We start from the raw sequence: 53,869 nt of genomic DNA on the forward strand, positions 1-53,869 counted from the left end.
CGGAGGAGGAGATGTGCCTGGTGACGGAGGGCGTCTTCACCTTTGTGGCCATCGACGAGAACCGCAAGCCGCGGCCGGTTCCCCCGCTGTGATCCGCGACCACGTCATCCGCTGGTCCGAATGCGACCCCTATGGCCACGTCAACCACGCGGCCTACCTGACGCTGTTCGAGGATCTGCGCGTCGCGCATTGGCAGGCACTGACCGGCGCGGCGCTGTCGCCGGACCGGCCCGGGCCGGTCGTGACGCAGCTGGAGGTGCGCTACCTGCGCGGCGTGCGCTTCAATGACGCGGTGACGCTGACCTGCCGCACCACCTCCTTCCGCCGCAGCTCCTATGTGCAGGATTATGCGCTGCTGGTGGATGGCGAGCCCTGCTGTACCGCGCGTGCCGTCTGCGTGGTGACGCGCCAGGATAGCGGGGAGAAAGTGGCGCTGACGCCGGAATGGCGCGCCGCCCTGCAGGCGCAGGGCGCCGAACCGTCCGGCTGAGGCGGCGCTACTGCCGCCAGGGCCGCCGCTGCCAAAGCCCCTGCAGCACCGCATGGTCGGCGCGCATCATCTCGCGATAGTCCTGTCCCACCAGCGGCCGCAGCGGCAGGCCCGTGCGCTCGGCATCGGCGATCAGCGCCGGGTCGGCCAGCGCCTCGCGGAAGGCGGTCTCCAGCTTCACGCGGATCTCCTCCGGCAGGCCGGGCGGCGCGCCGATGCCGCGGGCGGAGCCGCCGAGCACGTCGTAGCCCTGTTCCCGGAAGGTCGGCACCTGGCCGGTCGGCGCCCAGCGCGCCGGGCCCCCCTGCGCCAGGCAGCGGATGCGGCCCTCCCGCAGCAGGGTCACGCCCTCGCTCATGTTGAAGCTGCCGACTGGCAGGCTGCCGCCGAGCACGTCCCGCTGCACCGGCGCGGTGCCGTTATAGGGGATGTGCAGCAGCCGCACGCCGGCCGCTTCCTCGAAGCTCAACTGCAGCATGTGGTCGTCCGAGCCGATGCCGGCGGTGCCGACGCCGATCGATTCCGGGTCCTTCTTCGCCGCTTCCTTCAGGTCGTCCAGCGTGCGCCAGGGGCTGTCGGCGCGCACCCAGAAGCCGCCCGGATCATCCACCACATTGGCGATATAGGTGAAGTCCGCCGGCCGGTAGCGGGGCGTGCGCTCCACCGCGATGGCGTGCATGGCGGTATTGGTCAGGGCGCCCAGCGTGTAGCCATCCGGCGCCGCGTTGAACAAGGCCTCGAAGCCCAGCTGTCCGGCGGCGCCGGGGCGGTTGACGATGGCAAACCGCGCGCCGGGCAGGCGCGGCGTCACGAAATGCACGATGGGGCGGACCATATTGTCCACGCCGCCGCCGGGCGGAAAGGGGACGATCACCTCGATGGCGCGATCGCCCGGCCAGGCGGCCTGCGCCAGGCGCGGCGCGGCGAGGGTGGCCGCGGAGGCGGCGGCAGCCCCCAGAAGGGTGCGGCGGGTGGTCATGGACGGGTCCTCCCGGGGACGAGTTTGCGCGAGCATGCCGCCGGACGCAGCCGCAGGCAACTGCTTGAAGTGGCGGCAAATTTCGTTCTACACGCCGGAACGGTCGCCCAAGGCGCAGCCGATGGCGGCCAGAGCCAGCGCGTCCTGGGCACCGCCCGCCGCGCCAGCGCATGCTGGGGGGAAAGCAGGAGAGACCCATATGGCCCGCCGCCCCGCCTTGGCCGCCATCCTCGCCGCGATCTTCGCTGCCAGCCCGGCCCTGGCGCAGACGCCCTTTGCCTGCCGCCTGGTGGCGGAGGCGAAGGAGAGCCACCTGGTGGCGGAACGCTTCGAGATGGTGGTGCAGGCCGAGCCCCGCGAAGCGGCGCGCACCGAATACTGGATGATGGTGCGCAACCCGCATCCCTTTCCCGCCAGCCTGCAGGTCCGAATCAGCCTGCCCGGCGTGGTCGAGGCCTCGGCCGAGCCGGTGAAGGTGCCGCCGCGGCGCAGGGCGGAGGTGCTGATCGGCTGGTTCCCGCTCGACATGTCCCGCGGCCGCCGCGCGCCCCCGCTGATCGAGGAGGTGCAGGCCGCCCTGACCATCCCCTTCTGCGAGGTGCTGCGGCCCGAGGCCCTGGCCGGCCCTGTCGCCGCTGCCTCAGCCTCGGGCTCAGCCGGCGGCGCGGTCCCGGCGGGTCGCCTCCAGGTCGTCCGCGATGAAGGCGCGGATGATCTCGGGCAGCGTCTCTGACGGCTTGAAGCCCAGGCCCGGGGCGCGGGTGGCGGCGAAGGCGGCAGGCCAACCGGCGACGATCGCCTCCACCTCGGCATCCGGTACGCGCTTCGCCAGGGCGCGGGCCTCGGGGCCGGCCACCTCCTCCAGCGCTGCCAGCATCTCCGCAATGCTGGCGGACAGGCCGGGCGGGTTGATGCCGCGGTCGCGGCCCAGCGCGGCGCTGTCCATGCCCGCCGCATGCGCCAGCCACTCCACGGCCCGGCGCGGCGAGCACACCCAGACCCGGAAATCCTCCGCCACCGGATAGTTGGCGGGCAGCCCCAGCAAGGGCTCCCGCAGCACGGCGGAGACGAAGGAGGAGGCCGCGCGGTTCGGCCGGCCGGGGCGGACCATCACGGTCGGCAGTCGGATCGAGACCACGTCCAGGAAGCCGCGCCGCGTCGCATCCGCCAGCAGCAGCTCCCCGATCGCCTTCTGGGCGCCGTAGCTGTTGGTGGGCAGTTGCCGCGCCTCATCCGGCACCATCGCGCCTTGGCCGCCATCGAAGGAGGCGACGGAGGAGGTGAAGACCACCCGCGGCGGGTGGGGAAGTTTGCGGCAGACATCGATCAGCGCCTGGGTGCCGGCGATATTCACCCGTATGCCGAGGTCGTAATCGGCCTCGGCCGCCGCGCTGACCACGGCCGCCAGATGCACCACCAGGCCGGTGCCGGGCGGGATGGCGCGGGCCAGGTCCGCCGCATCGGCCACGTCGCCGGCGAGGCAGGTCACGGGGAAGGGGGCCTCCAGCGGGGCCGGCTGGTGCAGGTCGAACAGGGTCAGGGCGGAGATGGGCTTGCCGCCCACCGCCCCATCCGCCGCCAGCCGCGCCGCCAGCCTGCGGCCCAGAAAGCCGCCGCCGCCCAGGATGGTCACCTGCATGGCCTTTTCCCCTTTCCCGATTCCTGGCGGCCAAGTTGCCGGGGCGCGGGTCTGCCGCCAAGCGTCCCCGGCCGGCGTTGCCCCGGCCGGCCGGGCGGGCCACTCTCCGCCGCATGATCCCGGATCGCCCCGCCCGCCTCCTGCTCAACCGCCGCCACGGCACGCCCGGCGTGGTGGTGCTGCCCGAATCCGGCTTCCGCCGCGCCCGCGCGGAAATCGCCTCCTGGCCCGGCTATGCGCCCACGCCCCTGTTGCCGCTGGAGGATGTGGCGGCCGCGGCGCGGGTCGCCGCGGTGCATTGGAAGGATGAGGGCGGGCGCTTCGGCCTCGGCAGCTTCAAGGCGCTGGGCGGGGCCTATGCGGTGGCGCGGCTGCTGGTGGCGGAACTCGCCCGGCGCGGCGTGGCCAATGCCGCGACCACGGCGGAACTCGCCGGCGGGGCGCATCGCGACGCGGTGCGGGAGATCACGGTGACCTGCGCCACGGATGGCAACCACGGCCGCTCCGTCGCCTGGGGCGCGGAGCGCTTCGGCTGCCGCTGCGTCATCTTCGTGCATGAGACGGTGAGCCAGGGCCGCCGCGACGCCATCGCCCGCTATGGCGCGGAAATCCGGGTGGTACCCGGCAATTACGACGATGCGGTGCGCGCGGCGGCGAAAACCGCGGAGGCCGAGGGCTGGTTCGTCGTCTCCGACACCTCCTATGAGGGCTATACCGAGATCCCGCGCGACGTGATGCAGGGCTATCGCGTCATGGTGGACGAAGCCGCCGACCAGCTTCAGGGGGCCGCGCCAACCCATGCCTTCATCCAGGGGGGCGTCGGCGGCGTGGCCGCGGCCGTCGCCATCCACCTCCGCGCGCGGTTCGGCGCCGAGGTGAAGATCATCGTCGTCGAGCCCGAGCGCGCCGCCTGCCTGCTGGCCAGCGCCGAGGCCGGGGAGGCGGTGGCGGTGCCGGGCGATCTGGACACGCTGATGGCGGGCCTGGCCTGCGGCGAGCCCAGCCTGCTCGCCTGGCAGGAGTTGGAGCGCGGCGCCTTCGCCTTCATGGCGGTGTCCGACGACAGCGCGGTGGATTGTATGCGCCTGCTCGCCCGCCGCCGCCCCGCCATCACCGCCGGGGAAAGCGCCGTGGCCGGGCTGGCCGCGCTGCTGCTGGCGGCGCGGGAGCCGATGAGCCGCGCCATGCTCGGCCTCGATCCCGAAAGCCGGGTGCTGCTGTTCGGGACGGAGGGCGCGACGGATCCCGACCTGTACGCAAGGTTGATAGACCCGTCGGATTGACGTCGCTTTGCTGCATTGCGACATGCCGGGAACCTCGGGCGTGCTGCGGCGCTGCCCGAACGTTCCTATTGGAGAAACGCCCCATGAACCGCCGCACTCTTCTCGGCGCCGGCGTGGCCGCCATCGCCACCCCCCTGGCCAGCCCCGCTTTGATCTCCCCGGCCCGCGCCCAGGGCAATTGGCCGAACCAGCCGATCCGCTTCGTGGTGCCCTTCGCCGCCGGCGGCCCCACCGACATTCCCGCCCGCCTCTTCGCCGAGCGCATGGGCGCCGTCCTGCCGCAGCGCATCATCGTGGAGAATCGCACCGGCGCCGGCGTGCTGGTGGGCACGGAGGTGGTCGCCAAGGCGAATGACGGCCACACCTTCCTCTATACCACCGTGGCGCATGCCGTGCTCCGCGCCCTGTTCCAGCGCCTGCCCTTCGACCCCGATGCCGATTTCATGCCGGTGGCGCTGGTTGGCGTGATCCCCATGCTGATCACCGTGGGCAAGGATTCGCGCATCACCGACCTGCGCGGCCTGCAGGCGGCGCTGAAGGCGGATCCGGGCGGGATGACCTATGCCTCCTCCGGCAATGGCGGCGCGCTGCACCTGGCGACGGAGTTGATGCTGCGCGCCATGCAGGCCCGCGCCCTGCACGTGCCCTATCGCGGTACGGCGGCGGCCATGCCGGATGTGCTGAACGGCACCATCCCGCTGATCGTCGATGTCGCCACCAGCGCCGTGCCCTATGCCCAGCGCGGCGAGACCCGCGCGCTGGCGGTGATGGACACCGCCCGCCTGCCGCAGCTTCCCGATGTACCGACCACGGCCGAGGCCGGCTTCCCGGGGCTCGAGGCCTATACCTGGCACATGGTGCTCGCGCCCAAGGGCACGCCCGCCGCGGTGGTGCAGACCATGAACCGCGCCCTGATGCAGGTGGCGGCCGAGGCCGCGGTGCAGCAGCGCCTGTCCGACCTCGCGATGCGCCTGGTCACCGACAGCACCCCCGATTCCGCCGCCGCCTGGCTGCGGGACGAGACGCAGAAGTGGTCCGCGGTGGTGCGCGAGGCGAATATCACCATCAACTAGGACCTCCCCAGTCCCATAGGCCCGGCGATCCTTGTTGACGCCGGGCCGCCCTCTCCCCGACTGTTCCACCCAAGAATTCAATTGGGCGGCAGGATCGCCCGGGGAGAACATGTCCATGACCAATCCGACCTTCGGCCGCCGTCCCATCCTGGCGCTGGGCGCCGCGGGGCTGGCCGCGCCGGGGCTGCTGCTGCGCCCCGCCGCCGCCCAGCCTGCCTGGCCCAGCCAGCCGGTGCGCATGGTTGTACCCTTCGCCGCCGGCGGGCCCACCGATGTGCCGGCCCGGCTGCTGGCCGATGAGATGTCGAAGGTGCTGCCCAACCGCATCGTGGTGGAGAACCGCACCGGCTCCGGCGTGGTGATCGGCACGGACATGGTCGCCAAGGGGCCGCAGGACGGGTCCATGCTGCTGTACTCCACCGTCGCCCATGCGGTGACGCGGGCCATGTTCCCGACCCTGCCCTTCGACCCGATCGCCGATTTCACCCCCATCGCCCTGGTCGGCCAGGTGCCGGTCATCCTGCTGGTGAACAACGATTTCCCGGCCCGGACGCTCGCCGAATTCATCGCCCAGCTGCGCGAGAATCCGGGCAAGTACGACTATGCCTCCTCCGGCAATGGCGGCGCGGTGCATCTGGCGACGGAGCTCTTCCTGCATGCTGCCGGCGGGCTGAAGGTGAACCATGTGCCCTATCGCGGCAGCTCGGCCGCGCTGCCGGACGTGCTGTCCGGCCGGGTGCCGATGATCTTCGACATCGCCGCCTCCGCGCTGCCCTATGCCCGGTCCGGCCAGCTGCGGGCGCTGGGCATCAGCACCAAGGAACGCTCCCCGCTGGCGCCCGAGATCCCGACCATGATCGAGCAGGGCGTGGCGGGCTACGAGGCCTATACCTGGCACATGGTCTTCGCCCGCAGCGGCACGCCGCCGGCGGTGATCCAGCAGGTGAACCGTGCGGTGAATGCGGCGGTGAATATCCCCGCCGTGAAGGAACGTCTGCTGAGCTTCGCCATGCAGGTGGTCTCCGACAGCACGCCCGAAAGCGCCGCCGCCTATCTGCGCAGCGAGATCGCGGTGTGGGAGCCGTTGGTGCGCGCAGCGGGCATCCGGGCGAGCTGAGCCGTCAGGCGCCGGGGTCGGGCAGCAGCGCCTCCGGCACCGGCGCCGCCTCTGCCGCCAGCGGGTCGCGCGGCATCACGCGGTGGCGCAGCACCAGGCGGGCCAGTTCCAGCCGGCCCGCATCCTCCAGCCGCGTCGCCTCCCAGGCCATCGCGGCGGCGGAGGTCAGGTGATAGAGGGCGGAGGCCGCCTGGCGGGCCAGGGCCGGATCCGCCTGCGCACGCTCGGCCAGGGCCAGGGCGCGGTCCAAAGCTTCGGGGGCCTCGGGCAGGGCGGCGCCATTGCCCAGCAGGCCCAGAACATGCCGGCGCAGCACCGGCAGCGCCGCCTCCCGCTTCGCGGCGCGCAGCACGTCGAGCGCCACGATATTGCTGGTGCCCTCCCAGATGCTGCCGAGATGCGCGTCGCGCAGCAGCCGGGCATCCGGCCATTCCTCGATATAGCCGCAGCCGCCGCGCACCTCCATCGCATCGCCCGTCACGCGCCGGGCGTCGCGGCAGGCGCGGAATTTCAGCAGCGGCGTCAGGATGCGGAGCAGGGGATAGGCGCCCTCCTCGCCCAGATCGGCGCGGCGCAGCGCCTCCGCCGCCTGGAACATCAGGCTGCGCGCCTGCTCCATCGGCAGCAGCATTTTTGTCAGCTGCCGGCGCATCAGGGGCATGTCCACCAGGCGCTGGCCGAAGGCGCGGCGGCGATGCGCCACATACAGCGCCTCCGTCATCGCGCGGCGCATCAGCCCGGCGGCGCGCATGCCGTTGGACAGGCGGGAGTTGTTGACCATGTCGGCCATCTGCCGGAAGCCGGCCTCGGGGTCGCCCACCAGATAGGCCGTCGCCCCCTCCAGCCGGATCTCGCCGCTGGCCATGGACCGCGTGCCGAGCTTCGGCTTCAGCCGCAGGATGCGATAGGCGTTGTCGCTGCCATCCGGCAGCACCCTGGGCAGCAGGAACAGGGAAACGCCGGCCAGCCCCGGCCCCGTGCCCTCGCGCCGCGCCAGCACCATGGCGAGGCCCGCATCGGGGTTGGAGCAGAACCACTTGTCGCCGGTCAGCGCCCAGCTGCCATCCGCCCTCGGCGCGGCCATCACGGCGGTGGCGGCGATGTCGCTGCCGGCGCCCTGTTCCGTCATGAACATCGCGCCCTGGTGCAGCGCATCCAGGTCCTGGCTGGTCAGTGCCGGCAGGTAGCGCGCGACCAGCACCGGGTCGCCGAAGCGGCGCAGCGTGCGCGTCAGGCTGTCGGTCATGGAGACCGGGCAGCAGAGGCCGAATTCCGCCTGCACCAGCAGATAGGTGACCAGGTATTTGGCCGATGGCGGCATCGGCGCGGGCCAGCCCAGCACGCCGGCGCGATGCGACAGCGCGGCCAGGCCGTAATCGCCGAAGGCCAGCCGCTCCATTTCCCGATAGGCGGGGTGATATTCGATCTGCTGCCGGTCCGCGCCGCGCCGGTCGCGGCTGTGCAGCACCGGTGGGTTGCGATCCGCGATGGCGGCCAATTCATCCAACCGACCGCCGGCCAGCGCGCCCAGCCGGTCCAGATGCGGCCGCAGATGCGCCAGCAGGTCGGGCGGCAGGTACAGCCCGGCCAGGCGCTCCAGCATCGGATCGGCGCGCCAAAGGTTCAGGCCGCGGCTATCGGGCACCGCCTCCGCGCCCATGGGGACTTGCATCATAGGCCCAGCCGGCCCAGCGCCTCGGCCACCGCGGCCTCGGCCGGGGCGATCACCACCTGGCGCAATCCGGGCGGGCTGCCGGGCGCGGCGGGGGCGGGCTGCCATTGGCAGAGCACGGGCCTGGCGCGCAGGTTCTGCCCGCGCTCATCGAATCGCGCGCCCCAGCCGCTGGCGGTGCTGCCTTCCGGGATATCGGTGGCCAGCACGGCGGCACGGATGCGGTCGCGCTCCGTGCTGCCGGCGCGCTGCAGCGCATCCAGCACAATCCGCGTGCCCGTGAAGCAGGCCAGGCCGTGGCCGGAGCGCGGATCCGCCCCGTAGCGGCGCAGATAGGCCTCGGCATAGGCCCGCGCGCCCGGCGCCACCCTCTCATTCACCGCGGAGGGGGTGAAATCCGCGCTCATCGTGCCGGCGAAATCCGCGCCGATGCTGCGCGCCGTCTCGGCGAGGCCATAGCCGCCGGCGGTGCCGATCACCATCCGCGGCCGCCAATTCGCATCCCGCATGGCGCGGAACAGCAGGATCTCGTCGCCCGGCGCGCCGGCATGCAGCACCACCTCCGCATCCAGCCCGCGCAGCCGCTGCACCAGCGCGGCCAGGTCGGTGGGCCGCGGCGCATAGGTGGCGCGTTGCACCAGCGTCAGCCGGCGCTCCGCCGCCAGGGCTTCCTGCGCGGCGGCGACGGATTGCGGGCCCAGCGCATCCTCCTGCGCGATGGCCAGGCGCAGCGATTCGGGGCTGCGCGTGAGCGAGGCCGCCAGCAGCGCCACGCCATCCAGCGCGGTTGCGGCAAAATCCTGCGCGCGCGGGGCGACGCGGAAGACCCAGCGGAAATTGCGCTCCATCACCGCATCGCCGATGGCGCCCAGCTCGAAATAGGGCAGCCCCGCCAGCTCCGCGACCTGGGAGGCGGGCAGGGCAATGGCGGTGCTGAAGCTGCCGAGGATGGCGGTGACGCGGTCCGCCCCCTGACTCAAGCGCCGCGCCTCCGCCGTCGCGGCAGCCTCGTCGGGCGCATCGGCGCGCACCAGGCGGAGGCTGCGGCCGAGGACGCCGCCTGCGGCATTGCGCTCCTCCACCGCCAGTTCCACGCCGCGGAAGGATTCGTCGCCGAACAGGCCGGCGGGGCCGGTGAGGGGAAACAGCGCGCCGAGTCGGATCTCCGGGGCGGCGGGCTGGGCCGGCGCCTGCGCCCGCGCACCGAACGCCGCCAGGCCCAGGCCCGCCCCCGTCGAAATGGCCAGCCCGCCGAAACCCCGGCGGCCGAAGCCCTGCATGCTGATCCCCTTCCCCGGGCGCCCCCGCGACTTTCCCATGCGCCGCGCCGCGCGCACAACCCCGCTGGCGCGTGGCGCTGGCCTTGACGGGGCGCGCCGCCGCATGGTCCCTCGGACCCTCGCCGAGCCGAGGAACCGCCATGCCCAGCCTGCCCGCCGAGATGACGCTGATCGACCACACCCAGGGCGGCACCGGCAAGGGCGGTGGGCCGGAGGTGCTGGCGGCGGCGCGCGGCCCGGTGCCCAGCCCGGCGGGGGATGAGGTGCTGATCCGCACCCAGGCCGTGGGCGTGAACCGCCCGGACGTGGCGCAGCGCAATGGCAGCTATCCGCCGCCGCCCGGCGCCAGCCCCGTGCTCGGCCTGGAATGCGCCGGAGAGGTGGTGGCGGTGGGCGCCGCGGTGAAGCGCTTCAGGGTCGGCGACAAGGTCTGTGCGCTGACCAATGGCGGTGCCTATGCCGAGTATTGCGTGGCGCCCGAGGCGCAGACGCTGCCCTGGCCTGCCGGCTTCGACGCGCTGCACGCCGCCGCCCTGCCAGAGACCTATTTCACCGTCTGGGCCAATGTCTTCGGGCATGGCCGGCTGGCGGCGGGCGAAAGCATCCTGATCCATGGCGGCACGTCCGGCATCGGCGTGACGGCCATCCAACTCGCCAAGGCCTTCGGCGCGACGGTCTATGCGACGGCGGGCAGCGCGGAGAAGGTGGCGGCCTGCCTGGAGCTCGGGGCGGATGCGGCGATCGACTACAAGGCCGAGGACTTCGCCGAGCGCATCAAGGCGCTGACGGGCGGGAAGGGCGTGGACGTGGTGCTCGACATGGTCGGCGCGCCGTATTTCACGAAGAACCTGCGCTGCCTGAAGCTGGACGGCCGCCTGGTGATGATCGCCTTCCTGAACGGGCATGTGGCGGAACAGGTGGACCTGCGGCCGATCATGGTGAAGCGCCTGACCGTCACCGGCAGCACCATGCGGCCGCGCAGCACGGCGCAGAAGGGGGAGATCGCCCAGGCGCTGGAAGCCAAGGTCTGGCCGCTGCTGGCGCAGGGCCAAGCCGCGCCGCGCATCTTCCGCACCTTCCCTCTGGCGCAGGCGGCGGAGGCGCATCGGCTGATGGAAAGCAGCGCGCATATCGGCAAGATCATGCTGACCATGGGCTGAGGGGGCGCCGTGACGCTCTGGCTGGTCTTCGCCGCGGCGCTGCTGCTGCTGGGCCTGACGATGCGGCTGCGCGATCGTGGCTTGCGGCGGGCCGGGCAGGGGCTTTCGGTGCTGCTGGCGCTGGCCGCCACGCTGCTTCTGGCCCGCCGCCCCGGCACCGCCCTGCCGCTGCCGGGATCGCGGCCGCGGCCCTGGTATTCCCCCTGAGAGCCCCGCCATGAACCTGCACCGCCTGCTGCTGAAGCGCCAAGCGGAAGGCCGCCCGGTCCGCGTCGCCGTGATCGGCGCCGGCAAATTCGGCTCCATGTTCCTGCACCAGGCGCCGCGCACGCCGGGGCTGCATGTGCTGGGCATCGCCGACCTCTCCATCCCCAATGCCCGCGCCGCCCTGGCGCGCATCCATTGGCCGGCGGAAGCCGGCCAGGCGCCCGATGCCGCGACCGCCGCGCGCAGCGGCGCCACCTGGCTGACCGAGGACAGCCTGGCGCTGATCGCCGATCCGCATGTGGAGGTGGTGGTGGAGGCCACCGGCGACCCCGCCGCCGGCCTGGTCCATGCCCGCCACGCCATCCGCCACGGCAAGCATGTGGTGATGGTGAATGTGGAGGCCGATGTGCTGGCCGGCCCGCTGCTGGCGCGGGAAGCCGCGGCGGCCGGCGTGGTCTATTCCATGGCCTATGGCGACCAGCCGGCTTTGGTGGCGGAGCTGGTCGACACCATCCGCGCCGGCGGCTTTTCCATCGTCGCGGCCGGCAAGGGCACGAAGTATCTGCCCGCCTATCACGCCAGCACGCCCGACACCGTCTGGGACTTCTACGGGCTGACGGCCGAACAGGCGCGCGCGGGGGCGATGAATCCGCGCATGTTCAACTCCTTCCTCGACGGCACGAAGTCCGGCATCGAGATGGCGGCGATCGCCAATGCCACCGGCCTGGCGCCGCCCGAAGATGGCCTGGCCTTCCCGCCCGCCGGCACCAGCCAGCTGCCCGACCTGCTGCGCCCGCACAACGAGGGCGGCATCCTGCCGCGCAAGGGCATGGTGGAAGTCGTCTCCTCCCTGACGCGCGACGGCGCCGAGATTCCGGACAACCTCCGCTGGGGCGTCTATGTCGTCTTCGAGGGCGATACCGAATATGCCCGCCGCTGCTTCGCGGAATACGGCGTCGCCACCGATTCCTCCGGACGCTATGCCGCGCTGTGGCGGCCCTATCACTTCATCGGGCTGGAGCTCGGCGTCTCCGTCGCCTCCGCCGCGCTGCGTCGGGAACCCACGGGCAGTTCGGAAAGCTGGTCCGCGGATTGCGTCGCCATCGCCAAGCGCGATCTGCGGCCGGGCGAGGTGCTGGATGGCGAGGGTGGCGCCATGGTCTGGGGCAGGTGCATTCCCGCCGCGCGATCGCTCGCACTCGGCGCGGTGCCGATCGGGCTGGCGCATGGCGTGCCGCTGGCGCGTTCGGTGCCGGCCGGCGCGCTGGTGACGGAGGCGGATCTGCAGGCGGCGCGGCCCGGTGGCGCCGGGCAGGCGGCGCGGGAGATGCGGGCGGAAATGGTGGCACGTTCGGCGCGGGCTTGATGGCGCCGCGGCTTCCGAGGCCTGCGCAGCGACGGTCGACAAATGTCGAATTGTCAGCGTAATCGCACAAATCCAGGCTTTTCGCGACGCGACGGGCGCGGCTAGGTTAACGGCAATGCCCATGGCGTCTGCCTTCCGGCTGCTTTTCGCAGCCGTCATCCTCTTTGGCGGTGCCTGGCCCATCACCAAGGCCGCGCTGGCGGATGCATCCCCACTCTGGTTCGGCACGGGCCGATCGGCGCTTGCGGCGGTGGGCGCCGCCATCCTGCTGGCGGCGCTCGGGCGGCTGCGCTTTCCCGTGGCGCAGGACCGAAAGGCGGTGCTTTTCCTCGGCCTGTTCCAGCTTGGCGGTTTCTTCGCGCTGACCCATCTGGCGGTGGCGCTGGTGCCGGCGGGGCGCACGGCGGTGCTGTCCAATGTCGTGACCTATTGGCTCATCCCGCTTTCGGTGCTGGTGCTGGGGGAGAAGGTCTCCACCGCGCGCTGGATCGCGGCGGGGTTGGGGCTGGCCGGGGCGGGCGTGCTGATCGGGCCCTGGTCGGTGGACTGGACGCAGCACGATGCGCTGATCGGCCATCTGATGCTGGTGCTGGCCGGGCTGCTCTGGACCATTGCCATCATCGCCTCCCGCAAATGGCCACCCCGCACGCCGATGTTCGAATTGCTGCCCTGGTGCTTCGGCATCGGCGCGCTGCTGCTGGTGCCGATCACGCTGCTGCTGGAACCGGATGGCGGGGTGGGGCTGAGTTCCTGGCCCTATCTTCTCTACATCGGGTTGTTCGCGGCGCCGATCGGCACCTGGTGCGTGATCGAGGCCGGGCGGAAGCTGCCGGGGGCCGTGGCCTCCGTCGGCTTCCTGATGGTGCCGGCCTTCGGCGTGCTGGTCTCGACGCTCTGGCTCGGCGAGCCGCTGGGCTGGGATGTGATCGTGGGCGGGCTGCTGATCATCGCATCAGTTGTGCTGGCGGCACGCGGATGAAACGCTTCTTGGCGGCACGCGGATGAGGCTTGCCGTCACCGCGATGGGGCAGGGGTCTGCCGTCGTGCTGTTGCACGGGCTGCTCGGCGCCGGGCAGAATTTCGGCGCGGTGCAGAAGCAGTTGGCGGCCGATGGCTTCCGCGTGCTGGCGCTGGACCTGCGCAACCACGGCGCCTCCCCCCATGCGCCCGGCATGGACTATGCCGCGATGGCCGCCGATGTGGCGGAGACGCTGCAGGCGGAGGGCGCCTGGCCCGCCGCCGTGATCGGCCATTCCATGGGCGGCAAGGTCGCCATGGCGCTGGCGCTCGCGCGGCCGGAGGGGGTGGCGCGGCTGATGGTGGCGGATATCGCCCCCGTCACCTATCCGACGCCGCTCTTCACCGCCTATGTCGCCGCCATGCGCGCCATGGAACTGCGCCCTGGCCTGACGCGGCGGGAGGCCGATGCGGCGCTGGCCCCGGCCGTGCCCGCCGCGCCGCTGCGCGCCTTCCTGCTGCAGAACCTGGATTTCGCCCAGACCCCGCCCGCCTGGCGAATCGGGCTGGAGGAGATTGCCGCGGGCATGCCGCAGATCGGCGGCTGGCCGGATCTGCCGGGGCGCTATGAGGGAAGGGTGCTGGTGCTGGCCGGCGACAAGTCCGACTACATCCGCCCCGAGCATGCGCCGCTGTTCCGGCGCCTTTTCCCGGCGGCCAGCCATGCCAGCATCCCCGCCGGCCATTGGCTGCATGCGGAGAATCCGCAGGCCTTCCTGGCCGCGGCGCGGGACTTCCTGGCCGGTTAGCTGTCCTGCGCCCCCACGGGGCGCGGGACAGCGCCATACTACGACCCGCCGCGGTTTCCGGAGCGCGCCTCGGGCACCACCTCGTCATCGGGCGGATCCTGGTCCGAGGGATCACCGCCGGGCGGGGTCCAGTCGCCGCTGTATTCGAAGTTCAGCGCAACGACGCCACCGGTCACCTGGTCCAGCGCCGCATCGTCCAGGGGGATCGGCTTCTTGGTCTCCGTCATGGCTCACGTCCTTCGGTCATGGAACTCGAAAACGTCTTGCGCGCCTGGAGCTGTTTCACCGAAAGCGAAGACGGCGAAACAGCTCGAGCTCATTGTCTTGACGCGTTTTCCGAGTCGCCTTGCGAAGCCGCAAGGCTTGAAAACGCGCTAGCGCGTCAGGACCAGCCGTGGCGCGGCGCGATCTCGGTGTGTTCCTCGTCGCTGCCCTGGTCATTGGTCGGGGTGCCGTAGTCGAAGCCCACCACGCCCTGGTCCGGGTCCTGGCCCGTCTGGTTGGGCTGGCCCGCGCCACCGACGACCGTCTCCGGCTCCGCATCCGTGATCGGCTGGGGCTGGCTGTTCAGCTTCATGCGCTGTCTCCCCCTGTGCAGGAGGGGATTCTGCCTATTTCAAACAGTCCGGGGAGCCTCAAGAATGCGATCAGGCCTCAGGTCGCCGCATAGCCCAGCCGCACCAGCGTGATCTCCGGCGGCACGCCGATCCGCACCGGCAGGATGGAGGTGCCGAGCCCGCCAGAGACGACCAGATGCTTCCCCGCCTCCTGCACATGCCCATAGGCATAGCGATTGCCGAAGGCAGAAGGCACATAGGGCGAGAAGCCCGCCACCCGCACCTGCCCGCCATGCGTATGCCCGCAGAGCGTCAGCGCCACGCGGTCCGCCGGCACATCGGGGAAGACATCGGGCTCGTGGCAGAGCAGGATCACCGGGTCCCGGTCCTGCACGCCGCCCAGGGTGCGGCCGAGGTGGTTGGCGCCCAGGAAGCGGCCGTCATCCGTCTCCCGGAAAGCCCAGAGGCTGCCGCTGCCCGCCACCCAGAAGCCGCGGCCGCGAAAACCCGTCTTCACCGCCGCATTGTGCAGCACGGAGATCCCGGCCTCGGCCAGCACGCGCGCCGTGCGCGGCACGCCGCGGCGGAAGCGCTGCACCTGCGGGTCGTCCCACCAGTCCCGATTGCCGAGCACGGCATGCACGCCATGTGGCGCCCGAAGCCCGCGCAGCACGGCCGCCGTCTCCGCCACCGGAATCGGGTGCCGCACCAGCGTGCCGCCGCCGACGTAATCGCCCAGCAGCACCACGAGGTCCGGCTGCAGGGCATTGGTGGCGGCGACGATCTCGGCCACGCGGTCCAGCGGCATTTGCGGCTCGCAGGCATGGATATCGGCCAGCGCCGCGATGGTGATGGGCCGGTCCCGCGGCCAGAGCGGCGGGTTCAGCCGGTATTCCGCCACGCCGAGCCGATAGGCGGGCTCGATCCAGAAGCCGTAGAGTCCGCCCACGGCACCGGCCAGGCCCATCCCCCCCATCATGGTCAGCAGCGCGCGGCGGGTGGACATGAGGGGCCTCGGTTGCGGGATGGCGAAGCGGGCCGATCTGAACCCGCATGACGATCGAAGACTTTCCCGCGGATCGCGCCGCGGCGCTGCACCGGCTCCAGGCCTTCGGCCCGCGCATGGGGCATCATTACGCGCGGGGCCGCAATACGGACCTCGGGCCCGGGCATCGCGCCGATGTCTCCCGCCTCTCGCCCGCGCTGCGCCACCGCCTGGTGACGGAGGCGGAGGTGGTGGCCACCGCGCTGCGGCTGCATGGTGCGGAGGCGGCCGGGAAATTCATCGAGGAAGTCTTCTGGCGCAGCTACTGGAAAGGCTTTCTTCAGTTGCGCCCGGCGCTGTGGGACGACTACCAGGCGGAACTCGCGCAGGACCTGGCGCGGCTGGAGGCGGAGCCGGAGCTGCGCGCGGGTTACGATCGCGCGGTGCATGGCGCGACCGGCATCGCCGGCTTCGACGCCTGGGCGGCGGAGCTGCGCGAAGCGCACTGGCTGCACAACCACGCGCGGATGTGGTTCGCCAGCATCTGGATCTTCACGCTCCGCCTGCCCTGGACGCTGGGCGCCGATTTCTTCCTGCGCCATCTGCTGGATGGGGACGCGGCCAGCAATACCCTGTCCTGGCGCTGGGTCGCCGGGCTGCATACCGCTGGCAAGGCCTATGTCGCGCGCGCCGAGAACATCGCCCGCTGCACCGGCGGGCGCTTCGACCCGGCCGGCCAGCTGGAGGAGGACGCCGCGCCGCTGCCCTTCCTGCCGCCGTCCGCGCCCCGCCCGCTGCCGGGGCTGGGCCCGCTGCCCGAGGGCCCCGTGGCGCTGCTGCTGCATGAGGACGACCTGCACCCCGAAAGCCTGCTGCCGGATGGGGTGCCGGATGGGGTAAAGGTCCGCGCCATCGCCGGCTTCGCCGTGCCGCAGGCGCGCTCCCCGCTCGGCTGTGCGCCTGGCGTCGCGCGGCATGCCTGGCAGGCCCTGGCCGATGGCCTGGCCCGCGCCGGCCGGCACTTCGACGCCCCCGCCACGGGCCTGGCGCCGGAGGCGGTGGCCGGATGGGCGGTTGGCCATGGCCTGCCCGTGGTGACGCCGGAAGCGCCAGTCGGCTGGACGGCCGCGGCGCTGGAGGGGCTTGGCATCCCGCTGCACCCGATCCGCCGCGACTGGGACGCAGCCTGCTGGCCCGAGGCGACGCGCGGCTACTTCGCCTTCAGGCAGCGGATCCCGGATTGGCTGGCTTCGCTGAGGCTTTCGCCAGCTTCGGCTTGAGCCGCGCCACCTTGTCCGCATCCGTCGCCCGCCACAGGTACCAGGCGGCGACGGAGCGCCAGGGCGCCCAGGCCGCGCCGATCTCGGCCATCTCCTTCGGCTTCGGCTGCGCTTCCAGCCCCGCCGAGACCTTCCAGCCCTCGCGCACCCCGAAATCATCCACGGGCAGCACGTCCGGCCGGCCGAGGGTGAAGATGAGAAACATCTCCACCGTCCAGCGGCCGACGCCGCGGATCGCGACCAGGCGCTCGATCAGCGCCTCATCGGCCAGGCGCGTGGCGACCTCGCTGCTCGGCACCAGGCCGCCCACGGCCTTTTCCGCGATGTCGCGGATGGCAGCCACCTTGTTGCCGGACAGGCCGCAGCCACGCATCGCCTCCACCGGCGTATCCAGCACCAGCGCCGGCGGCGGGAAATCGTGGCCGGGGTACAGCGCGACGAAGCGGCCCAGGATCGCCTCCGCCGCCCGGCCATGCACCTGCTGGTGGGTGATGGCGCTGACCAGCGCCTGGTAGGGCTCCCGCACCACCGGCACCAGCGTGCAGGGGCCGATGCGGCGGATGACCTGCTTCAACACGGGGTCGCGCCGCAGGTGGCGCAGCGCGGCGGCGGTCGCGATGGGGCGGGGCTCGGTCATCACCGCAGTCTAGTGCAGGGGCGATCCGAATCCAGTGTCGCGGCGGCCGGGTAATGCGGGATCCGGTACGGTTTTTGAGCGGCCGCTCATGTCCGCCGCGAAGCGTCGCGTTGCGGAAATGCCTTGCTGCGAAACGGGGTTTCGCGCGTTTCGGACCGTTGCGGTTCGCTTGAGAAGCGCCCTCGGACTGCGGCCTGATGGGCCACTGCCAAGGGAGAAAAAGGATGACCGCACAGCCCACCCCCCTGATGCCGGAGCGGCGGAGCCCGAACGACGACGAGACCGTCCTGGGCGCCGCCAGCCGCCATCCCTTCATCGGCCAGTTCCACAAGACCCTGCCGCATGACCGCTTCGGCCTGGTCGATCCCGCCGCCTATCAGCGCTTCGTGCAGGCCGCGGCCGATGCCCGCCCCGGCCCGCCCGGCGCGGGCTATGAGGGGCTGGATGGCGGCATCGTGCCGCCCGGCACCATCCCCAGCGGCGACCGCGGCGCGGCGCCCTTCGTCAGCCCGCAGAGCGGCAGGGCGCGGGAGGCACTGGGCCTCGATCCCTTCGAGGTCAATCTCTGGCCCGCACCGAAGGTGCTGTCGGACAGCACGGCGGCGGAGATGACGGAGCTGTTCTGGATGGCCCAGTGGCGCGACGTGCCGCTGGATTCGCTGCACAGCCCGGACCCGGCGACCATGGTCTCCGTCCAGGATGCGATCGCCGAACTGGCGCCGATTTTCCGCCGCGCCACCGCCGCGGATGGGGAGGCGGGGATCCGGCTGGGCCTCGACCTGCCCTGCGCGGCCGATGGCAGCCTCGACCTGACGCCCATGACGCTGTTCCGCAGCGGCTTCATGGATGAGGAGCGCGGGCCGCTGGTCAGCCAGTTCTTCCTGCACGACGTGCCCTTCGGCACGCAGACCATCAGCCAGGCGCAATTCCCCTATGCCGCGCGGCGCGACTACCTGCAGAACACGCAGGACTGGCTGATGGCGCAGAATATCGGCCGGGACACCCATTCCCGCCCCTATCCCGGCGCCAATGACGACCGCGCCGACCCCACCGCCTTCGAGCCCGGCAATCGCCAGCGCCATATCGGCAGCATGCGGGACCTGGCGCGCTTCGTGCACAAGGACGCGCTGCACCAGGCCTATTTCAACGCCGCCCTGCTGCTGCTGGACTGGGGCGCGCCGGTGGATGACGGCAATCCCTACAAGACGCGGCTGAAGCGCCAGGCGGGCTTCGCCACGCTGGGCGGGCCGAACCTGCTGACCATGGTCTCGGAAGTCGCCTCCCGCGCGCTGAAGGTGGTGTGGCGGCAGAAGTGGATGGTGCATCGCCGGCTGCGGCCGGAGGCCTATGGCGGGCTGATGACCATGCAGCATGTCCAGGACAAGGATTTCGGCCTGCCCGACTGGGTCTTTACCACCCGCGCCGCCGGCGCGATCCGCGAACTGAACCGCGCGGCCAATGCCGGCACGCCGCATGCGGCGGAGGACAACTTCCTGCTGCCCATGGCCTTCACCAGCGGGTCGCCCGCGCATCCGGCCTATGGCGCCGGCCATGCGACGGTCGCCGGCGCCTGCGTCACCGTGCTGAAGGCCTGGTTCGAGGAGAAGACGCCGATCAAGGCGATGGTCGAGGTTTCCCGCCACCCGCGGACCCGCGCCGCGCAGCACCTGCTGGATGCGACCGTCACCAGCGGCCCGCTACCGCGCTACCAGCGGGCGGATGCGGCGGAGATGACGGTGGGCGGCGAGCTGAACAAGATCGCCAGCAATGTCGCCATGGGCCGCACCATGGGCGGCGTGCATTGGCGCAGCGACAATACGCGCAGCCTGCGGCTGGGCGAGGCCATCGCCACCGTCATCATGGCCCGCGAGGTGAAGGAATTCGCCGAGCCCGACGTCTCCTTCACCTATTGCAGCTTCGATCGGCACGAGGTCCGCATCGATGCCAGCGGCATCCAGGTGCCGAGCGATCCGGCCCTGGAAGGCTGGTACGCCCGGCTGCTGCGGCGCTGCCATATCTGAGAACGGGGGGAGGGCGCGTGCCCTCTCCACCGCTCAGCGGAAGACCAGGTTCGGAAGCGTCATGGTCAGCGCCGGGATGTAGGTGATGACCATCAGGCAGGCGAAGATGACGCCGAGGAAGATCGGCAGGTAGCGCATCATCTTGTCGACGCTGGTGCCCGCCACCTGGGCTGCCGCGAAAAGGTTCACGCCGAAGGGCGGCGTGATCATGCCCATGGCCAGGTTCACCACCATCACCGTGCCGAAATGCACGCCGTCGATGCCGAAGCGTTCCGCCGCCTCGGCCAGGATCGGTGCCAGCACGATGATGCTGGCGCTGGTCTCGACGAACATGCCGATGACGAAGAGGAACAGGTTCACGCCCAGCAGGTACATGGCCGCGCCGTCGAAGGTGGCGACCAGCCACGCGGCGGCCGCATCCGGCACGCCCTGCCGGTTCAGCAGCCAGGAGAAGACGGCCGCGCAGGCGATGATGAACAGGATCACCGCGCTGCTGATCACCGACTTGCGGAAGATCGGGTACAGGTCCCGCCAGCCGATCTCCCGATGCAGGAACATCCCCACCAGGATGGCATAGGCGACCGCGACCACGCTGGCCTCCGTCGGCGTGGTGATGCCGCCATAGATGCCGCCCAGCACCACCACCGGCATGAACAGCGCGAAGCCGGCCTGGCGCGTCGCGGTCAGGAAGGGCAGCCGGCCCTCCCCATCCTGCTTGCCCCAGCCCTTGATGCGGCACCAGATCAGCACCGTGGCGACCAGCGCGCCGGAGATCAGGATGCCCGGCGCGATGCCCGCGATGAACAGCTCCGGGATGCTGACCTGCGCGGTCACACCATAGAGGATCATCGGGATGGAGGGCGGGATGATGACGCCGAGCTCGGCCGCCGTGGCCTGCAGCGCGGCGGCGAAGGCCACCGGATAGCCGGCGCGCACCAGGGCCGGGATCATGATGGCGCCGACCGCGAAGGTGGTGGCGACGGAGCTTCCGCTGATGGCGGCGAAGATCATGCAGGTGACGACGCAGGTGGCCGGAAGCCCGCCCTGGATGCCGCCCACGATGGATTGCGCGAAGGCGACCAGGCGGCGGGAGATGCCGCCAACATCCATCAGGTTGCCGGCCAGGATGAAGAAGGGAATCGCGGCCAGCGGAAACTTGTCCAGCGCCACGAACAGCTGCTGCGCGGCGACGATCAGCGGGAAGTTGGTATAGCCATGGATGCCGACGACGGCGGCAAGCCCGATGGCGACGGCAACCGGCACGCTGATGGCAAACAGCACCAGCATGACCGTCAGCATCATGCCGCTCATGCGGCGTACTCCAGCTCTTCGGCGCGGCGGTCGAGGAAATGCGCCAGCGCGCCCACCATGGCGAAGACCGCGCCGATCGGGATCGCCGCATAGCCCCAGGACATGGAGACCTCGAGCCCCGCCATTTCCTGGAACTGCACGCGCTGCGCCATGGTCCAGCCGAACCAGAACATGATGCCCATGAGGGAGAGCGAGCAGGCCAGGGCCGCGGCCTCCAGCCCCCGCTGCAGGGCGCCGGCGGACAGGCGATGCGCCACGTCGATCGAGACCAGCGCCCCGCCGCGCAGCGCCAGCGCCACGCCCAGATAGGCCATCCAGATCAGCGCGGTGCGCACCAGCGCCTCGGACCAGATGGAGGGGGTTTCGGTGGCGAAGCGCGCAAACACCTGCCACAGCCCGGCGGCCACCGCGATGGCCAGCGCCAGGCAGGCGAGGATGGCGGCAAGCCCGGTGGAAATCCGGTCCAGCCGCAGCACCGCCGCGCGCACCATCGCGCGGGCGCCGCCGCCGGAGCCGGCCCAGAGCGCCAGCAGCACGACGGCGAGCGTTGCCGCCCCCGTCACCTGCAATGGCACCACGTTCATCATGTTCATCGCATGGATTCCGGATGCGGCTGGGGCAGGGCGGCATGCCCGGCCCCGAGGAAGGATCTCAGTTGCCGCGCCATTCGCGGATGCGGCTCAGCATGGCGGCATCCAGCGTCCGCTGCCATTCGGCGAAGGCCGGTGCCAGGGCGGTCTGGAAGGCGGCGGTGTCCACCTCCGTCACCACCGTCATGCCGCGGCGGCGCAACTCCGCCACGCCCGCCTCCTCATCCGCCGTGACGCGGGCGCGGTTGGCCGTCTGCGCTTCCCGCGCCGCCTGCTGGAACAGGGCGCGATCGGCGGGGCTGAGGCGCGCCACCATCGCCGGGTTGCAGATCATCACCTGCGGCGAATAGACGTGGCGCGTCATGGTCATGTAGCGCTGCACCTGGTTCAGGTTGTTCGCCACGATGACCGAAATCGGGTTCTCCTGCCCATCCACCGTGCCCTGCTGCAGGGCCGGCACCAGCTCGCTGAAGGCCATGGGCGTGGGCAGCGCGCCCAGCGTGGTGAAGGCGCGCATATGCACCTGGTTTTCCATGGTGCGGATCTTCATGCCGCGCAGGTCGGCGGGCGTATGCACCTCGCGCCGCGAATTGGTCAGGTTGCGGAAGCCGTTCTCGATCCAGATCACGCCGACCAGGCCGCGCGGCTCGAAGCGCGCCAGGACCTGCTGGCCGATCTCGGAATCCAGCACCCCGCGCGCATGGGTCGCGTCGCGGAACAGGAAGGGCACGTCGAAGATGCGCACCTCCGGCACGAAATTGCCGACCGGGCCGGTGGAGGTGAAGGTGCAGTCGATGGTGCCGATTTGCACGCTTTCCACCATCTCGCGCTCATTGTCGTTGCGCTGGGTGGTGACGCTGAAGCGCCCGTTCGTCAGCCGCTCCATCGCCGTCTTGAAGGTATGGGCGCCGACGCCGGTATGGCTGTCGAGCGGCAGGGCGTGCTGCACGGTCAGGCGGGTCTGCGCCTGCGCTGGCAGGGCGAGAGGCAGCAGGGCCATGGCGGCAAGCGCCAGGCGGCCGTAGGCTTTCATGGATGGAGACTCCCTGGGAGATGCGCGCCGTTGTTTCGGCGCTGCATGCTGGATGCGTATAGATGCATTGCGGCCGCGGCATCAACCAGGGGGCAGGGCCGGCATAGGGGGGGCGCGGAACGTCCCGCGCCCGCCGTCAGGCCAGGCTCAGTTCGCGCGCCACTCCCGGATGCGGCGCAGCAGGGCGCCGTCCAGCGTGCGCTCATACTCGGTGAAGGCGGCGGCCAGCGCGGTCTGGAAGGCGGCCGAGTCCACCTGCGTCACCACCGTCATGCCGCGGCGGCGCAGCTCCTCCACGCCCGACTGCTCGTCGGAGGTGACGCGGGCGCGGTTGGCGGCGGCGCCGGCCTTGGCGGCTTCCATGAAGGCGGCCCGGTCGGCGGCCGTCATGCGCGCCAGCATGGCCGGGTTGCAGATCAGGATGGCCGGCGAATAGACGTGGCCGGTCAACGTCAGGTAGCGCTGCACCTGGTTCAGGTTGTTCGCCACGATGACCGGGATCGGGTTCTCCTGCCCGTCCACCGTGCCCTGCTGCAGGGCGGGCACCAGCTCGGAGAAGGCCATCGGCGTCGGCAGCGCGCCGAGGGTGGAGAAGGCGCGCATATGCACCTGGTTCTCCATGGTGCGCACCTTCAGGCCGCGCACATCGGCCGGCGTATTCACCTCGCGCCGCGAATTGGTCAGGTGGCGGAAGCCGTTCTCCATCCAGACCACGCCGGCCAGGCCGCGGGCGGAGAAGCGGCCGAGCATCGTCTGGCCGATCTCGCTGTCCAGCACGCCGCGGGCATGGGCGGTGTCACGGAACAGGAAGGGCACGTCGAGGTTGCGCGTCTCCGGCACGAAGTTGCCGACCGGGCCGGTGGAGGTGATGACGCATTCGATCGTGCCGATCTGCACACTCTCGATCGCCTCGCGCTCATTGTCATTGCGCTGGATGACCACGTTGTAGCGGGCGCCGGCCGCACGCTCGAAGGCTTCCTTCAGCGCGGTGGCGCCGGCGCCGTAGTGGCTGTTGAGCGGCAGCGGGTGCTGGATGGTGATCTGCGTCTGCGCGAGGGCCGGCGCGGCCATCGGCAGGGCGAGCGCGGCGGCCAGGGCCAGCCGGCGGGTCATGGTGATCAAAGGCATCTCTCCCCAGGGTTGGGGCGCCCTTGGCGGCGCCCCTTGCTGTCCCCGGGTATATTGAAGCGGCCCTGCCGCTTCAACCCGCGTGGCTAGAGCCGTTTCACCGTAAGCGAAGACGGTGAAACGGCTCTAGCTCTTTGTTTTGTCGCATTTTCCGAGTCGCCTTGCGAAGCCGCAAGGCTTGAAAATGCTCTAATGCGCGGCCACGGCGGGCAGCGGCAGGCCGAGATGCAGCGCCTCATTCGCCGCGGCCGTGCCTTCCCACAGCAACTCCACGCCGATCCAGGCGATCAGCGCCAGGCCGACATAGGCGATGATCTTGTAGCGATCGAGCAGCTTCGCCAGCGCGCCGCCCAGCAGGCCCATCAGCAGGATGGAGACGGTGAGGCCGATGACCAGCATGGTGATGTTGTTGCGCGCCACGGCGGCCACGGCCAGCACATTGTCCAGGCTCATGGAGACATCGGCGATGATGATCTGGCGCAGCGCCTGCATCAGCGTCTTGTCCGGCACCGCGTGGCCGGCTTCCTGTTCCTCGGCCTGGTGGCGCAGTTCCTTCCAGAAGCCCCAGGCGATGTAGAGCAGTGCCAGCCCGCCGATGATCTCGACCCACCAGAGCCCCAGCAGCCAGGTCGCGCCGAGCGAGAAGACGATGCGGAGGAATGCCGCGGCCAGGATGCCGAACAGCACGGCGCGGGACCGCAGGGCGGGGGGCAGGCCGGCGGCGGCCATGCCGATGACGACGGCGTTGTCACCCGACAGGATGATGTTGAGCCAGAGAATCTCCAGGAACTGCGGTCCCTGGGCAAGCAGCGAGTCCATACCATTCCTCCGGGCACGGCACGCTTCGTGGCCGTTTCAACCCGGGCGCAGGCTATGGCGCGCTGATCATTTTCCACAGTTTCAACGCGGCAATCCCGCGGCCATGCGCAACATGCCCGCGGGATTACCGGCGCGTCAGCCGTGGCGGATGGCGATGGTCTTCAGCGCGCCGAAGCCGTGCAGGGCGGCAAAGCCCTTCTCCCGCCCATGGCCGCTGCGCTTCACCCCGCCGAAGGGCAGTTCCACGCCGCCGCCGGCGCCGTAGTTGTTGACGAAGACCTGGCCCGCGCGGATGTGGCGCGCCAGCCGCAACCCGCGGCCGATGTCCCGGGTCCAGACCCCCGCCACCAGGCCATAGGCGGTGCCATTGGCGATGCGCAGCGCCGCGTCCTCATCGGTGAAGCGCGTGGCGACCAGGACCGGGCCGAAGATTTCCTCCTGCGCCAGGGTGTGGGCCGCATCGACATCGTCGAGCAGCACGGGCTTCACGTAGTAGCCGCCCTCCGGCGCGTTGGAGGCCAGCCGGCCCGTCGCCGCATGGCGCAAACCATCGCGCCGCGCGGTCTCGAGAAACCCTTCCACCCGCCGCTGCTGCGCCCGCGTCACCAGCGGGCCGAGGTCGAGGTCGCGCTCCGCCGGCCCGGCCTCCAGCGCGGCGAAGCGGTCTGCCAGCGCGGCCAGCAGCCGGTCATGCACCGAATCCTGCACCAGCAGGCGGGACCCGGCGGAGCAGGTCTGGCCGGCATTCTGGATGATGGCGCCCATCACGGCGGGCACCACCTGGTCCAGATCCGCATCGGCGAAGACGATCTGCGGGCTCTTGCCGCCCAGCTCCAGCGTCACGGGGATCGTGCGCTCCGCCGCCGCGCGCTGGATCAGCGTGCCGACCTCCGGGCTGCCGGTGAAGGAGATATGGGCGACCAGCGGATGCGCCGTCAGCGCCGCGCCGGCCTCCTCGCCGAGGCCGGTCACGACATTCACCGCGCCGTCCGGGAAGCCAGCCTCGGCGGCCAGTTCGGCGATGGCGAGGGTGGTGAGGGAGGCTTCCTCGGCCGGCTTCACCACCGCCGCATTGCCCATGGCCAGCGCGCCGCCCAGCGACCGGCCGAGGATCTGCATCGGGTAGTTCCAGGGGATGATGTGCGCGGTGACGCCATGCGGCTCCCAGACCGTCATGGCCAGGATCCCCTCGGCGGAGGGGATGGTCTCGCCATGCACCTTGTCGGCCGCGCCGCCGTAGAATTCGAAGTAGCGGGCGCAGGCGGCGGCGTCCTGGCGGGCCTGGCGGATCGGCTTGCCGACATCGAGGGATTCGAGGGTCGCCAGCTTCTCCCCGTCGCGCCGCACCAGCTCCGCCAGCTTCAGCAGCAGGCGGCCGCGCTCGGCGGCGGGCATGCGGCCCCAGGGGCCGGCGAGTGCGGCATCGGCTGCGCGGCAGGCGGCATCCACCTCCCGCGCCGTGCCGCGGGCGATGCGGCCGATCTCGGCGCCGTCGGAGGGGTTGAGGACGGGGAGCGCGGCATCCGAGGCCAGGGCGCGGCCGCCGATGAAATGCAGGTGCTGGGTCATGCCAGGCTGGTAGCGTCGGGCCCTGGCGTCTTCAAGCCGCGGCCTGGGCCAGCAGCCAGTCGCGGAAGGCCCGAAAACCCGGCTCCGCCTCCCGCCCCGCCGCATGCACCAGGTACCAGGCGGTGCCGCGCGCCACCGGCAGCGGGAAGGGCGCCACCAGCCGGCCGGCGGCCAGGTCATCGTCGATATAGGGCCGGACGCCCATGGCGACCCCGAGCCCATCGCCCGCGGCCTGCTGTGCCTGGCCGTAGAAATCGAAGACCGGCCCTGCCGCCGTGATGCCCGAAAGGCCCGCCGCCCCAAGCCAACGCGGCCAGTCCTGCGGCGCATGCGTCACCCGCAGCAGCGTCGCCTCGGCGAGTCCGGCCGGGTCGCGCAGCCGCCGGGCGAGCGCCGGGCTGCAGACCGGCAGCAAATCGGCGCCGAACAGCCGCGTCGCCACCAGCCCCGGCCAGTCGCCATCGCCCATGCGGATGCCGCAGGTCCAGCGGGGGGAAAAGGGCAGGGTGGCGCCGCCGGTGGCGATGCGCACCTCCAGCTTCGGCTGGCGGCGCTGCAGATCGGCCAGGCGTGGGATCAGCCAGCGGATGGCGAAGCTGGGGCCGACGCCGACCGTCAGCGCGCCGCCGCCGGCGGCCTCCGCCACCTGCTCCGTCAGCCGGGCGAGGGCGGCGAGCAGGGGTACCAGCCCATCGCGGTACTGCTGGCCGGCCTCGGTCAGGGCCAGGCGATCGGCGTGGCGGGTGAACAGCGCCAGGCCCATCCGTTCCTCCAGCAGCTTCACCAGGCGGCTGACGGCGGCGGGCGTCACATGCAGCTCCGCCGCCGCGGCGACGAAGCTGCCGGTGCGGGCGGCGGCCTCGAAGGCGCGGATGCCGTTGAGGAAGGGTTGGGCGGCGGGGGGCAGCATCAGGAAATCTCATCCTGGCCTCAGGAAATCCAGTTTGTGCGCGGAAGGATCGCGGCGCAATCAGGCGGCGGAGGATGCGCGCCCATGACCCTGCCTTTCATGCTGATGCTGTGGCTCGTGATGATCGCCACCTCGCTGCTGTCGGGCATCTTCGGGATGGCGGGCGGGCTGGTGCTGGTGGGCGTGCTGCTGCTGGTGCTGCCCCTGCCGGCGGCGATGGCGCTGCATGCGGTGACGCAGATCGCCTCCAACGCCTGGCGCGCCGCCTTCCTGCTGGGGCATGTGCGCTGGCGGATCGTCGGGCTTTACAGCCTGGGCTGCCTGGTGGCGCTGGGCCTCTGGTCGCTGGTGCTCTTCGTGCCGCCCAAGCCGCTGGCGCTGATCGCCCTCGGCCTCAGCCCCTTCCTGCTTCGGCTGCTGCCGGCCGGCGCCAAGGCGGATCCGGAACGGCCGTCCCATGCGCTGGGCAGCGGCATGGCCAGCATGTCGCTGATGCTGCTGACCGGCGTCGCCGGGCCGCTGCTCGATGCCTTTTTCCTGGGCGGCAGGCTGGACCGGCATGGCATCGTCGCCACCAAGGCGGTGTGCCAGGTGCAGGGCCATGCGCTGAAGCTGCTGTATTTCGGCGGGCTGATCGGCGCGGCGGAGGCGCTGGACCCGGTGCTGGCCGGCGGCGCCGTGCTGGCCTCGCTGCTCGGCACGTTGGCGGCGCGGCCGCTGCTGGCCGCGCTGACCGAACAGCAATACCGGCGCTGGGCCGGGCGGCTGGTGGCGGGCATCGCCGCCTTCTACCTGGCCCAGGGCGGCTGGCTGCTGGTCTTTCCATGACCCGTGACAGGAGACGATGCCGATGACCGATCCGAAGGAACCGCTGATCCGCGACCTGGTGGCCTGGATCGCCGCCGCGCCGCGCCCCTATGCCGAGGTGATGGAGACCTGGCGCACCAGCTGCCCGCGCCTGACGGTGTGGGAGGATGCGGCCGATCGCGGCCTGGTGGCCTGCGAGACGCGCAGCGGCGCGCTGTGGGTGGTGGCCACCCCCGCCGGCCGCGCCGCGATCACCCCAGCAGCGCCACCATAGCCCAGCCCAGCAGCACGACCCCGGCCAGCGAGGGCGCCAGCAGCCGCCAGATCTGCGCCGGCCTGGCGCCATCGGCCAGCAATCCGCAGATCATCGCCGTGCCGGCGAAGGACATGCCCGCCCCGGCGGCGCCTGAGAAATTGTGCAGGGCGGGCGCCAGCAGCGGCGGTAGCCCTGCCGCCTGGCCGAGCGCCGCCTGCACCGGCATCAGCGCGGCATTGGAGCCGACATTGCTGCCGGTGACGATGCCGGAGGCAAGCCCCAGCACCGGCACGGCATAGGGTGCCGCCGGCCCGAGCCCCTCCGCCGCCGCCTGCGCCAGCGCGCCGGCGATGCCGGCCCCGGCCATCCAGCGCGCCAGCACCACATAAAGCAACATGGCGAGCGCCGGCCGAAGCCCGCGGGCCAGCGCCGTGCGGCCGCGTGCCAAAGGCTCCGCCCGGTGCAGCATCAGGCCGCCCGCCACCAGCCAGAGCACCACCGCCACATGGGTGATGGGAAAGCCCGGCAGGTCGGCATAGGGCGTCCAGGCCGGCGCCGTGGTCCAGGACCGCGCCAGCAGCAGCGCCGCGGTCAGCAGCAGATAGGGGGCGAGCGACCGGAAGGCCCTGCGCCAGCCCTCGGCGCCGCGCGGCGGGTCCAGCCGGTACAGCATGGCCAGCAGCGGGATGCCGGTGGCCAGGATGCCCGCGACCTCGAAGGGGAACAGCGCGTGGGAGGCAAGCAGGATGCCGGACATGGCCAGCAGCACCCCCATCTGCACCGCCTTCTCCCGCGCGGGCACCGCCACGCCGGCGGCCGAACACAGCCGCCAGAGCACCGGCCCCATCAGCAGCAGCCAGGCGGCATTCGGCCAGGCGGTCAGCGCCGCCACCTGCTGCGCCGGCAGGCCGGTCAGCGCCGCGCCGAGCGAGGTGCCCGGCCCCAGCCCGCCCCAGGGCACCAAAGTGAGGGACAGCAGCGCCATGGCCCCCGCCGGCGCGCCACGCAGACCCATGCCGCGGATGGCGGAGAGCGCGAAGACCGCGCCGACCGCAAAGCCGGTGACGCTTTCCATGAAGCCGCCCATCAGCAGCGAAGCCACGAAGATGCGGCGCGGGGCGGGATCGGCCGGCGCTGCGGCGCCGCCGCGCCCGCTGACGGCGGCATGGAACAGCAACCCGCCCATCACCACCGCGATCGGCTTCAGCGCCAGGAAGGCGCCGCGCAGCGTCTCCTCCGCCAGGAAGGGCAGGGTGGGCGCATCGAGCGTCGCGACCACGGCGGGCAGGCTGGCCAGCAGGGCGGCCAGCACCGCCGGCACCGGACCGGCGCGGCCGGAGAGCAGCAGCGCCACCAGCAGCAGCAGCGGCGCGGCTTGCAGTAACAGCATCATGGCCTTGCCAATCCCACGGCGGCGCCCCGATCCTGCGCGCCATGCCCCTTCTCTACGCCGCCTATGGCAGCAACCTCGACCACGCCCGCATGCGCGACCGCTGCGCCGGCGCCGAGCCCGCCGGTACCGCGCTGCTGCCCGGCTGGCGCCTGGTGCTGCGGCGCTTCGCGGATATCGCGCCGCAGGCGGGCGCGCTGCTGCCGTTGGGGCTCTGGCGCATCCGGCCCGCGCATCTGCGCAGCCTGGACAAGTTCGAGGGCACGGCGCTCGGCATCTACGAACGCCTGAAGGTCACGCTGCCGGACGGGACGCAGGCCTGGATCTATGCCGGGCGGCGGCTGCGGGCCGGGCCGCCGGAGGGCTGGTATGTGCAGCATCTGCGCCTCGGCTACCGGGAATTCGGGCTGGAGCCCGGGCCGCTTGAGGAGGCCCTCGCGGCCTCGGGCTTCACCGGCTGAATCGCCGATTGAATTGGAATTGCCGCCTGGGCATTGGCCGCCAGCGGCGCCGCCCGGCGCTGCGCCACCTGCGCCTCCCGCCGCGTGATATAGAGGGCGGAGCCCACGATCAGCGCCGCACCCAGGCCGAGCCAGGCATCCGGCACCTCCTCGAACAGCAGCACGCCGGTGGCGGCGGCGAAGACCAGGCGCACATAGGAGATCGGCGCGACGACGCTGGCATCCACCATGCGCAGCGCATTGATCCAGAGATGCATGGCGAAAGGCCCGCAGAGGCCGCACAGGACCAATAGAAGAAGGTTGGTCCAGCCCGGCCAGGCCAGGCCCGGCAGTGCCACGGGCAGGGCGACGGCCACCGCCACCACGCCGATCCAGAACATGATGGTGCCGGTGCGCTCCGTCCGCGCCAGGGTCTTCGTGGTCAGCACGATCGCCGCCCCCATCAGCGCCGAGGCCAGCGACGCCGCCAGCGGCCAGTCCAGCGCCACGGCGCCCACCGAGCCCGGGCGGACAATGGCGACGACGCCGGCGAAGCCGATCAGCGTCGCGCTCCAGCGGCGCCAGCGCACCTTCTCGCCCAGCACCGGCCCGGCCAGCGCCGTGACGAACAGGACGGAGGTGAAGGACAGCACCGTGGCGGTGGCCAGCGGCAGGCCGACGAAGGCGATGTAGTAGGTGTACCAGGACACCACCGAAAGCAGGCCGCGGAAGACCTGCATGGGCAGGGCGCGGGTGCGCGGCAGGGTCGGGTCGCGCAGCAGCGCGGGCAGCGTCCAGCCGAGCTGGCCCAGCGCGCGCGCCAGCACGAGGGTGGCCAGTGGCACGCCCTCGATGGCCTTCACCACCGTGGTTTCCAGGTTGAAGATGAAGCCGGCCGCGACCGAGAGCAGCGCCGCCTTAGCGAAGGGGCTCACCGCCGGCGCGCCTCCGCCACGGTGATGACCACGGCGCCGGTCAGGATGATGGCGGCGCCGATCCAGCCGAACAGGTCCGGCACCTCGTTGAACAGGATCCAGCCGGCCGCCGTCACCACCACCAGGCGCAGATACTGGAAGGGCGCGATGGCGCTGGCCTCGCCATGGCGCAGCGCCTCCGTCACCATGAAGATGATGCCGGGCATGACGGTGGCCACCACCATCAACAAACCGAACTCGAACAGGCCGAGCGGCACCCAGGCATGCCAGGCCAGCGGCAGCACGCCAAGGCTGGTGAAGACGCCGACCCAGGCCAGCACCGTCAGCGTGCTGTCCGTGCGCGTCAGGCTGCGGGAGGACAGTGTGATGCCGCACCAGGCGATGGCCGCGGCGATGGCCGCCGCCGCCCCCAGCGCATCCACCTGCGCCCCCGGCCGCAGCATGACGGCGACGCCCAGCAGCCCCGCGATGGTGCCGAACCAGCGCCAGCGATCCACGCGCTCGCCCAGGATCGGGGCGGCCAGCAGCGTGGTGAACATCACATTGGTGAAGGACAGCACCGTGCCCGTCGCCATGTCGAGCCGGGTGAAGGAATAGTAGTAGAGTCCCCAGCAGATGAGGGAGGAGGCGCCGCGCAGCAGATGCATCGGCAGCCGCCGGGTACGGAACACGGCGAGGCCGCTGGTCGCGATGCGCGGCGTCACCCACAGAAGCTGGCCGAGGGCGCGGGCCATCAGCTGCACCTCCACCGGAATGCCGCGCGCGGTCATCCAGCGGATCATCAGCACCTCCGCCGCGAAAAGCACGGCGGCGGCGGACATCAAGGCCGCGCCCTTCAGATTGCCACTCATTGACGCGGCGCTGGTCCTGTCTAGCCTGGGGGCAGGGTGCTTTGGCGGCGGCATGTCGCGCAAGGGCGCCCGCGCGCATGACGGGTATCGGCGGAGAGGGATACAGCTTGGCTGCCAGGAACTTGGGCGAACGGGATGGGGCGCGGGAAGCGGTGGATCATGGGCCGATCCTGATCTGGGGCGCGGGGGCCATCGGCGGTACGGTGGGGGCGCATCTGGTGCGCGCGCGCCACGCGGTGGTGTTCTGCGACGTGGTGCCGGAGCATGTGGCCGCCATCGCGGACCCCGCGCGGGGCCTGGTGATCGAGGGACCGGTGGCGCAGATGAAGGTCAGCGCCCCGGCCAGCCTGCCGGGCGCGGTGAAAGGCGTCTTCCGCCGCATCTTCCTGGCCGTGAAGACCCACGACACGGAAGCCGCCTGCCGCCAGCTGCTGCCGCACCTGGCCGAGGACGGCTATGTGCTCTCCCTGCAGAACGGCCTCTGCGAGCGGGTGATCGCCGAGGTGTGTGGCGCGCATCGGACCATGGGCGCCTTCGTGAATTTCGGCGCGGACTGGATCGAGCCCGGCCGCATCCTCTACGGCAATCGCGGCGCGGTCGTGGTGGGCGAGCTGGACGGCGCGGCGACTCCGCGCGTGACGGCGCTGCACAAGCTGCTGGCCGAGACCTTCGAGCCGGATGCCGTGCTGACCCCCAATATCTGGGGCTATCTCTGGGGCAAGCTGGCCTATTCCAGCCTGCTCTATGCCCAGGGCCTGGCTGAGAAGGGCATTGCCGACACGCTGGCGCGCACGGAACTGCTGCCACTGGTCCGCGCGCTCTGCGGCGAAGTGATCACGGTCGCGCGGGCAGAGGGCGTGACGCCGCTCGGCTTCAACGGCTTCGATCCCAATGCCTTCGGGCCGGGCGGGACGGAGGACGCAGCGCGCGCCTCCATGATCGCCATGGAGGCCTTCAACCGCCCCAACGCCAAGACGCATTCGGGCATCTGGCGCGACCTCTGGGTGCGGCATCGCGCCACGCCCGCCGATGCGCAGATCGGCGCCGTACCGCCCATCGGCCGCGCCCATGGCCTGGCCTGCCCGAAGCTGGAGCGGTTGATCGCCATGATCCATGAATGCGAGCGCGGCGCGCGCCCGATGTCGGACTCGAACCTGACGGAGCTGATGGCATGAACATCCGATATGACGGCGTGGTGGTGGCGGTGACCGGCGCCGGCCACGGCTACGGTCGCGCCATCGCCCGCGGCTTTGCCGCCCTCGGCGCCAAGGTCTTCGCCTGCGACCTCTCGGCCGATGAGCTGAAGGAAACGGCGGAGACCGAGGGCAGCATCACCACCGCCGCCTTCGACCTGACGGCCAAGGGCGCCGCCGCCGGCTGGATCCGCGACATCGAATCCGCAACCGGCCAGCCCATCGGCGTGCTGGTCTGCAATGCCGGCGGCGTGCGCGGCCAGGTGATGCGCCCGATCGAGGAAGTGCCGGAGGAGGACTGGCACGCGATCTTCGACATCAACACCCACGCCGCCTTCAACCTGGCCAAGGCCGTGGCCCCCGGCATGAAGCGCGCCAAGACCGGCCGCATCGTCACCATCAGCAGCGGCGCCGGGCTGAAGGCCAGCCTCACCGGCATCCAGGCCTATTGCAGCTCGAAGCACGCGCTCGTCGGCCTGACGCGCCAGCTCTCCCGCGAATTCGGCCCCTTCGGCATCACGGTGAATTCCGTGGCGCCGGGCTTCGCCCTGTCCAACCCCGCCTCGATCAAGCAGTTCGAGAGCTATGGCGAGGAAGGCCAGAAGGCCATGCTGAACCGCATCGCCATGCGCCGGCTCGGCGAGCCGGAGGACATGGCGAACGCCGTGCTGTTCTTCGCCTCGCCGTTTGCGAGCTGGATCACCGGCCAGGTGCTGCAGGTCGACGGCGGCAGCTGATCAGCGCGGCGTCGTCGTCGCCGGCTGCGGCGTCTGGGGCGGCCGGGCCTGGCGCTGCTGGGCCTGCTGCCGCTGGCGCTGCTGGGCCTGCTGGCGCGCGGCGCGGCGCTGCGCCTCGGTCTGCTGCGCCTGCCGGCGCAACCGCTGGGTGCGGGTCTGCGGCGGGCCGCCGGGCGGCGTCGCGCTGTGCAGATCCTGGCGCATGTTCCAATTCTGCCCATGGACGGCACCGGAATTGGGACCGGTGATCGGCGCGCTCTGCGCCCGGGCCAGGCCAGGCAGCGCCAGCAGGCAGGCAAGAACGATGGCAGCGCGCATGGTCATTCCCTCCCGCTCATGCGGTGGGATTATAGACCAGGAAGCGGACGTTTCGCCAATCTCAAGAAAGGCGCGTCAACAGCCCCGCGAAAAGCCGCGCGCGCGGCACCAGGCTGCCAACCTGGATATGCTCGTCCAGCGTATGCGCCCCGGCCCCGGCCACGCCGAGCCCGTCCAGCGTCGGGATGCCCATCGCGCCGGTGAAATTGCCGTCCGAGCCGCCGCCCGAGGATTGGTGCGCAATATCGAAGCCCAGGCTCCGCGCCAGGCCGCGCGCCACATTGTACAGCGCCATGGTGCCTGAATCCGGCTCCCAGACCGGTCGCGTCACGCCGCGCGTCACCTCCAGCGCCACATCCGGCGCGGCGGGCTTCAGCGCCAGCATGCGCGAAACGCCGGCGTCGAGATCCGCCTGCCGCTTGGCCATGGACAGCACCTCGGCATCGCAATGCGTCGCCACGCAATTCACCCATTGCCCGCCATGGATCACGCCGGCGGAGAAGGTGCAGTCCTCCGTCGTCATCGCCTCGATCGCCAGCACCTGGCGGCACATCTCGCGGATCGCGCTGCGCCCCTCGCCGAGCGTCGCGCCGGCATGGCTCGGGCGGCCGGTGGTGCGCAGCCTGAAGCGGGCGATGGCATAGCGGCCGGTCACCACGCCGCCATCGGGGCGGGCCGGCTCCGGCACCAGCACGAAGCGGGCGCGGCGTGCCTCGGCCTCGATCATGTCCCGCGTCGAGGGGCTGCCCACCTCCTCGTCCGAGGTCAGCAGGAAGGTGACGGGCAGCGGCGTCGGCAGGCCGGCGCGCAGGATCTGGCGCATCGCCTCCACCGCCAGGAAGGTGCCGCCCTTCATGTCGAAGATGCCCGGGCCGCGGCAGGTGCCGCCCTCGCGCTTCCAGGGCAGTTTTTGCAGCGTCCCCACGGGGTGGACGGTGTCCAGATGCGCCAGCACCAGGATGCCGGGCGTGGTATCGCCGGCCGGATGCGGGAAGCGGGCGCGGATGCAGTCGCCGAAGCCGAGGCGGCCGGGGATGCGCTCCACCCGCGCGCCGAGCAGCGCCAGGTCGCGGCCGGCCAAATCCATCATCCGCCCCACCGCCGCGGCATCGAAGGTCGGGCTTTCGCATTCCACCCAGGGGCGCAGCCCGTCCAGCATGGCCTCGGTGTCGAAGGGCAGGTCGAGGGCGGGGGTGGTGGGGGCGTCGTCCATGTCGGGCTCTCCGGCGAAGGCGGCAGCCTGGGGGCAGGGGGGGCGGGAAGGCAAGACACCCGCCCCAGGACACCCGCCCCAGGACACCCGCCCCAAGACATGGGCGGCCGGCGCCTGGGCTGTTAGTGTGGCGGGAATGAGTGACACGCCCCAGGCTTCCCCACCCACTCCCCCGCCCGCCCAGCGGCTCCGCCTGGTGCCGCAGGCCGGCCCCGCCGCCTGGCGCGCCGCGGATCTCCGTCCCTCCGACTGGATGATCCCGGTGGGCGCCGAGGATCTGGCCGAGCTCGAACAGGCGCTGACCGCCCTCGGCGGCCGCGCCCCGGCCACGGCGGCGGAGGCGCCGCTGCCGCGCCTCGGCGCCGTGCTGCATGGCGCGGCGTCCCGCCTCGATACCGGTCGCGGATTCGCGCTGCTGCGCGGCCTGACCCTGGAAAGGCTGGGGGAGGCGCTGGCCGAGCCCCTGCTGATGGCCATCGGCACCCATCTCGGCCGGCCGCTGCCGGGCGAGGCAGGCGCGGTGCAGCGCCTGTCGAGTGCGGCCGGCGGCGCGCTGCGCTGGCGCTTCCATGCCGATGCGGCGGATGTCGTGGCGCTGCTGGTGATGCGCCAGCCGCCGGATGTGGACCCGGCCATGCTGGTCGCCGCCGCCTCCGTGCACAATGAGATGATGAAGCGCGACCGCGCGGCGCTGGAGCTGCTGTATCGCCCGCTGCCGCATGCGGCACCGGGCGGGGCGGTGCTGGACCTGCCGGTCTTCAGCATCGCCTCCGGCGCCTTCGTCGGCCGCTATGCGCGCGACGCGATCGATGCCGCGCAGCGCCTGCCGGAAACGCCGCGGCTGACGGGGGCGCAGATGCAGGCGCTGGACCTGCTCGACAGCCTTTGCGCCGAGCCGGGCCTGGCGCTGCGGATGGAGGTGCGGCCCGGCGACGTGCTGCTGTTCAATCCGCTGCAGGTCTGGAAGCGCCGGGCCGAGGGCCTGGCCGAGCCGCCAGTGGAACCCTCGCCCGCCGCCGAGGCCGAGCCGGCGCCGCCCGCGGCGATTTCCACCGGCAAGCGCGAATCGCTGCGCCTGCTGCTGCTGACCGAAACCTCCCGCGCCCTGCCGGAGGGGCTGCCGGCCCTGGTCGGTGCGCCCGAGAATGGCGGCATGGTGGGGGGCTAGGCGCATGCGCATCCTGGTGGCCAATGCCAATACCACCCAGGCCATCACCGCCGCCTGCGTCGCCGCCGCCCAGGCCGCGGCCGCGCCGGGCACCGAGATTATCGGCGCCACGCCCGCCTTCGGCCCGGCGGTGATCTCGACCCGGGCGGAGAATGCCATCGCCGCCCATGCGCTGCTGGCGACGCTGGCCGAATATGCCGGGACCATTGACGCGGCAGTGCTGGCCGTCAGCCACGACACGGCGCTGGAGGCGGCGCGGCAGCTGATGCCCTGCCCGGTGATCGGCATGACGGAGGCCGCCTGCCTGACCGCCTGCCTGGTCGGCGGCCAGTTCGGCGTGCTGACCCTGGGCCAGGCCGGACCCTATGAGGAGTTGGTGGCGCGCCACGGGCTGACGGCGCGCTGCGGCCAGGTGCTGGGCCTGCCGCTGACGCCGCAGCAGGCCATCGCCAATCCGGATGGCGCGGCCGGCCAGGTGCTGGCGGCGGCGGAGGCGATGGCGGCGCGCTGCGATTCGGTGGTGCTGGCCGGCGCGGCACTGGCCGGCATGGCCGCCGCCTTGCAGCCGCGCGCCGCCCTGCCCCTGCTGGATGGCATCGCCTGCGCGGTGAAGCTGGCCGAGGCGCTGGCGGCGCTGCGCCTGCCGAAGCCGCGCAGCGGCAGCTATGCCGCGCCGGAGGGCCGCGCGGCGCTCGGCCTTTCGCCCGCGCTGGCGGCGCTGCTGCGCGGCGCCTGACAGGAACTCCGCCGGTCGCGCGACGTTGCCTTGCCGACACGGAGGCAGCGCGATGCGGTTGGGCGGTGGACGCGAAAGCGGGAATGTCGAGGACCGGCGCGGTGGCGGCGGAATCGGCCGCGGGGGCATCGCCATCGGCGGCGGCTTCGGTGGCGTGGTGCTGGTGGTGCTGGCGCTGCTCTTCGGTGTCGATCCCTCGGTCATCCTCTCCGGTATGGACCCGGCGCCCCAGACCCAGCAGCGCCAGGCGGATGGCGCCCCGGCGCAGGATGAGGGTGCGCGCTTCGTGCGCCGCGTCCTGGCCGAGACCGAGGATGTCTGGACCCCCGCCTTCCGCGAGATCGGCCGCGAATACCGCGCGCCGAAGCTGGTCCTGTTCAGCGGCGCGGTGCAGAGCGCCTGCGGCGTGGCCCAGGCGCAGGTCGGCCCCTTCTACTGCCCGGGCGACCAGCAGGTGTATATCGACCTCGACTTCCTGGCCGAGATGCAGCGCCGGCTCGGCGCGCCGGGCGATTTCGCCGCCGCCTATGTCATCGCGCATGAGGTCGGCCACCATGTGCAGAACCAGCTCGGCGTGCTGGGCCGGGCGCAGCGCGGCGACAATGCCATGCAGGTGCGGATCGAGCTGCAGGCCGATTGCCTTGCCGGCCTCTGGGCCCGGCGCGCGCAGGATGCGCGGCAGATCCTGGAGGATGGCGATATCGAGGAAGGCCTGGGCGCCGCCGCTGCCGTGGGCGATGACCGGCTGCAGCGCCGGGGCGGCGGGCAGGTGGTGCCGGAAAGCTTCACCCATGGCAGTTCCGCGCAGCGCGTGCGTTGGTTCCGCGCCGGGCTGCAATCGGGCCAGCTGACTGCCTGCGACACTTTCGGGGCGCGCCAGCTTTAGTCTTTCGACGGCATGGCTAGACTAGGCGCATGCCGAAGATCGCAGTCGCCCGCCTCTGGTTCGAGGGCAATTCCTTCTCCCCCACCGTGACGGCGCCCGAGGCGCTGCGGTCCCGCGAATGGGTGGCGGGGCCGGAGGCGCTGGCGCGCTATGCCGGCACCGCCACCGAACTGGGCGGGCTGGCGCGCTTCCTGGCGGCGCGGCCGGATTGGCAGGCCACCATCCTGCGCTGCACCTCCGCCCAGCCCGGCGGCCCGCTGACCAAGGACGCCTTCGAAGGCTGGCTGGAGGAGGTGCTGAAGGGCCTGCGCGCCGGCGGCCCCTGGGATGGCGTCTATCTTTCCCTTCACGGCGCCTGCGTGGCGGAGGGGGAGCCGGCGGCGGATCTCGCCATCGTCCGGCAGGTGCGCGCGGCCATCGGCGCCACGCCGCTGACCGCCAGCTTCGACTTCCACGGCAATATGGCGCCCGAACTGGCGACCCTGCTGGACGGCGCCAGCGTCTATCGCACCTATCCCCACCTCGACATGGATGCGACCGCGCTGCGGGCCCTGGCCCTGCTGGAACGCCGCATGGCCGGCCAGCGCATCTTCGGAGCAATCGCGAAACTGCCGCAGGTGCTGCATTCCTTCCACATGCGCTCCGAGGCCGGGCCGATGGCGGAGGTCTGGGCGGAGGCCGCGGCGCTGGAGCACGGCGAGGTGCTGGAGGCCGCGCCCTTCGGCGGCTTCTCCTGGGGCGATACGCCGCATGCCGGCCCCAGCGGCATGGCCTGGGTCACCAGCCCGGAGGCCGCCAGCCGCGCCGCCCAGGCGGTGCTGGACGCCATCGCACGACGCCTGCCGCGCTTCGCCGTGACGCTGCCGGGGCCGGAGGCCGCGCTGGCCACGGCGCTGGCCGCGCCGCCTGGCCTGGTGGCGCTGCTCGACCCGGCCGACAATCCGCTTTCGGGCGGCGTCGCGGACAGCCCCGGCCTGCTGCGCGCCCTTGTGGAGGCGGCGCCGGGCGTGCCCACCGTCTTCGCCTTCCTGCATGACCCTGTCACCGTCACCGCGGCGCAGCAGGTGGGGGAGGGAGGCCTTGCCGACTTCGCGCTCGGCGCCCGCACCACCGCGGATTTCGGCCCGCCGGTCGCGGTCTCCGCCACGGTCGAAAAACTGACCGACGGCCGCTTCACCAATGCCGGCCCGATGGAGCGTGGCGCGCCCGTCGATCTCGGCGCCACCGCGGTGCTGCTGGTGGGCGGCTGGCTGCGCATCATCGTCACCAGCCGCAAGGAAGCCGCGGTGGACCCCGGCTTCTTCGCGCTGCATGGCATCGACCTCGGCGCCACGCGGCTGCTGGCGAACAAGGCGAAGAACCACTTCCGGGCCGCCTTCGCCGGGCGCTGCGCCGCGATCGTGGAATGCGATTGCCCGGGCCCCGCGGCGCTCGACCTCGCCGCGCTGCCCTTCCGGCATGTGCCGGCCGCCTGGCTGCGGCCGGTGGGCTGACGCCGCTCAGTCCAGCCGCGCGCCGGACAGGCGGACCACCTCCTGCCACTTGGTGTTCTCGGCGGCGATGAAGGCGGCGAATTCATCCGGGCCGAGCGGATGCGGCTCGGCGCCGATGCTGCGCTGGCGTTCCACCACCTCCGGGATGCGGCTGATCTCGGCGATGGCGGTCGCATAGCGCTGCAGGATGGGGCGCGGCATCCGCGCCGGCGCCTGCACGCCGAACCAGGCCACCGCCTCGAAGTCGGAGATGCCCGATTCCTGCACCGTCGGCACCTCCGGCAGGGCGAACCAGCGCTCCTTGCTGGTGACTGCCAGGATCTTCATGCGGCCCTCGCGCCCATGCGGCAGATAGGCCGGCAGATTGTCCACCGCGAGGTCGATATTGCCGGCGATCAGGTCCGGAATCACGCCGCCGGTGCCGCGATAGGGCACATGCGTCATCTGGATGCCGGCGCGCACCTTCAGGTATTCGCCGCAGAGATGGCCGGAGGTGCCGTTGCCCGGCGTGCCGTAGTTCAGCTTGCCGGGATTGGCCTTCGCATAGGCCAGCAGCTCGGCCAGATTTCGCACCGGCAGGTTGGCGTTCACCATGATGCCATTGGCCACCAGATTGGCCAGCGCGACGGCGGCCAGGTCCTCCTGCCGGTAGGGCATGCGGCTGTAGAGGAACTGGTTGATGCTGGCCGTGCCGATTGTGCACATCAGCAGCGTATGGCCATCGGGGTCGGACTTGGCGACCATGTCGGCGCCGAGATTGCCCCCGGCGCCGGGCCGGTTGTCCACCACCACCGGCTGGCCGAGCATCGGCGTCAGCCGCTCCGCCAGCAGCCGGGCCGTCAGGTCCGTCGCGCCGCCGCCCTGGAAGGGCACCACGATCCGCACCGGGCGGTTGGGGGCCCAAGGAGACTGGGCCTGGGCCTGGCTGGCGCCGATGAAGGGCAGGGCGAGGGCGGCGCCGAGCGCGCCGCGGCGGGTGATGGACATGATGGACGAGATCCCGGCTCTGGAAGCTGTTGGCTCAGCATTGGCGTGCCGGGCCCGGCTTTAGGATGGCGGGGCCGCCAGGCACAAGGCCGCCCCGCCGGCGGGCCCTATTCCACCCTGGCGCCGGAGCGCTGCACCACCACGGCCCATTTGGCGATCTCGGCCTTCACGAAGGCGTCGAAGGTCTCCGGGCTGGTGCCGCCATCGGGCGTGAGGTTGGGCGGCATGCCGCCGAGATCGGCCAGGCGGCGCTGCATCTCCGGCTCCCGGATGATGACGTTCATCTCGTCCGACAGGCGCTTGAGGACCGGCGCCGGGGTGCGGGCCGGGGCCTGCACGCCGAACCAGGCGGTCGCCTCCACGCCGGGGAAGCCGGCCTCCGCCGTGGTCGGCACCTCCGGCATGGCGGGCGTCCGTTCCTTGGTGGTCACCGCCAGCGGCCGCAGCCTGCCGTCGCGCAGATGGCCGATGACGGAGGGCAGGTTGTCCACGCCCACTTCCACCCGGCCGGCGATGATCTCCTGCAGCATCGGGCCGGCGCCGCGGAAGGGCACATGGGTCATGTCGATCCCGGCCTCCAGCTTCAGCAGCTCCCCGGTCATGTGCAGCGAGGTGCCGGCGCCGGAGGAGCCGTGGTTCAGCGTGCCGGGCCGCGCCTTGGCCAGCGCCACCAGCTCGCCCAGCGTGCGGGCCGGCAGCTGGGGATTCACGAAGATGGCATTGGGCACCCGCAGCATCAGCCCAACCGCGGCCAGGTCCTCCGGCTTCACCGGCATGCGGGCGCCATAGAGCGCGTAGTTGATGGCGCCGCCGCTGATGGTCTGCATCAGCAGGGTCTGGCCATCCGGTTCCGACTTGGCCACCACGTCATTGCCGATATTGCCGCCGGCTCCGGGCCGGTTTTCCACCACCACCTGGGTGCCCAGCCGGCGGCCCAGCGGTTCCGCCAGCAGCCGCGCGGCGATATCCGTGGTGCCGGCGGGGGGGAAGCCCACCACCAGGCGGATGGGGCGGGTGGGCTGCCAGCCTTGCGCGCGGGCGGCGCTCGGGACAATGGCAGGGGCGGCCAGGGCCGCGGCCAGCGTGGCGCGGCGGGTGATGGTCATGGATTTGTCCTCCGTTGATCGGCTGCGGAAACTTCTGCCCCGCTCTGCCGCTTGCAGGATGTTCCTGCCGCAACTGGCCGGGCCGTTGCAAGCTGGCAGCTTGCACGGGGGTTAGGTGCAAGCTGGCAGCTTGCACGGGGTTAGGTGCAAGCTGGCAGCTTGCGCCGGGGCAGGTGCAAGCCGCCGGCTTGCAACGGTGCTGGCGGGCTACTTGCCAGCCAGCGGGTTTTTCGCGACGAGAGAGGCGGCCTCCGCCCGCCTCGCCAGGCTGGGGGAGGGAAGGGCCCGTCGATGCAGTTCATGCGGCTTTACCTGCGGGTGCTCCAGCTTCTCGGGCCGGATCGCTGGATTGCCTACGGCCTTGGCTTCGCCGCCCTGGCCCTGGCCGGGCTGCAGTTCCTGGAGCCCGTGCTGTTCGGCCGGGTGATCGACCTGCTGTCCCGGTCCGAGCGGATGAGCAGCTCCGCCCTCTGGACCGAGGCGCTGGCGTTGCTGGTGCTGTGGGCCGCGGTCGGGCTTTCGCTGATCGGCGCCAATGTCGCCATCGCCCTGCTGTCCGACCGCATGGCGCATCGCAACCGCCTGACCATCATGGCGCGCTACTTCGAGCACGTCCTGTCCCTGCCGCTATCCTTCCACGGGGATACGCAATCCGGCCGGCTGATGAAGGTGATGCTGGTCGGCGCCGACAACCTGTTCGGCCTGTGGCTGTCCTTCTTCCGCGAGCACCTGACCACCTTCATCGCCGCCGTGGTGCTGCTGCCGCTGACCCTGATGATGAACTGGCGGCTCGGCCTGCTGCTGATCGCGCTGGTGATCCTGTTTGCCGTTGTCTCCGCCTGGGTGATCCAGAAGACGGAAGCAGCCCAGGGCCGGGTGGAGACGCTGCAGACGCGGCTCGCCGGCAATGCGCAGGATGCGCTGTCCAATGTCGTTGTGGTGCAGTCCTTCTCGCGCCTGGCCTCCGAGGCCCGGCTGTTCGGCGACATCGTGCGCCAGGTGATGGACAACCAGTTCCCGGTGCTGACCTGGTGGGCCGTGGTCTCCGTGCTCACGCGCGCGGCCTCGACCATCACCGTCATCGCCATCTTCGTCCTCGGCACCATCCTGCATGTGCAGGGCCAGGCGACCGTGGGCGAGATCGTCTCCTTCATGGGCTTCGCGACCCTGCTGATCGGGCGGCTGGAGGGGGCGGTGGGCTTCGTCTCCCGCCTGGTGTTCCAGATGCCGTCGCTGGAGGAATTCTTCGCGGTGCTCGATGCCCGCTCCTCCGTGCCGGAGAAGCCGGATGCGCTGACCATCGCGCGGGCGACGGGCGCGGTGCGCTTCGAGAATGTGGCCTTCGCCTATCCCGGCGGCCCGCCCATCCTGCGCGAGGTGGACATGGATGCGCCGCCCGGCCGCACCATCGCGCTGGTCGGCCAGACAGGCGCGGGAAAATCCACCGCCATGGCGCTGCTGCAGCGGCTGTGGGACCCGGTGGAGGGGCGCATCACACTGGATGGCCATGACCTGCGCGACCTGACGCTGGACAGCCTGCGCCGCAACGTGGGCGTTGTGTTCCAGGAAAGCCTGTTGTTCAACCGCACCATCCGCGCCAATCTGCTGATAGGCCGCCCCGATGCGACGCAGGAGGATCTGGAGCGCTGCTGCCGCATGGCGGAGGCGCATGATTTCATCATGGCCAAGCCGCAGGGATACGACACGCTGGTGGGGGAGCGTGGCAGCGCGCTTTCGGGTGGCCAGCGGCAACGCCTGGCCATCGCCCGCGCGCTGCTGAAGGATCCGCCGGTGCTGATCCTGGACGAGGCGACCAGCGCGCTGGATGCGGCGACGGAGGCCCGGGTGCAGCGCGCACTCCGCGCCCTGATGAACGGCCGCACCACCTTCGTCATCGCGCATCGCCTGTCCACGGTACGGGATGCCGAGGAGATCCTGGTCTTCGAGCAGGGCCGCGTGGTGGAGCGCGGCAGCTTTGCCGAGTTGGTGGCGCTGGACGGGCGCTTCGCGGAGCTGGTCAGGACCCAGCTGACCGGGAGTGAGCCCGCCGCTGCCTGAATGCGGCAGCGCACAACGCAGGCTTGCGGCGCGGGTGCCGCCACACGGAATGCTTGAACCCGCCCCCGCCGGCCTGTCACCATCCCCCGGCGGCCGGACGGCGCTGATCGTCCTTCCGCAACGGGAGGATCAACAACCATGACCATCGCCATCATCCTGAAGCGCAAAGGCGCCGAGGTGATCTCGGTTGCGGCGCAGGACGAGGTGGGCCACGTGGCACAGGTGCTGGCCCAGAACCGGATCGGTGCGGTGCTGGTGCGCGATGCCGGCGGCGACGTGCTCGGCATCGTCAGTGAACGCGATATCGTGCGCGTCGTCGGCGCCCATGGCGCGGAGGCGGTGACCATGCCGGTGGCACAGCTGATGACCCGCGCGCTGCACACGGTCACGCCGCGCACCCGCATCCCCGAGGCGCTGGGCCTGATGACCGACCGGCGCGTTCGTCACTTGCCGGTGTTGGAGGAGGATGGCAGCCTCGCCGGCATGGTCTCGATCGGCGACCTGGTGAAGGCGCGGATCGAGGAAGCGGTGCATGAGGCCGAGGAACTGCGGCACTACGTCGAAAGCGCGGGGTGACAAGATGCGGCTTGGGGTTCTGACCACTTTCCTGGCGGTGGCTTCCACCGCCGCCCTGGCGCAGAACCTCACGGTCGCGACCGGCGCGCCACCCACTTCGGTGGATCCGCATTTTTACAACGCGGCGCCGAACTTCGCGCTGTCCATGCATATCTTCGACCGCCTGGTGGAGCGCGATGCGGAGGTGAAGGCCTATCCGGGCCTCGCCGAATCCTGGACCGCGATCGCGCCCACCGTCTGGGAATTCAAGCTGCGCCGCGGCGTCACCTGGCACGACGGCACGCCCTTCACGGCGGAGGATGTGGCCTTTTCCGTCGCGCGGCCGCCCCTGGTGCCCAACAGCCCGGCCAGCTTCAGCCCCTTCGTGCGCGCCATCCAGCGGACGGAGATCGTGGACAGCCACACGCTGCGCTTCCACACGGCTGCGCCGCATCCGCTGCTGCCGGTGGAGCTCGGCTCCATCGCCATCGTGGCCAAGCATGCGGCGGAAGGGCGCACGACGGAGGATTTCAATTCCGGCCGCGCCGCCATCGGCACCGGGCCCTATCGGCTGGCCAGCTCCGTCCCCGGCGACCGCTTCGAACTGGTGCGCAACGCAGCCTGGTTCGGCCCGCGCCAGCCCTGGGAACGCGTGACCTACCGCGTCGTCGCCAATGACACGGCCCGCGTGTCCGCTTTGCTGGCCGGCGATGTCGACCTGATCGACCAGGTGCCGTCTTCCGACCTTGCGCGCCTGCGCCGGGACAGCCGTGTTTCCATTGCGGAGGTGCAGGGGCTGCGCCTGATCTTCATCGCCTTCGACCGGTCCCGCACCGGCAGCCTGCCGCAGGTGACGGACAATGACGGCCGGCCGCTGGAGGCGAACCCCTTCGACGACCTTCGGGTGCGACGGGCGCTGAACATCTCCGTCAACCGCCAGGCGCTGGTGGAGCGGGTGATGGAGGGTGCGGCGGCGCCCGCCGGCCAGTGGATGCCGCCCGGCACCACCACCCATGCGCCCGAAGTGCCGGTGCCGGACTTCGATGTGGAAGCCGCGCGCCGGTTGCTGGCGGAGGCGGGCTTCCCCAATGGCTTCCGGATGACGCTCTTCACGCCGAACGACCGCTACCCCAACGATGCCCGCACCGCCCAGGCCGTGGCGCAGATGTGGACGCGGATCGGCGTGCGCACGGCGGTGGAGGCGCTGCCCTGGACCAGCTATTCGGCACGCTCCGCCCGGCAGGAATTCCCCATCCGCCTGGCCGGCTGGGGGTCCTCGACCGGGGAGGCGGGCAGCTTCCTCATCAGCGTGCTCGGCACCTTCGACCGCCGGGCGCAGCGCGGCGCCGCCAATGCCGCGCGCTATTCGAACCCGGCGCTGGACGCGCTGACCGATCGCGCCGCGACGCTGCTGCCGCTGGAGGAGCGTGCGGCGGTGCTGCGCCAGGCGATCCGCCTGGCAACGGACGACGTGGCCATGGTGCCGCTCTACAACCTCACCAATTCCTGGGCGACGCGACGCGGGCTTGTGCATGAACCGCGGATGGATGAACGCACGGTCGCGATGGGCACGCGCCCGGCGCCGTAGGGCGTTGATGCAGGTCAAGGACCCCCGCGCCGCACCGGCCGAGACTGCCTGGACGACAACGCCAGGAGTCCCGCATGAACCACCAGCACCGCAAGGTCCTGCACGCCCTCTTCGCGCATCCCGTCAGCGCCAATATCGACCCGAAGCAGGCCTTCGCGGTCTTCGAGGCGGTGGGTGCGGAGGTCAGCACGGGCGGACATGGCCAGGTGAAGGTCTCCCTCAACGGCCATAGCCGAGGATTCCATGAGACCCGCCACAGCCTGTCGAAGCAGGAAGTGGTGGAGATGCGGTCCTTCCTGGCCAGTGCGGGCATCGACCCGGAGCGCGATTTTCCGCTCTAGCGCGCCCGGACCAAGGGGGTTGCTCATCCGGCCGGTTGGGGGCGATGCTCGCGCCACGAAGAGCAACATCCGAGGGACAGCTTCACCATGATCTTCCGCCGCCACATCCTCGCCGCCGCCGGCGCCGCCCTGGCCACACCCGCGCTGACCCGCGGCGCCGCCGCCCAGACGCGCTGGCAGATGGCCACCCCCTATGCCGACGGCAATTTCCACACCCGCAACATCCGCCAGATGCTGACGGAGATCGAAGCCGCCACCAGTGGCCGCCTGTCCATCCAGCTGCATTCCAACGGCGCGCTGCTGCCGATGCCGCAGATCAAGCGCGGCGTGCAGACCGGCCAGGTGCAGGCGGGCGAGATCCTGCTGACCGCCTATTCGAACGAGGATGTCTTCTTCGACGCGGATGCGATCCCGCAGCTGGTCACCAACTACCCGCAGGCGAAGAAGCTGGCGGATCTGCAGAAGCCCTATATCGAGACGCGGCTGGCGCGGCAGGGCCTGACCCTTCTCTACATGGTGCCCTGGCCGCCCGCGGGCCTCTATGCGCAGAACCCGATCCCGACCATCGAGGGCCTGCGCGGCCTGCGCTTCCGCACCTTCAGCCCGGCGACGAACCGCTTCGCGGCGCTGGTCGGCGCGCAGCCCACGCTGGTGCAGTCCGCCGAACTCGCCCAGGCCTTCGCCACCGGCGTGGTGCAGGCGCAGATCACCTCCGCCGCCACGGGCGTGGACACCGCGGCCTGGGACTATGCGAAGGTCTTCACGCCGCTCGGCTTCTCCATGACCAAGAACGCCGTTCTCGTCTCCCGCCGCGCGCTCGATGCGCTGTCCGCTGCCGACCAGGCCGCGGTGCGGACGGCGGCGGCGGCCGCCGAGGCGCGGGGCTATGAGCTGAGCGCGGAGGCGCAGCGCAGCACGGAGGCGACGCTGGGCAGCCGCGGCATGCAGATCGTCCCGCCCACCGAGGAATTCCTCGAGGGCCTGCGCCGTATCAGCACCACCATGACGGATGAATGGGTGGCCCGCGCCGGCGCCGATGGCGCGAAGCTGATCGCCGACTACAAGGCCTGAGCCAGGGCCGCGGCGTCGGGTTCACCGGCGCCGCATCAGGACGGCGGCCAGCTGGTCGGCAAACACCACCAGCACGGCCGCCAGCACCACCAGCACCGCGCCCAGCAGGCTGGGCAGCGCCGGCACCAGGCCGAAGACCAGCAGGTCGAACAGCACGGCCCACAACAGGGCGGTGTACTCGAAAGGTGCGAGGAGGGAGATCGGCGCGCGCGCCACCGCCTCCGTCATGCAGATATGCGCGAGGCCCCCCGCAATGCCGGCGCCGACCAGCCAGGCGAAGGACAGGCCGTGCAGCGACGCCCAGCCGAAGGGCAGCGTCGCCAGCCCGCCCGCGGCGCAGATCAGCGAGAAATACAGCACGATGGTGCCCGGCAGCTCCGTCGCCGTCAGCCGCTTCACCTCCACCCGCGCGCCCAGCGTGGTGGCGGCCGCGGCGAGTGCGGCGCCGACGCCGATCAGGGTGGCGGCATCCAGCCTCGGGCCGATGAAGGCCGGCGCCAGCATCAGCAGCACGCCGCCGAAACCCAGCAGCGCAGCGCCGCCCACCAGCCAGCTCGGCCTTTCCCGCAGTACGATGACGCCGACCGGCACCGCCAGCAGCGGCGCCAGGAAGCTGAGCGCGGTGGCCAGCGCCAGCGGCAGCTTCGACAGCGCCAGGAAGGAGAAGAACATGGAGGCGCATCCATAGGCGCTGCGGCGGACATGGCTGAAGGGATTGCGCGTGCGCAGCCCGCGCGGGAACTGGCCGCGCCAGGCCAGGTAGCCCAGCACCGGAATCAGCGCCCAGGCGCTGCGGTGGAAGACGATCTGCCCAACCGGCGCCTCGGCCGAGGCCAGCCGCACCATCATCGACATGATCGTGAACAGCAGCGTCGCCGTCAGCCGCAGGGCGATGCCCCAGCCCGGATGCTCCTTCCTGCCGCTCATGCCCACTCCCGCCGCCTCGGGTCGGTCCTACCAGAGGGCGCGGCGATGCGGCAGCCTGTCACAAGCGGGGCGGCTGCCTCGTCCTGTGCATGATCGCATGACAAGGAGCAGGATCATGACACCGCGCCTGGACTATTTCGCCGCCGCCCCCGAAGCCTTGAAGGGCATGCTCGCCCTGGAAAAGGCGGTGGCGGCCGGCCCGCTGGAGCACAGCCTTCGGGAGCTGGTGAAGCTCCGCGCCTCGCAGATCAATGGCTGCGCCTTCTGCATCGACATGCATGCCCGCGACGCCCGCAAGGCCGGCGAGACCGAAGCCCGCATCTATCTGCTGAATGCCTGGCGGGAGGCGCCGCACTATACGCCGCGCGAACGCGCCGCCCTGGCCTGGACCGAGGCGCTGACCCTGGTCGCCAGCACCGCCGCGCTGGATGCGGCCTGGGAAGGGCTGGAGGGGCATTTCACCGATGCCGAGAAGGTGGCGCTCAGCCTGCAGATCTGTGCCATCAACAGCTGGAACCGCCTGGCCATCGGCTTCCGTTCCGTGCCGCCGCTGCCGCAGGCATGACCGAGGACGCGCTGCGCGATTTCGTGCCGGTGCGGCCGGAGCTGGTCGGGCTGGCCTATCGCATGACCGGGTCGCGCGCCCAGGCCGAGGATATCGCGCAGGAGGCCTTCCTGCGCTGGGCCGCGACGGATCGCGCGGCGGTGGAGGTGCCGCGCGCCTTCCTGCTCAAGATCGCGGCGCGGCTCAGCCTGGACCACCTGAAATCCGCGGCGCATCGGCGAGAGGACTATGTCGGACCCTGGCTGCCGGAGCCGGTGGTGGAGGATCTGGCGGCGCCGCAGCAGGTGGCGCTGGACCAGGCGCAGGATCTCTCGGTGGCCTTCCTGCTGACGCTGCAGCGACTGTCGCCGGCGGAGCGCGCGGTCTTCCTGCTGCACGACCTGTTCGAGACGCCCTTCGAGGAGATCGCCAGCCTGCTCGGCCGCAGCGCCCCCGCCTGCCGCAAGCTGGCGGAGCGCGCGCGGGACCGGCTCGGCACGCCGGTGCCGCGCTTCGCGGTGGCGGAGGAGGAAGCGGCGCGCATCGCCCGGGCCTTCTTCGCCGCCTCCCGCGGCGGGGACCTGGCGCCGCTGCGCGACATGCTGGCAGAGGATGTGGTGCTGCATACGGATGGCGGCGGCGTGCGGCCGGCGGCGCGCAACCTGATCACGGGGGCAGACCGCGTTGCACGCTTCTTCCTGGGCCTCGCGACGAAATGGCCGGGGCCGGCGGTGCCGCTGCATGTCGGACGGATCAACGCGCTGCCGGGCTTCGTGACGCGGGAGGCGGATGGCCTGCCGCAGACCACGGCGCTGGACTGGCGGGACGGCCGCATCGTCGCGATCTATGTGGTGCGCAACCCGGCCAAGCTGGCGGCGATCCGGGCCGGGCTGGGCTGACGGCTCATCCCCGATCGGAGGAATCGCGTCGCTGCATCCAGGTCATCAGCCCCAGCACCAGGGCGATCACGCCGGCCACCGCCGCCACGCCCAGCAAGGCGAGCGAGATGCCGAGTTGCAGCACGCGCGCCACCAGCGCGATGGCGGTCATCGCCACCGCGATCCCGATCACCCATTTCAGCATGCGTCGCGGTCCCCCTCGGCTTCGCGAAATCAGCGCGCCGAGGGTGAAAGGGTTCCGTCAGTTGATCCGGCCGAGCATGCCCCGCACGATCACCTGCGCCTGGATCTCCGCCGCCCCCTCGAAGATCGACAGGATGCGCGCGTCGCACAGCACGCGGCTGATCGGGTATTCCACCGCATAGCCATTGCCGCCATGGATCTGCAGGGCGCAGTCCGCATTGGACCAGGCGACGCGGGCGGCGAGCAGCTTGGCCATGCCGGCCTCGATGTCGCAGCGGCGGTCGGCGTCCTTCTGGCGCGCGGCGAAGTAGGTCAGCTGCCGCGCCATCATGGTCTCCGCCACCATGAAGCCGAGCTTGCCGTAGACGCGCGGGAAATGCTGGATCGCCTTGCCGAACTGCTTGCGGTCCCGCGCATAGCCGGCGCCCAGCTCAATGGCGTTGCGCGCGACGCCGAGTGCGCGCGCGGCGGTCTGGATGCGGGCGCTTTCGAAGGTTTCCATCAGCTGCTTGAAGCCGCGGCCCTCGACGCCGCCGAGCAGGTTGGCGACGGGGACTTCGAAACCGTCGAAAGTGATCTCGTATTCCTTCATGCCGCGATAGCCGAGCACGGGGATTTCCGTGCCGCTCATGCCGGGGGCGGGGAAGGGGTTTTCGTCCGTCCCGCGCGGCTTCTCGGCCAGCAGCATGGACAGGCCCTGGTAGCCGGGGGCGTCGGGGTCGGTGCGGACCAGCAGCGTCATCAGGTCCGACCGCGCGCCATGCGTGATCCAGGTCTTCGCGCCATACACCTTGAAGACGTCGCCCTCGCGGACGGCGCGGGTGCGCAGGCTGCCGAGGTCGGAGCCGGTATCGGGTTCGGTGAAGACCGCGGTGGGCAGGATCTCGCCCGAGGCGATGCCGGGCAGGAATTTCTGTTGCTGCTCAGGCGTGCCGCCGAGGCGGATGAGTTCGGCCGCGATCTCGGACCGGGTGCCGAGCGAGCCGACCCCCAGGAAGGCGCCGGAGAGCGCCTCGGAGACCAGGCACATCGCCACCTTGCCGAGGCCGAGGCCGCCATGTTCCTCCGGCACCGTCAGGCCGAAGACGCCCATCTCCGCCAGTTTCTCCACCGTCGGCAGCGGGATCAGCGCGTCGCGGCGGTGCCAGTCCTGGGCATAGGGGGCGATCTCGGCGGCGGCGAAGCGCAGGAATTCAGCCTGGGTCGCTTCCAGCAGCTCGTCCTGCAGGAAGTCGGCGCCATGGCCGCCCTCCGTCGCGGCCTCCGCCAGCAGGCGGCGCGCGGCGTCCAGCGCGGGCAGGTCGGACAGCGCGGCCAGCGCCGGCTCGGCCAGGAAGCGGGCGACGGCTTCGGGCGAAACGCCCATATCGGCGGGGCGGATGAATTCGGACTGGCTCATCGGAATGCCGCCGGCGAGCTGCGCCAGATACTCGGCGAAGCCTAGATCCAGGATGGCCTGTTCCACCACGCCGAAGCGCCCGGCTGCCTCCAGCCGCTGCGCCCAGGCCAGCGTCTCCCGCAGCGCCGCCACATAGGTGGCCTGCCAGGCCAGGCCGTGGCCGGCGAGCTGGTGGCGCTCCAGCAGATCGGCGCGCACCTTGCCGGCGGGCGCCACCAGCGCCGCGATGGCGCGGCGGGTGTCGTCATGCAGGCGCTCCGCCGCCGCGAGGCCGGCGGCGGCGCGGGAGAGCAGGTCGCGCGTCGTGGTGAGGTTGGCGACGATCTGGTCCATGCGTCCTACTCCTGGGGGCCGGCGATGGTGCCGGCGTCGTGCAACTTGCCGATGGCGGAAGTGGTGAGGCCGAGCACTTCCGCCAGCACCCGATCGGTATCCTCGCCGAGACGCGGCGCCGGTGCCGCCGGCGCGCGTTCGGCAAAACCCAGCGGCACGGCCGGCGCCAGGATCTCGCCGACGCCCTGCTGGGAAATCTGCGAAAACATCGGATTGGCGGTGGAGCACCGCGCATCCTCGCGGACCAGCTGGCCAAAATCCTGATAGGGGCCCCAGAGCACGCCGGTTCCGGCGAAGGCTTCGCCGATCTCGGCCAGGGTGTGCTTCGCGAACCAGGGGGCGAGCACCGCATTGATGGCGTGGCGCGCCTCGAACCGGCCGCCCTCGTCGTTCAGGTCGACATCCAGCATGGGGCCGATCATCGCGATCTTCTCGGCCAGGCCCGTGGCCTTGCCGACGGCCGCCCATTGCCGGTTGGAGATGGCGCAGACCATCACGCGGCGGCCGTCCTTCGTGGGGAAGTCCCGCCCCCAGGCGCCGTAGAGGTCATTGCCCATGGGCGGGCGCACGCTGTTGTTCACCTGGACGTCGGCGACATAGCCGAGGGTGGCCACCGAGGCGAGCATCACGTCCGACAGCGCCAGCGTCACCTCCCGCCCCTGTCCGTCGCGCCGGCGGGCGCGTTCGGCGGCGAGCAGGCCGGTGGAGAGATAGAGGCCCGCGGCAATGTCCCAGGCCGGCAGCACATGGTTCACGGGCTCGCCCCCGCTGCCGGTCGCGGTCGGGAAGCCGCTGGCGCAGTTCACCGTGTAGTCCACGGCGCCCGAGCCATCATGATTGCCGGTCAGCCGCATCATGATGAGGTCGGCGCGGTGCTTGGAAAGCTCCGCATGGCTCATCCAGCCGCTGGCGGGCAGGTTGGTCAGCAGGATGCCCTTGCCCTCGCCCGGGGCACAGATCAGCGCGCGGGCGATCTCCCGCCCCTCCGGCTTGTGCAGGGCCAGGGCCACGCTGCGCTTCGATTTGTTCAGCCCGGTCCAATAGAGCGAGGTGCCGGTGGGGGCGAGCGGCCAGCGGCGGTAGTCGATGTTGCCGCCGATCGGGTCGATGCGGATGACCTCCGCGCCCATCTGCGCCAGCGTCATGCCGCCGATCGGGGCCGCGATGAAGGCGGAGACTTCCACCACCCGAAGATCGCCGAGAAAGCCCGCCATGTGAAAGTCCCGTATGTGCGGAGCCGGTCTAGACTATTTCGAGCCCCCGCAAAATTGCCACCAGGGCCCTCATCCTGCCGCCGGCTGGCCGCCTGGCGCGCCCGCAGACCAACTGCCCTCGGATCCTAGCCCATTGCGCCTTCGCTGGACGCCTTGGATCTCTGGATGACCCTCCAAGGTATGAGCCGCGAGGTGCCCGGAAGATGCAGTATTGCTGCGTCTTGGTCGTGTTACAGTTCGTTCCAGAAAATATTCGGGGCCAGAGATCATGGGTGTAGCTGTATCCGGCATTCCTGTCACTGATCAGCCTCGTGCAGCAGTCCACCCGTATCAGATGGAACGCATCGCAGCCCTGGATTCGATGCGTGGAATAGCTGCAGTTATCATCATCATATATCACAGCATTACAGTTTATCCCCAGATATTTCAGGTTCTCGACGGGGCCGGTCGCAATGCTTTCGAAGGCGGCGGCCTAACGGTCTTCCTGCTGACCACGCTGCCGCCCAGCCTGCTGTGGTCGGGGCGCGAGGCCGTGCTGTTCTTCTTTGCGCTCAGCGGCTTCGTCCTGACCCTCCCCTTCATGACGCAGCGGCCGCCGCGCTACGTGTCGTTCCTGCTGCAGCGATTCGTCCGGCTGCTGCCGCCCTGCGTCTTCACGGTCCTGGTCATCGTCGCCCTGATGTCGGTGCTGCCGGCCGGCACGAAGAACGACACGCCGATGACCGTCCTCGACTACTGCTGGTTCGAGGCGCCCGATCTCTGGATGGTTCTGAAGCAGGCCTTCCTGATCGGCGATTTCTACTCGCTCAACCCGGTGCTCTGGACGCTGCACTACGAATGGCACGCCTCCATCGTCTTCCCGCTTCTCGTCCTGCTGACCGCGGCGGGCACCCGGCTGACGCTCGCGGTGATGCTGCTGGGCACCGCCGTGGCCTATGCGGAGCTGCGGCTGACGGGCAGGACCGGCTATGCCATGACGTTGTACTACCTGCCCTACTTCGCGCTCGGCAGCCTGCTGGCGCGGCACCGGGCGGAGGTCCGGGCCTGGGTGGCCCGCCTGTCCGATGGCCAGCGGATCGGGCTTTGGGTCGGATGCTACATCCTTCTGAAGTTCCGGTGGCTGGTGCCGGCGCCGGCCGTGGTGGATGATCTGGTGAACGGTGCCGGCGCGGCCTTGCTCATCGCGCTGGTGATCAGTTCGCCTGCCATGCAGGCGCTGCTGATGCGGGGTCCACTGCCCTGGCTCGGCAAGGTGTCATTCAGCCTCTACCTGGTGCATCTCCCCGTCATCCTGATCCTGGTGAGCCACATGCCGGCGGAGGTGCCGCTACCGGTGACGCTGCTGCTCGCCGCCACCCTGTCCTTCGCC

56 protein-coding genes (2 of these 56 running past the window's edge) are annotated in these 53,869 nt (G+C 71.2%); 30 read left to right on the forward strand and 26 right to left on the reverse strand.

Annotated features, from left to right (window positions below):
* A protein-coding gene (locus J3S20_RS06955) for an acyl-CoA thioesterase (RefSeq protein WP_216836386.1) crosses the window boundary here: on the forward strand, window positions 1-92 show its 3' end. Its footprint begins 244 nt before the window's first position; only the last 92 of its 336 coding nucleotides appear in the window; the start codon falls outside the window, past its left edge; it ends in the stop codon at window positions 90-92.
* The gene (locus tag J3S20_RS30770; protein WP_216835729.1) at window positions 89-490 is read left to right on the forward strand and encodes an acyl-CoA thioesterase; all 402 of its coding nucleotides are present in this window, start codon (window positions 89-91) and stop codon (window positions 488-490) included. The genes J3S20_RS06955 and J3S20_RS30770 overlap by 4 nt, the downstream gene beginning before the upstream one ends.
* Before the next feature lie 7 nt (window positions 491-497).
* Here the strand turns inward: J3S20_RS30770 and J3S20_RS06965 are convergent, their stop codons facing one another.
* On the reverse strand, window positions 498-1,469 hold the full coding sequence (locus J3S20_RS06965) for a tripartite tricarboxylate transporter substrate binding protein (RefSeq protein WP_216835730.1): 972 nt from the start codon (window positions 1,467-1,469) through the stop codon (window positions 498-500).
* 199 nt (window positions 1,470-1,668) lie between these two features.
* On the opposite strand from J3S20_RS06965, the gene J3S20_RS30775 reads away from it, so the two are divergent.
* The gene (locus J3S20_RS30775; RefSeq protein ID WP_216835731.1) at window positions 1,669-2,202 is read left to right on the forward strand and encodes a hypothetical protein; all 534 of its coding nucleotides are present in this window, start codon (window positions 1,669-1,671) and stop codon (window positions 2,200-2,202) included.
* On the opposite strand, the gene denD is transcribed toward J3S20_RS30775, so the two are convergent.
* Entirely contained in the window at window positions 2,122-3,108 is a 987-nt protein-coding gene (gene denD / locus J3S20_RS06975; RefSeq protein WP_216835732.1) for a D-erythronate dehydrogenase, read from the reverse strand. The two genes, J3S20_RS30775 and denD, sit on opposite strands and share 81 nt — an antisense overlap.
* 113 nt (window positions 3,109-3,221) lie before the next feature.
* On the opposite strand from denD, the gene J3S20_RS06980 reads away from it, so the two are divergent.
* From J3S20_RS06980 to J3S20_RS06990, 3 genes are all read left to right on the forward strand, one after another.
* Window positions 3,222-4,391 carry a diaminopropionate ammonia-lyase gene (locus J3S20_RS06980; RefSeq protein WP_216835733.1) on the forward strand — a complete coding sequence of 390 codons (1,170 nt, stop codon included), beginning with the start codon at window positions 3,222-3,224 and terminating at the stop codon, window positions 4,389-4,391.
* Window positions 4,392-4,474: 83 nt separating this feature from the next.
* Window positions 4,475-5,464, forward strand: a complete 990-nt coding sequence (locus J3S20_RS06985) for a Bug family tripartite tricarboxylate transporter substrate binding protein (protein ID WP_216835734.1) — start codon at window positions 4,475-4,477, stop codon at window positions 5,462-5,464.
* Window positions 5,465-5,579: 115 nt separating this feature from the next.
* On the forward strand, window positions 5,580-6,581 hold the full coding sequence (locus tag J3S20_RS06990; protein WP_216835735.1) for a Bug family tripartite tricarboxylate transporter substrate binding protein: 1,002 nt from the start codon (window positions 5,580-5,582) through the stop codon (window positions 6,579-6,581).
* 4 nt (window positions 6,582-6,585) lie between these two features.
* On the opposite strand, the gene J3S20_RS06995 is transcribed toward J3S20_RS06990, so the two are convergent.
* Both J3S20_RS06995 and J3S20_RS07000 read right to left on the reverse strand, forming a co-directional pair.
* Window positions 6,586-8,256 carry an acyl-CoA dehydrogenase family protein gene (locus J3S20_RS06995; protein WP_216835736.1) on the reverse strand — a complete coding sequence of 557 codons (1,671 nt, stop codon included), beginning with the start codon at window positions 8,254-8,256 and terminating at the stop codon, window positions 6,586-6,588.
* Window positions 8,253-9,533, reverse strand: a complete 1,281-nt coding sequence (locus J3S20_RS07000) for an ABC transporter substrate-binding protein (RefSeq protein WP_216835737.1) — start codon at window positions 9,531-9,533, stop codon at window positions 8,253-8,255. The genes J3S20_RS06995 and J3S20_RS07000 overlap by 4 nt, the downstream gene beginning before the upstream one ends.
* 140 nt (window positions 9,534-9,673) lie before the next feature.
* On the opposite strand from J3S20_RS07000, the gene J3S20_RS07005 reads away from it, so the two are divergent.
* From J3S20_RS07005 to J3S20_RS07025, 5 genes are all read left to right on the forward strand, one after another.
* Window positions 9,674-10,693: an NAD(P)H-quinone oxidoreductase gene (locus J3S20_RS07005; RefSeq protein WP_379793635.1), complete on the forward strand. Its 1,020-nt coding sequence runs from the start codon at window positions 9,674-9,676 to the stop codon at window positions 10,691-10,693.
* Window positions 10,694-10,702: 9 nt separating this feature from the next.
* Complete coding sequence (locus J3S20_RS07010; RefSeq protein WP_216835738.1) at window positions 10,703-10,900, forward strand: hypothetical protein; 198 nt, start codon at window positions 10,703-10,705, stop codon at window positions 10,898-10,900.
* Between the two features lie 10 nt (window positions 10,901-10,910).
* A complete protein-coding gene (locus J3S20_RS07015; protein ID WP_216835739.1) occupies window positions 10,911-12,266 on the forward strand; it encodes an NAD(P)H-dependent oxidoreductase in 1,356 nt (451 codons plus the stop codon).
* 121 nt (window positions 12,267-12,387) lie between these two features.
* Window positions 12,388-13,245, forward strand: a complete 858-nt coding sequence (locus J3S20_RS07020) for a DMT family transporter (RefSeq protein ID WP_246602473.1) — start codon at window positions 12,388-12,390, stop codon at window positions 13,243-13,245.
* Between the two features lie 22 nt (window positions 13,246-13,267).
* Window positions 13,268-14,032 (forward strand): alpha/beta fold hydrolase, encoded by a 765-nt coding sequence (locus J3S20_RS07025; RefSeq protein WP_216835741.1) that lies wholly within the window; start codon window positions 13,268-13,270, stop codon window positions 14,030-14,032.
* Window positions 14,033-14,070: 38 nt separating this feature from the next.
* On the opposite strand, the gene J3S20_RS07030 is transcribed toward J3S20_RS07025, so the two are convergent.
* The 3 genes from J3S20_RS07030 to J3S20_RS07040 all read right to left on the reverse strand — a co-directional run bounded on the left by J3S20_RS07030 (window position 14,071) and on the right by J3S20_RS07040 (window position 15,595).
* Window positions 14,071-14,259, reverse strand: a complete 189-nt coding sequence (locus J3S20_RS07030; RefSeq protein ID WP_216835742.1) for a hypothetical protein — start codon at window positions 14,257-14,259, stop codon at window positions 14,071-14,073.
* A gap of 155 nt (window positions 14,260-14,414) precedes the next feature.
* Window positions 14,415-14,609, reverse strand: a complete 195-nt coding sequence (locus J3S20_RS07035; protein WP_216835743.1) for a hypothetical protein — start codon at window positions 14,607-14,609, stop codon at window positions 14,415-14,417.
* Between the two features lie 77 nt (window positions 14,610-14,686).
* On the reverse strand, window positions 14,687-15,595 hold the full coding sequence (locus J3S20_RS07040) for a metallophosphoesterase (RefSeq protein WP_216835744.1): 909 nt from the start codon (window positions 15,593-15,595) through the stop codon (window positions 14,687-14,689).
* Window positions 15,596-15,642: 47 nt separating this feature from the next.
* Between J3S20_RS07040 and J3S20_RS07045 the strand changes: the two genes are divergently transcribed.
* Window positions 15,643-16,854 (forward strand): FAD-binding domain-containing protein, encoded by a 1,212-nt coding sequence (locus tag J3S20_RS07045; protein WP_216835745.1) that lies wholly within the window; start codon window positions 15,643-15,645, stop codon window positions 16,852-16,854.
* Here J3S20_RS07045 and J3S20_RS07050 read toward each other — a convergent pair.
* Window positions 16,796-17,491: a DNA-3-methyladenine glycosylase family protein gene (locus tag J3S20_RS07050; RefSeq protein WP_216835746.1), complete on the reverse strand. Its 696-nt coding sequence runs from the start codon at window positions 17,489-17,491 to the stop codon at window positions 16,796-16,798. The genes J3S20_RS07045 and J3S20_RS07050 overlap by 59 nt on opposite strands.
* 224 nt (window positions 17,492-17,715) lie before the next feature.
* Between J3S20_RS07050 and J3S20_RS07055 the strand changes: the two genes are divergently transcribed.
* Window positions 17,716-19,512 carry a vanadium-dependent haloperoxidase gene (locus J3S20_RS07055; protein ID WP_216835747.1) on the forward strand — a complete coding sequence of 599 codons (1,797 nt, stop codon included), beginning with the start codon at window positions 17,716-17,718 and terminating at the stop codon, window positions 19,510-19,512.
* 33 nt (window positions 19,513-19,545) lie between these two features.
* Here the strand turns inward: J3S20_RS07055 and J3S20_RS07060 are convergent, their stop codons facing one another.
* From J3S20_RS07060 to J3S20_RS07090, 7 genes are all read right to left on the reverse strand, one after another.
* Window positions 19,546-20,823 (reverse strand): TRAP transporter large permease, encoded by a 1,278-nt coding sequence (locus tag J3S20_RS07060; RefSeq protein ID WP_216835748.1) that lies wholly within the window; start codon window positions 20,821-20,823, stop codon window positions 19,546-19,548.
* Window positions 20,820-21,416 carry a TRAP transporter small permease gene (locus tag J3S20_RS07065; RefSeq protein WP_246602474.1) on the reverse strand — a complete coding sequence of 199 codons (597 nt, stop codon included), beginning with the start codon at window positions 21,414-21,416 and terminating at the stop codon, window positions 20,820-20,822. Before J3S20_RS07065 ends, J3S20_RS07060 begins: the two co-directional genes overlap by 4 nt.
* Window positions 21,417-21,474: 58 nt before the next feature.
* Window positions 21,475-22,446 (reverse strand): DctP family TRAP transporter solute-binding subunit, encoded by a 972-nt coding sequence (locus J3S20_RS07070; RefSeq protein ID WP_216835749.1) that lies wholly within the window; start codon window positions 22,444-22,446, stop codon window positions 21,475-21,477.
* Window positions 22,447-22,593: 147 nt separating this feature from the next.
* A complete protein-coding gene (locus J3S20_RS07075) occupies window positions 22,594-23,559 on the reverse strand; it encodes a DctP family TRAP transporter solute-binding subunit (protein WP_246602561.1) in 966 nt (321 codons plus the stop codon).
* A gap of 204 nt (window positions 23,560-23,763) precedes the next feature.
* Window positions 23,764-24,393 carry a YjbE family putative metal transport protein gene (locus J3S20_RS07080; protein ID WP_216835750.1) on the reverse strand — a complete coding sequence of 210 codons (630 nt, stop codon included), beginning with the start codon at window positions 24,391-24,393 and terminating at the stop codon, window positions 23,764-23,766.
* Between the two features lie 135 nt (window positions 24,394-24,528).
* Window positions 24,529-25,962 carry an aldehyde dehydrogenase family protein gene (locus J3S20_RS07085; protein WP_216835751.1) on the reverse strand — a complete coding sequence of 478 codons (1,434 nt, stop codon included), beginning with the start codon at window positions 25,960-25,962 and terminating at the stop codon, window positions 24,529-24,531.
* 31 nt (window positions 25,963-25,993) lie between these two features.
* The gene (locus J3S20_RS07090; protein ID WP_216835752.1) at window positions 25,994-26,872 is read right to left on the reverse strand and encodes a LysR substrate-binding domain-containing protein; all 879 of its coding nucleotides are present in this window, start codon (window positions 26,870-26,872) and stop codon (window positions 25,994-25,996) included.
* Window positions 26,873-26,956: 84 nt separating this feature from the next.
* On the opposite strand from J3S20_RS07090, the gene J3S20_RS07095 reads away from it, so the two are divergent.
* Complete coding sequence (locus J3S20_RS07095) at window positions 26,957-27,700, forward strand: TSUP family transporter (RefSeq protein WP_216835753.1); 744 nt, start codon at window positions 26,957-26,959, stop codon at window positions 27,698-27,700.
* 22 nt (window positions 27,701-27,722) lie between these two features.
* Complete coding sequence (locus tag J3S20_RS07100; protein ID WP_246602475.1) at window positions 27,723-27,953, forward strand: hypothetical protein; 231 nt, start codon at window positions 27,723-27,725, stop codon at window positions 27,951-27,953.
* Here J3S20_RS07100 and J3S20_RS07105 read toward each other — a convergent pair.
* Complete coding sequence (locus tag J3S20_RS07105; RefSeq protein ID WP_216835755.1) at window positions 27,931-29,328, reverse strand: L-lactate permease; 1,398 nt, start codon at window positions 29,326-29,328, stop codon at window positions 27,931-27,933. The genes J3S20_RS07100 and J3S20_RS07105 overlap by 23 nt on opposite strands.
* Before the next feature lie 41 nt (window positions 29,329-29,369).
* Between J3S20_RS07105 and J3S20_RS07110 the strand changes: the two genes are divergently transcribed.
* The gene (locus tag J3S20_RS07110; protein WP_216835756.1) at window positions 29,370-29,786 is read left to right on the forward strand and encodes a gamma-glutamylcyclotransferase family protein; all 417 of its coding nucleotides are present in this window, start codon (window positions 29,370-29,372) and stop codon (window positions 29,784-29,786) included.
* On the opposite strand, the gene J3S20_RS30130 is transcribed toward J3S20_RS07110, so the two are convergent.
* On the reverse strand, window positions 29,717-30,700 hold the full coding sequence (locus J3S20_RS30130) for a DMT family transporter (RefSeq protein WP_343215179.1): 984 nt from the start codon (window positions 30,698-30,700) through the stop codon (window positions 29,717-29,719). The genes J3S20_RS07110 and J3S20_RS30130 overlap by 70 nt on opposite strands.
* Window positions 30,697-31,605, reverse strand: a complete 909-nt coding sequence (locus J3S20_RS30135; protein WP_281419454.1) for a DMT family transporter — start codon at window positions 31,603-31,605, stop codon at window positions 30,697-30,699. The genes J3S20_RS30130 and J3S20_RS30135 overlap by 4 nt, the downstream gene beginning before the upstream one ends.
* A gap of 53 nt (window positions 31,606-31,658) precedes the next feature.
* Here J3S20_RS30135 and J3S20_RS07120 point away from each other — a divergent pair, with 53 nt between their 5' ends.
* Both J3S20_RS07120 and J3S20_RS07125 read left to right on the forward strand, forming a co-directional pair.
* A complete protein-coding gene (locus J3S20_RS07120; RefSeq protein ID WP_246602477.1) occupies window positions 31,659-32,726 on the forward strand; it encodes a ketopantoate reductase family protein in 1,068 nt (355 codons plus the stop codon).
* A complete protein-coding gene (locus tag J3S20_RS07125; RefSeq protein ID WP_216835758.1) occupies window positions 32,723-33,481 on the forward strand; it encodes an SDR family NAD(P)-dependent oxidoreductase in 759 nt (252 codons plus the stop codon). The genes J3S20_RS07120 and J3S20_RS07125 overlap by 4 nt, the downstream gene beginning before the upstream one ends.
* On the opposite strand, the gene J3S20_RS07130 is transcribed toward J3S20_RS07125, so the two are convergent.
* Window positions 33,482-33,799 (reverse strand): hypothetical protein, encoded by a 318-nt coding sequence (locus tag J3S20_RS07130; RefSeq protein WP_216835759.1) that lies wholly within the window; start codon window positions 33,797-33,799, stop codon window positions 33,482-33,484.
* A gap of 61 nt (window positions 33,800-33,860) precedes the next feature.
* Window positions 33,861-35,012 carry a M20/M25/M40 family metallo-hydrolase gene (locus J3S20_RS07135; protein WP_216835760.1) on the reverse strand — a complete coding sequence of 384 codons (1,152 nt, stop codon included), beginning with the start codon at window positions 35,010-35,012 and terminating at the stop codon, window positions 33,861-33,863.
* A 136-nt stretch (window positions 35,013-35,148) separates the two neighbouring features.
* Between J3S20_RS07135 and J3S20_RS07140 the strand changes: the two genes are divergently transcribed.
* The 4 genes from J3S20_RS07140 to J3S20_RS07155 are packed head-to-tail and all read left to right on the forward strand — an operon-like array spanning window position 35,149 to window position 39,295.
* The gene (locus tag J3S20_RS07140; RefSeq protein ID WP_216835761.1) at window positions 35,149-36,180 is read left to right on the forward strand and encodes a Fe(II)-2OG oxygenase family protein; all 1,032 of its coding nucleotides are present in this window, start codon (window positions 35,149-35,151) and stop codon (window positions 36,178-36,180) included.
* Between the two features lie 4 nt (window positions 36,181-36,184).
* Complete coding sequence (locus J3S20_RS07145; protein WP_246602478.1) at window positions 36,185-36,916, forward strand: aspartate/glutamate racemase family protein; 732 nt, start codon at window positions 36,185-36,187, stop codon at window positions 36,914-36,916.
* Between the two features lie 52 nt (window positions 36,917-36,968).
* Window positions 36,969-37,802, forward strand: a complete 834-nt coding sequence (gene ypfJ / locus J3S20_RS07150; protein ID WP_216835763.1) for a KPN_02809 family neutral zinc metallopeptidase — start codon at window positions 36,969-36,971, stop codon at window positions 37,800-37,802.
* Window positions 37,803-37,831: 29 nt separating this feature from the next.
* Entirely contained in the window at window positions 37,832-39,295 is a 1,464-nt protein-coding gene (locus tag J3S20_RS07155; protein ID WP_216835764.1) for a M81 family metallopeptidase, read from the forward strand.
* A gap of 6 nt (window positions 39,296-39,301) precedes the next feature.
* Here the strand turns inward: J3S20_RS07155 and J3S20_RS07160 are convergent, their stop codons facing one another.
* Both J3S20_RS07160 and J3S20_RS07165 read right to left on the reverse strand, forming a co-directional pair.
* Entirely contained in the window at window positions 39,302-40,282 is a 981-nt protein-coding gene (locus J3S20_RS07160) for a Bug family tripartite tricarboxylate transporter substrate binding protein (RefSeq protein WP_216835765.1), read from the reverse strand.
* A gap of 107 nt (window positions 40,283-40,389) precedes the next feature.
* Window positions 40,390-41,388, reverse strand: a complete 999-nt coding sequence (locus tag J3S20_RS07165; protein ID WP_216835766.1) for a Bug family tripartite tricarboxylate transporter substrate binding protein — start codon at window positions 41,386-41,388, stop codon at window positions 40,390-40,392.
* A 291-nt stretch (window positions 41,389-41,679) separates the two neighbouring features.
* On the opposite strand from J3S20_RS07165, the gene J3S20_RS07170 reads away from it, so the two are divergent.
* The 5 genes from J3S20_RS07170 to J3S20_RS07190 all read left to right on the forward strand — a co-directional run bounded on the left by J3S20_RS07170 (window position 41,680) and on the right by J3S20_RS07190 (window position 47,001).
* Window positions 41,680-43,446, forward strand: a complete 1,767-nt coding sequence (locus J3S20_RS07170; RefSeq protein ID WP_216835767.1) for a glucan ABC transporter ATP-binding protein/ permease — start codon at window positions 41,680-41,682, stop codon at window positions 43,444-43,446.
* A gap of 138 nt (window positions 43,447-43,584) precedes the next feature.
* Window positions 43,585-44,022, forward strand: coding sequence for a CBS domain-containing protein (locus J3S20_RS07175; protein ID WP_216835768.1), 438 nt, complete (start codon window positions 43,585-43,587; stop codon window positions 44,020-44,022).
* A gap of 4 nt (window positions 44,023-44,026) precedes the next feature.
* Window positions 44,027-45,589, forward strand: a complete 1,563-nt coding sequence (locus J3S20_RS07180; protein WP_216835769.1) for an ABC transporter substrate-binding protein — start codon at window positions 44,027-44,029, stop codon at window positions 45,587-45,589.
* A gap of 74 nt (window positions 45,590-45,663) precedes the next feature.
* On the forward strand, window positions 45,664-45,930 hold the full coding sequence (locus J3S20_RS07185) for a hypothetical protein (protein WP_216835770.1): 267 nt from the start codon (window positions 45,664-45,666) through the stop codon (window positions 45,928-45,930).
* An 87-nt stretch (window positions 45,931-46,017) separates the two neighbouring features.
* Window positions 46,018-47,001, forward strand: a complete 984-nt coding sequence (locus J3S20_RS07190; protein WP_216835771.1) for a TRAP transporter substrate-binding protein — start codon at window positions 46,018-46,020, stop codon at window positions 46,999-47,001.
* A 21-nt stretch (window positions 47,002-47,022) separates the two neighbouring features.
* On the opposite strand, the gene J3S20_RS07195 is transcribed toward J3S20_RS07190, so the two are convergent.
* The gene (locus J3S20_RS07195) at window positions 47,023-47,928 is read right to left on the reverse strand and encodes a DMT family transporter (protein WP_216835772.1); all 906 of its coding nucleotides are present in this window, start codon (window positions 47,926-47,928) and stop codon (window positions 47,023-47,025) included.
* Window positions 47,929-48,043: 115 nt separating this feature from the next.
* Between J3S20_RS07195 and J3S20_RS07200 the strand changes: the two genes are divergently transcribed.
* Together J3S20_RS07200 and J3S20_RS07205 are read left to right on the forward strand one after the other, a co-directional pair.
* Window positions 48,044-48,493: a carboxymuconolactone decarboxylase family protein gene (locus tag J3S20_RS07200; RefSeq protein WP_216835773.1), complete on the forward strand. Its 450-nt coding sequence runs from the start codon at window positions 48,044-48,046 to the stop codon at window positions 48,491-48,493.
* Complete coding sequence (locus tag J3S20_RS07205) at window positions 48,490-49,371, forward strand: sigma-70 family RNA polymerase sigma factor (protein WP_216835774.1); 882 nt, start codon at window positions 48,490-48,492, stop codon at window positions 49,369-49,371. The genes J3S20_RS07200 and J3S20_RS07205 overlap by 4 nt, the downstream gene beginning before the upstream one ends.
* A 4-nt stretch (window positions 49,372-49,375) precedes the next feature.
* On the opposite strand, the gene J3S20_RS07210 is transcribed toward J3S20_RS07205, so the two are convergent.
* The 3 genes from J3S20_RS07210 to J3S20_RS07220 are packed head-to-tail and all read right to left on the reverse strand — an operon-like array spanning window position 49,376 to window position 52,500.
* Window positions 49,376-49,555 carry a hypothetical protein gene (locus tag J3S20_RS07210; RefSeq protein WP_216835775.1) on the reverse strand — a complete coding sequence of 60 codons (180 nt, stop codon included), beginning with the start codon at window positions 49,553-49,555 and terminating at the stop codon, window positions 49,376-49,378.
* A gap of 57 nt (window positions 49,556-49,612) precedes the next feature.
* Window positions 49,613-51,286: an acyl-CoA dehydrogenase family protein gene (locus J3S20_RS07215; protein ID WP_216835776.1), complete on the reverse strand. Its 1,674-nt coding sequence runs from the start codon at window positions 51,284-51,286 to the stop codon at window positions 49,613-49,615.
* A gap of 5 nt (window positions 51,287-51,291) precedes the next feature.
* Window positions 51,292-52,500 (reverse strand): CoA transferase, encoded by a 1,209-nt coding sequence (locus J3S20_RS07220; RefSeq protein ID WP_216835777.1) that lies wholly within the window; start codon window positions 52,498-52,500, stop codon window positions 51,292-51,294.
* Window positions 52,501-52,834: 334 nt separating this feature from the next.
* Between J3S20_RS07220 and J3S20_RS07225 the strand changes: the two genes are divergently transcribed.
* A protein-coding gene (locus tag J3S20_RS07225; RefSeq protein WP_281419486.1) for an acyltransferase family protein crosses the window boundary here: on the forward strand, window positions 52,835-53,869 show its 5' portion. It continues 138 nt past the right edge of the window; only the first 1,035 of its 1,173 coding nucleotides appear in the window; the start codon lies at window positions 52,835-52,837; the stop codon falls past the right edge of the window.

Origin of the sequence: Falsiroseomonas tokyonensis (assembly GCF_019024325.1) — a bacterium.
Classification (GTDB): Bacteria; Pseudomonadota; Alphaproteobacteria; order Acetobacterales; family Acetobacteraceae; genus Falsiroseomonas; species Falsiroseomonas tokyonensis.

Bases quoted from the DNA above. Each gene is read 5' to 3' on its own strand.
- J3S20_RS07205 (WP_216835774.1), top strand. From the start codon at position 48,490: ATGACCGAGGACGCGCTGCGCGATTTCGTGCCGGTGCGGCCGGAGCTG.
- J3S20_RS07040 (WP_216835744.1), bottom strand. From the start codon at position 15,595: ATGTCCACCCGCCGCGCGCTGCTGACCATGATGGGGGGGATGGGCCTG.
- J3S20_RS07175 (WP_216835768.1), top strand. From the start codon at position 43,585: ATGACCATCGCCATCATCCTGAAGCGCAAAGGCGCCGAGGTGATCTCG.
- J3S20_RS07180 (WP_216835769.1), top strand. From the start codon at position 44,027: ATGCGGCTTGGGGTTCTGACCACTTTCCTGGCGGTGGCTTCCACCGCC.
- J3S20_RS07220 (WP_216835777.1), bottom strand. From the start codon at position 52,500: ATGGCGGGCTTTCTCGGCGATCTTCGGGTGGTGGAAGTCTCCGCCTTC.
- J3S20_RS07045 (WP_216835745.1), top strand. From the start codon at position 15,643: ATGACGATCGAAGACTTTCCCGCGGATCGCGCCGCGGCGCTGCACCGG.
- J3S20_RS06980 (WP_216835733.1), top strand. From the start codon at position 3,222: ATGATCCCGGATCGCCCCGCCCGCCTCCTGCTCAACCGCCGCCACGGC.
- J3S20_RS07135 (WP_216835760.1), bottom strand. From the start codon at position 35,012: ATGGACGACGCCCCCACCACCCCCGCCCTCGACCTGCCCTTCGACACC.
- J3S20_RS30135 (WP_281419454.1), bottom strand. From the start codon at position 31,605: ATGCCGCCGCCAAAGCACCCTGCCCCCAGGCTAGACAGGACCAGCGCC.
- J3S20_RS07005 (WP_379793635.1), top strand. From the start codon at position 9,674: ATGCCCAGCCTGCCCGCCGAGATGACGCTGATCGACCACACCCAGGGC.
- J3S20_RS07190 (WP_216835771.1), top strand. From the start codon at position 46,018: ATGATCTTCCGCCGCCACATCCTCGCCGCCGCCGGCGCCGCCCTGGCC.
- J3S20_RS07000 (WP_216835737.1), bottom strand. From the start codon at position 9,533: ATGCAGGGCTTCGGCCGCCGGGGTTTCGGCGGGCTGGCCATTTCGACG.
- J3S20_RS07035 (WP_216835743.1), bottom strand. From the start codon at position 14,609: ATGAAGCTGAACAGCCAGCCCCAGCCGATCACGGATGCGGAGCCGGAG.
- J3S20_RS07020 (WP_246602473.1), top strand. From the start codon at position 12,388: ATGGCGTCTGCCTTCCGGCTGCTTTTCGCAGCCGTCATCCTCTTTGGC.
- J3S20_RS07055 (WP_216835747.1), top strand. From the start codon at position 17,716: ATGACCGCACAGCCCACCCCCCTGATGCCGGAGCGGCGGAGCCCGAAC.
- J3S20_RS06985 (WP_216835734.1), top strand. From the start codon at position 4,475: ATGAACCGCCGCACTCTTCTCGGCGCCGGCGTGGCCGCCATCGCCACC.
- J3S20_RS06965 (WP_216835730.1), bottom strand. From the start codon at position 1,469: ATGACCACCCGCCGCACCCTTCTGGGGGCTGCCGCCGCCTCCGCGGCC.
- J3S20_RS07160 (WP_216835765.1), bottom strand. From the start codon at position 40,282: ATGTCCATCACCCGCCGCGGCGCGCTCGGCGCCGCCCTCGCCCTGCCC.
- J3S20_RS07170 (WP_216835767.1), top strand. From the start codon at position 41,680: ATGCAGTTCATGCGGCTTTACCTGCGGGTGCTCCAGCTTCTCGGGCCG.
- J3S20_RS07125 (WP_216835758.1), top strand. From the start codon at position 32,723: ATGAACATCCGATATGACGGCGTGGTGGTGGCGGTGACCGGCGCCGGC.
- J3S20_RS07155 (WP_216835764.1), top strand. From the start codon at position 37,832: ATGCCGAAGATCGCAGTCGCCCGCCTCTGGTTCGAGGGCAATTCCTTC.
- J3S20_RS07200 (WP_216835773.1), top strand. From the start codon at position 48,044: ATGACACCGCGCCTGGACTATTTCGCCGCCGCCCCCGAAGCCTTGAAG.
- denD (WP_216835732.1), bottom strand. From the start codon at position 3,108: ATGCAGGTGACCATCCTGGGCGGCGGCGGCTTTCTGGGCCGCAGGCTG.
- J3S20_RS07105 (WP_216835755.1), bottom strand. From the start codon at position 29,328: ATGATGCTGTTACTGCAAGCCGCGCCGCTGCTGCTGCTGGTGGCGCTG.
- J3S20_RS07085 (WP_216835751.1), bottom strand. From the start codon at position 25,962: ATGACCCAGCACCTGCATTTCATCGGCGGCCGCGCCCTGGCCTCGGAT.
- J3S20_RS07195 (WP_216835772.1), bottom strand. From the start codon at position 47,928: ATGAGCGGCAGGAAGGAGCATCCGGGCTGGGGCATCGCCCTGCGGCTG.
- J3S20_RS06990 (WP_216835735.1), top strand. From the start codon at position 5,580: ATGACCAATCCGACCTTCGGCCGCCGTCCCATCCTGGCGCTGGGCGCC.
- J3S20_RS07050 (WP_216835746.1), bottom strand. From the start codon at position 17,491: ATGACCGAGCCCCGCCCCATCGCGACCGCCGCCGCGCTGCGCCACCTG.
- J3S20_RS07130 (WP_216835759.1), bottom strand. From the start codon at position 33,799: ATGCGCGCTGCCATCGTTCTTGCCTGCCTGCTGGCGCTGCCTGGCCTG.
- J3S20_RS07110 (WP_216835756.1), top strand. From the start codon at position 29,370: ATGCCCCTTCTCTACGCCGCCTATGGCAGCAACCTCGACCACGCCCGC.
- J3S20_RS07030 (WP_216835742.1), bottom strand. From the start codon at position 14,259: ATGACGGAGACCAAGAAGCCGATCCCCCTGGACGATGCGGCGCTGGAC.
- J3S20_RS07095 (WP_216835753.1), top strand. From the start codon at position 26,957: ATGACCCTGCCTTTCATGCTGATGCTGTGGCTCGTGATGATCGCCACC.
- J3S20_RS07210 (WP_216835775.1), bottom strand. From the start codon at position 49,555: ATGCTGAAATGGGTGATCGGGATCGCGGTGGCGATGACCGCCATCGCG.
- J3S20_RS07060 (WP_216835748.1), bottom strand. From the start codon at position 20,823: ATGAGCGGCATGATGCTGACGGTCATGCTGGTGCTGTTTGCCATCAGC.
- J3S20_RS07215 (WP_216835776.1), bottom strand. From the start codon at position 51,286: ATGGACCAGATCGTCGCCAACCTCACCACGACGCGCGACCTGCTCTCC.
- ypfJ (WP_216835763.1), top strand. From the start codon at position 36,969: ATGCGGTTGGGCGGTGGACGCGAAAGCGGGAATGTCGAGGACCGGCGC.
- J3S20_RS06995 (WP_216835736.1), bottom strand. From the start codon at position 8,256: ATGATGCAAGTCCCCATGGGCGCGGAGGCGGTGCCCGATAGCCGCGGC.
- J3S20_RS07075 (WP_246602561.1), bottom strand. From the start codon at position 23,559: ATGACCCGCCGGCTGGCCCTGGCCGCCGCGCTCGCCCTGCCGATGGCC.
- J3S20_RS07185 (WP_216835770.1), top strand. From the start codon at position 45,664: ATGAACCACCAGCACCGCAAGGTCCTGCACGCCCTCTTCGCGCATCCC.
- J3S20_RS07140 (WP_216835761.1), top strand. From the start codon at position 35,149: ATGAGTGACACGCCCCAGGCTTCCCCACCCACTCCCCCGCCCGCCCAG.
- J3S20_RS07015 (WP_216835739.1), top strand. From the start codon at position 10,911: ATGAACCTGCACCGCCTGCTGCTGAAGCGCCAAGCGGAAGGCCGCCCG.
- J3S20_RS07080 (WP_216835750.1), bottom strand. From the start codon at position 24,393: ATGGACTCGCTGCTTGCCCAGGGACCGCAGTTCCTGGAGATTCTCTGG.
- J3S20_RS07025 (WP_216835741.1), top strand. From the start codon at position 13,268: ATGAGGCTTGCCGTCACCGCGATGGGGCAGGGGTCTGCCGTCGTGCTG.
- J3S20_RS07145 (WP_246602478.1), top strand. From the start codon at position 36,185: ATGCGCATCCTGGTGGCCAATGCCAATACCACCCAGGCCATCACCGCC.
- J3S20_RS07165 (WP_216835766.1), bottom strand. From the start codon at position 41,388: ATGACCATCACCCGCCGCGCCACGCTGGCCGCGGCCCTGGCCGCCCCT.
- J3S20_RS07090 (WP_216835752.1), bottom strand. From the start codon at position 26,872: ATGCTGCCCCCCGCCGCCCAACCCTTCCTCAACGGCATCCGCGCCTTC.
- J3S20_RS30775 (WP_216835731.1), top strand. From the start codon at position 1,669: ATGGCCCGCCGCCCCGCCTTGGCCGCCATCCTCGCCGCGATCTTCGCT.
- J3S20_RS07065 (WP_246602474.1), bottom strand. From the start codon at position 21,416: ATGAACATGATGAACGTGGTGCCATTGCAGGTGACGGGGGCGGCAACG.
- J3S20_RS07070 (WP_216835749.1), bottom strand. From the start codon at position 22,446: ATGAAAGCCTACGGCCGCCTGGCGCTTGCCGCCATGGCCCTGCTGCCT.
- J3S20_RS07100 (WP_246602475.1), top strand. From the start codon at position 27,723: ATGACCGATCCGAAGGAACCGCTGATCCGCGACCTGGTGGCCTGGATC.